This is a genomic window from Fervidobacterium sp. 2310opik-2, from assembly GCF_011057735.1.
GTDB classification, from domain to species: Bacteria; Thermotogota; Thermotogae; order Thermotogales; family Fervidobacteriaceae; genus Fervidobacterium; species Fervidobacterium nodosum.
In genome coordinates, this window is record NZ_LNGG01000008.1 from 1 (window position 1) to 57,671 (window position 57,671).

Consider the following 57,671-nt stretch of genomic DNA (forward strand, 5'->3'; position numbering starts at 1 on the left):
GTATTTAAAGTTCACGGTGATGAAACAGTTATTGTATTTCGAGACAAAAAGTACTATGTGTGGCTATTAGTTGAGCATGGTACGAATTTAATAGTAGCTTGGCATGTATCAAGATATCGTGATATGTCACAAGTTAAGATATTGTTAGATAAATACTTTAGTCAAAGAAAACAAAACACACAAATAGAGTTAATAACCGATGGACTAAAAGCGTACGAGATAGCAGTGAAACTAAATTTTGATAATGTTGAGCACAGAGAAGTAAGACTAGGTAAAAACAACGAATGTGAATCGAAATTTTCGTTATTTAAGATGTTTGTTAGGGCGAAAAGGAGCTTCAAGAAATTTAGCAACATACGGTACTATGTAAATGGTTTTTGTGTAGTAAGGAACCTATGCAAGTTATATGAGAACGAAAATGAGATGATTACAGCTTTAGCTTCCATCATCACTACTAGTTAACAGCATCAATTTTGTATAAAATCTAAATAAAATTATAGCACATTTAGTGCTTAATTTTGTACAAGTTTGCAATTTCTATCAACTTTTTCTTTTCATGAGCCAAAACATAAACGGGGCGCCAATTAAGGAGGTTATTATACCAACTGGTATTTCCACAGGATTGAGAAGTGTACGTGAAAGGGTATCACACACTGACATAAATAATCCACCAATTAAAATCGTCGAAGGAATGTTTTTTCTATGTGAAGGTCCAGATATCATGCGTGCCATGTGCGGGACTATCAAACCTACAAAGCCAATAATTCCTGTTTTGGATACAAATGCTGCAGTTACAAATGAACCAAGCAAATAAAAAAGCCACTTTACGCCTTCAACATTTACTCCTAGGCTTTTTGCTTCCTTCTCACCAAGTGACATCGCATCAAGTTGTTTGCTATACAATAAAGATAAAAAAACGAAAACACCTAATGATAATGCTGGAACAGGTATATCAGAAAAAGTAATACCAGAAAATGAGCCAAAGAGCCATACATGACCTGTTACTAAAGTTTTTTGCGCTATGTTCAATAACAACATACTTCCTGCAGAAAACATCGTACTCACCAATACACCGCTTAGTACGAGATGAACTACTGGTATTACACTCCCTTTTCTTGCCAAAGTTATAGTCATAAGAGAAGCAATTACCGCAAAAATGAAGCTCATTGTTGGAATGCTTGCATGTGCAATAGAATTGACCACAAAATATACAGCAAGTAAAGCTCCAAAGCTTGCACCTGCGGATGTTCCCACTAAATATGGATCAACAAGAGGATTTTTCATAATTGCTTGGAAAGTGTTACCAACGATTGATAGTGCGATACCTGTAAGTGTTGCCATGAGTACCCTTGGAAATCTTAAATTCCATATCATGTACTTTTCTGGAGAATCTTCAGTTAAAAGTTTAAAAATTTTGAAAACGCTTACATTCACTGTACCGAAGGATAGATTTAAGAGAAAGACCACAACAAAAATAACAGGGAGAGAGTATCTCCCTGTTTTTAAAATCAAAGACTTTAACTTGGACAAATTACTTTCCTCCATAGAAGAAATTATAGAAAATATCGAGATATTTGAATATATGTGGAGCCGCTTGACTTACTTCATCGCCATCAACTACAAGGATTTTGTTGTTTTTCACAGCTTTAAGATTTTTCATTATCGAATGATTTTTGACAGCCTGTTCAACAGATTTTACATCACCATAAGCACCAATGATAATTATATCAGGATCTTGCTGTACCAACCATTCCCAGCTTACCGATAACCAACCGTTATTTCCGGAATATGGAGCTGCGATATTCCTACCACCAGAGATGACGATAAGTTCATTCATATAAGAACCTGTACCAGCGGTCCAAAGTTCTTTTACTTTTTCATCAGGTACAGTTATAGTGAAAAATACTGTAGGTCTTTTTTCAAGAGGTATTTTTGAAGTTTTTTGACCAACTTCAGTCATTTTTTGCCTCAATTCGTTCGTGATTTTATCTGCTTTTTCTTTTACGTTGAAAACTGCTCCGAGTTGTCCAACTGCTTTTATTATGTCGGTGAGAGTGTTGGCGTTCAAAACATAAGCGGTAAGATTTGCTTTTTCAAGTTTCTCAACCTCTGGGAATTGGAATCCACCAAACATCAGTACAAGATCAGGCTTTAAAGAATAAATTTTTTCAATATTAAGCGGAACCATGTTACCTATATTTTCCGCTTTTTTGTAATTATCCCATGCTGTAACTCCAACAATCCTATCTTCCAATCCCAAAGCTTGAAGGTACCTTGTTGCACTTGGTGCCGCGGAAACTACTCTACGAGGTGGCATAGGAATGTTTACAATTCTTCCTGCATCATCAACAACCGCAACTGCCAAAGAAATAACCGTGGACAATAAAAGTGCCAATAACCAAACTTTTCTCAAAGCCTTCATATACAAACCCCTCCTCTATGCAAAAATTTTTTGCCATCCCCAGGCTACGTGGTGGATGGCTCCCTTCCTTTGCATGTTAGGTCTCCCGACTCGTGGATCATCCTACTCTTCACACCTTCCCAGCCAAAATTAGGCCAGTGGTATATTGTGAATTTCGTCCCCACTCACGGTGGCGGCCCCGCGCCGGATTTTCACCGGGCTTCCCTTTTAACATACAAAGGGAGGTTTATTTATATTTTTATCCTTAAATTTTATTATAAACCACTCTTTTTCAAAATTCAATATTTACTTTCTTGAATTAAAGCTACATATACATGTTTTTTGATAAGCATTATTTCTTAAAAGCTAATTTTCTGAGTTTTTGTACGTTATAAATGTTATACAGCGAAAATATCATCAGAACGATATCCGCGTTAGTTAATTTATAGATAGATTCACCAAAAATTTTATTAAACATGGAAAATAGGAATGTTAGAAATACATACCCGCCAGCTATTAAGAATAGGATATTTCCAACGTAAAGATGCGCTATGCGGTACGATGTTGCTGGTTTGCCGAATTCCCTAAATCCTGTTAAAAACACTAGTGAAAATGTAAAGAGTATAAGTGAAAATATATATTGTTTTTCAAATATATACATGATAGATATGAGAAAAGAAAAAAATATTGATATCCAAAGATTTAAATTTACATATTTCATGATAACAACCTCCAAGAAATATTGACTAAAAGTGCGAGAAGATAAGAAATGGTTAAACTATAAAATATCGCAAATAATGTGTATTTGTTACTATTTGTTTCCGCCTTTATAGCTGCAAGTGTTGCAAAGCAAGGCATGTAACCCAGAATAAAAACCATCAACGTTGCTGCTGTAACAGGTGAAAGCACCACATTTTCAATACCGCCATAGAATTGTGAGAACGACGATACGATAATTTCTTTTGCAACGCCACCAAATATAAGAGCGGAAACTGCCTGCCATGAAAAACCTAAAGGCCTAAATAAGAATTCTAGAGATTTGCCAATCATGGCAACAAAACTATTTTCAATATTGTTTGGATCTGGAAAATACGAGAGTGCCCATACAATTATGCTTGCTGCAAAGATTATTGTTCCAGCTTTTTCGATAAAATGTTTACCTCTGTTCCACATATACACAGCTATATTTGATAATTTCGGAAGCCTGTAACGTGGTAATTCCATTATAAAAGGAACAGTTTCCCCTTTAAGTATAACTTTGTTAACAATTCTTGATGAGATAGCTGTAAGTATTATACTTAAGAGATAAATTAAAAAGAAAGCCTCGGCTTTATATTGCGAGAAGGCAACACCTATTATCATTAAATAAACAGGTATCCTCGCGTTACAACTTATAAATGGAGACACCAAAATGGTTGTTATTCTCTCTCGTTCATCAGATAAACCACGAGCTGCCATTATTGAACTAACATTGCAACCAAACCCTAAGAGTAAGGTCATAAATGAACGACCTGTTAGTCTAAGGGAGTACATTAACTTATCCATAATAAATGCTATTCTTGGTAAATATCCACTTTCTTCCATTATCCCAAGTGCAAAGAATAAGGCAAATATGCTTGGTATAAAAGCTAAAACACTTCCAACGCCATTTATAATTCCATCAGATATTAAAGATTTAAACATAGTGTCGTTTCCTATAAATTCGACAAGTTTTCCAAATAGGAATTCCAAAAGTCCAACTAAAGGTTCCGAAGTTTTAAATGTAAAGTTAAATGCTAAATAAATGAGTGAAATAAATATAGGTATGCCTAAATATTTGTGCGTTAAAACATGGTCTAAAGCTTCCATGGTGGATAACAAATTGTTCGATTTTGTAAAACATCTCGAAATTATTGCGGTTATGTATTCATACCTCTTTTTAGCTATTTCCGTGTCTATTGATTCATCTGTTGTAAAGTCGCAATTATTTATTAATTCACGAACGAATTTATCGTTCTCAAGGTATTTTATAGCCATAAATCTTTTGTTGTATTCGTTTGAGACGCAATTTTCTACTTTCTTTATTAGATTTTCTATTTCTTCGCCATATTCAAATAATTTTGTTCTTATTACCTTTTTAAATGAATTTATTATCGTTTCCTTCAATTCATCAATACCTTCACCTGTATGAGCAGAAGTTAGAACTACTGGCACGCCTAAAAACGTTTGTAGCGCTTCTTTATCGATGTTTATGCCATTCTTCTTTGCTTCGTCTATTGCGTTGAAAACGGCAACGACATTTAAACCAAGTTCAAGAGATTCTAACAAAAGGTACATACCTTGTTCAGGTGTCATGCTATCAATAACAACGACAGTAACATTAGGGGGTGTAAAAATAAGAAAGTCTCGTGTAACTTTTTCATCTAAAGAAGTGGCAGAAAGTGAATAGACACCTGGCAAATCAACGAAGTGTAATGTATAGTCCCTATAGCTTGTTGCGCCTTCAATTCTTGTAACTGTAACACCCGGCCAATTCGCAACGTATTGGCGCGCGCCAACAAGTTTGTTGAATAAACTAGTCTTGCCTACATTTGGATTTCCAAGAAGACCGACTGTTATTACCATTCTTACTCCTCCAAATCTGTTACAGAGTTTTTAAGCACATTATCCCTTATCTTAGTTACCATAACTTTCGATAGTCTTCCAAAACCAATGTCAAATATTCCGACGGAAGTCTTAACTCTCCTATCAGGCAATATCTCGATAGTTTCATTCTCAATTATCCCACATCTACTTAAAGATGACCTTGCAATTCTACCAGCTAGGATATTTACAACTTTATAAATTCCAGGCTCTACAAAAGTAGCGGGAAGTGGTATTTCTTCGATAAGTTCAACTTCAACTAAATCAGCTTCAGCATCTCTTAGAGATATAGTTTTATTGAAGACTTTGTAAAGCCTTGGGTCACCCATTGGTGCAGCTTTAATCACCTCTATTCTTACACCTGGAAGTATCCCAACTGCTCTTAACTTTGGTGAAATATCGGAAGGAAGTATACGTTTAACTTCTACAATTGCACCTATCGGTACTTCGGAAAGTTTCATAACTGCACCTCACTCCGACATAGTTTGATAATTCGTAAAGACGGGTTCAGAGGGGATGTTCTAAAATTAGTTGAAACTTATTCTCAATAAAATTTTATAACACATTATGTGTAGTGTCAAGGATATTTTCAGTCAGAATTTTCAAGTTTGTGTTTTTTTAAGAAAAAAGATGATTTTAGTTGACTATTATTGATTGAAGTTATATAATAAAATTAATTTTCTTTTTACTGCATGTTTTACCTAATTGAACACTATTTCTTAAATAACAACTGGTATATGGGGGGGAAGTTTATGGAGCGAAAAGATGTTTTCAAATTTATCGAGGAAAACCAAGTAAAGTTTATAAGGCTTCAGTTCACGGATATAAACGGTACGATGAAGAATATCGAAATACCGTCTGATGAACTTGATTCTGCTTTGGATAGTGGGATAATGTTTGATGGTTCATCAGTTGAGGGGTTTGCAAGGCTCCATGAGTCTGATATGTATCTTAAACCTGATTTGAGAACAGTTGCAATGCTTCCGTGGACTTTTGATGGACACAGAAGTGCAAGAATCATATGTGATGTTTACAATGACCCTGAAACGCCATTCGATGGAGATCCAAGGTATAGATTGAGACTTGTTGAAGAAAAAGCTAAATCAATGGGTTTTATTCCTTATGCTGGACCCGAGGTAGAGTTTTTTATCCTACCACGTGAAAAAGGTAGACCTGTATTTGAATTTTTAGATAAAGGAAGTTATTTTGACTTATTACCTGTTGATATCGCGGAACATATAAGAACTGAAGTGTCTGTTCACCTTGAGGAAATGGGGCTTGACGTTGAAACAACACACCACGAAGTTGCGCCATCTCAACATGAAGTAGATTTTAGATACGCAGAACCACTTTTTGCCGCCGATAATGTTCAAACAGTAAAGTTGGTTATAAAAACACTTGCGATTAAAAACAATTTGTATGCGACGTTTATGCCGAAACCATTTTTTGGTGTCAATGGCAGTGGTATGCATGTGCATATGAGTTTGTTTACTTTGGACGGTAAGAACGCATTTTATGACCCGGATGCACCAGATGGAATCTCTCAAACAATGAAGTATTTCCTCGGAGGATTAATTGCACATGCAAGAGAGATAACAGCTATAACTAACCCCACTGTAAATAGTTATAAAAGGCTCGTTCCAGGTTATGAAGCACCCGTGAATATTGCATGGAGTAAAGGTAACAGAACAGCGTTAATAAGAATTCCAAAAGCTCGTGGTAAATCAACAAGACTTGAGTACAGAGCCCCAGATCCATCTTGTAATCCTTACCTTGCTTTAGCTGTAATGTTTGCTGCAGGACTTGATGGAATTGAGAATAAAATAGAACCTCCTGCTGCCGTTGAGGAAAATATATATCGTATGTCTGAAAGTGAAAAAATCAAAAGAGGTATCAACAAGTTACCATCAAACTTGAAAGAAGCTTTAGTAGAAGCTGAAAAAAGTGAACTTGTTAGAAAAATTCTTGGAGAACACATATGGGAAAAATTCTTAGTTTTGAAAGAACGCGAATGGTGGGAATATACGACAACAGTGACTGAATGGGAGAGAACTAAGTACGAAAATATTTAATTATATTTAGGTTATAACATGAGGTGGTTGGACTGTTTTTACCGATTACAATGGAAGAGGTTCAAAGGAGAAAATGGAATAAATTAGACATCATATTTGTGACGGGTGATGCGTATATTGATCACCCGTCTTTTGGTGTTGCACTACTTGGGAGATTACTTGAATCAAAAGGTTATAAAGTTGGAATAATAGCACAGCCAGTAAGTGTTGAAGATATAAAAAGGCTTGGAAGGCCTAATTTGTTTTTCGGAGTGACTTCTGGAAGCGTTGATTCGATGGTGGCAAATTATACTGCATCTAAGAAAAAAAGAAAATCGGATGATTATACACCAGGTGGTGTAAATAATAGAAGACCAGATAGGGCTATCATCCAGTATGTAAACATGATCAAGCAAGTTTTTAAGGATATTACTATAGTTATAGGTGGTATTGAGGCGAGCTTGAGAAGATTTGCACATTACGATTGGTGGAGTGATAAGGTTAGGAAATCCATACTTGTAGATTCTAAAGCCGATATCCTTGTTTACGGAATGGGCGAACGTGCTGTACTTGAGATAGCTAGACGAGTTGAAAATGGACAAAGCCTAGATGGGATTCTTGGGACTGTAATATGGAAAAGTGAATTAAATAAGTCAGATGAACCTTTCGAAATAGTTGAAATTCCTCCTTTTGAAGAAGTTTCGCAATCTAAAGATGCTTACAATGAAATGTACAAAAAGATAATACATTTAACTGACCCCATGAAAAAAATAAAAATCGTTCAAAAGCAAGATACGCGATATGTTATACAATATCCACCTTCCATGCCATTAAGCTCGAAGGAATTAGATGAACTTTACCTTTTGCCGTACGAGAGACGTGTTCATCCATTTTATGAAAATTTGGGAAGAGTGAAGGCAATAGAGACTGTTAGGTTTTCCATAACGGCCGTACGTGGTTGTTTTGGAAACTGTTCATTTTGTGCAATTACACATCATCAAGGTACGCATGTGACTTTTAGAAGTGAAGAATCTATATTAGAGGAAGTTAAAATTCTTACGAAAATGCCAGATTTTAGAGGAACTATAGTCGATGTTGGCGGACCAACAGCAAATATGTATGGTTATACATGTACTATAAGGGAGAAAAACGGACAATGCCTTAAAAGTTGTATGTTTCCTAAAGTTTGTAAATCTATTGGGAGAGAAGATAGCGCCATAAAATTTATAAACTTGCTCCAAAAAATAAAAAGCCTTCCAAAAGTAAATCATGTCTTTGTAGGTTCTGGAATTAGGCATGATTTAATTCTTTATTCTACAGATGCACAGTATATAATAGAAAATCTTGTGGATTATACTTCAGGACAGTTGAAACTTGCACCTGAACACGCACATCCGAACGTTTTAAAACTGATGCATAAGCCTTCAATTGAGCTTTTTCTGGAATTCAAAAAGAGATTTGAAGAGGCCTCAAGAAGGAAAGGCCAAGAAAAATACGTTATAGGTTATTTTATAGTTGGTCACCCAGGAGAAGGTGAAAAAGAAAATTTGTATTTAATGGAATTTGTAAAAAAACATCTTGGGTATATTCCACAGCAAGTGCAGATATTTACACCTACTCCCGGAACGTTGAGTACAACGATGTACTATACTCAAAAAGATCCATTCACTGGTGAGAAAATCTTCGTTATAAAAGATGAAAAGACACGTGAAAAATTTAAACAACGAATAATTTTTCAACGTAGGGACTAGTAAACGCTCTAAGTGCGCATCCATAACTCATTCTGAATTTTAAAATATCTCCTATTTGAAATTCTTTATCACAATCGGTCACATCAATTATCAGATGGTCGCTTGAAGCGTGTAAAACCTTCATGTTTTTATCAAATGGTATCAATCCATCTGGTTTGACGTCTTGCTCACCAACCGCTAATATAGCTCTCTTTCTGTATCCTTTATCTTCAAAGTGAGGAGTTCTGCCAAAAGCGTCCTTACCCAATTCTCCAACAGGAACAGAAGGCTTATAATCAACCTCAACGACTTCAGCCTCTAATATAACAGTATCTTGTTTTAAGTACGGTATATCTCTATCACCCGTTGCGTCAGTTCCAAGAATTATTCCTTCGCCTACTCTAAATTGATTTATACCTTTTGGTAAAGAGCCATCTTCAAGCATTTTCAATGTGACAGTACTTCCACCGCTTATTTTCAATCTATAACCAATTAATTTTTCAAGTTCGTTTTTTATGGAAAGAAGCGTATTCATATTTTCTTTTGTTGGTAGCACTCCGCCATAGCAACCCACATTTGTGCCGATGCCTACCAATCTTGCAAATTTTAATTGTTTGACAACTTTGTAAATCTCAGAAATCGCATGTTCGTACCAAACACCTTCACGTAAGTCACCAACGTCTATCATGTAAATTATTTGAACGTTCTTTTGGAGTTCACCAGCTATTTTATCGATTTCGTAAGCTGTTTCAGGCATAGATACGAGAATTTCATCAGCGTATTTTACTGCCAAAGGTAATTCAGAAATCATAGGTATTCTCAAAAGTTGATATGGTCCGGGGACATTATTTTCGTAAAGTTTAATTATATTCTTAAGTCTTGAATCACCTAATTTATCTACGCCGTTTTTTCGCATTACTCTAGCTATTTCAGGATTTGCAAGTGCTAATTTCGTAACACCTACGAGCTCTATATCGTTACTATGACATATTTCGGCTATTTTTTGAGTATTATAAGCAATGCTATCAATGTTAATCACTACCCGCGGAAAAAAAATACTCATTAAGCTCCCCCCAATTGAAAGATTTTATTTTAAATCGGTATTTGTTTATGGTAATGTTTTATGGTATAATTACATAAAAGCAAATTAAGTTAGTTATTCTAACTATACTATACCATAAGGAAGTTTTCCAAGAAAGATTTTACACTATCTAATATTTTTTGTAAATGATTTAAAATTATCGAATAAAACAAGAAGAGTTAACTAATTTGAATGGCTTTATTTTAATTTTTTGTAATTCATTATCATGGAGGGATTTTTGTGGATAAGAGAGTAAAGGAAGCTTGTGAATTTATAGAAAGTAAAATCAAAACTAAACCGAAAATAGCTTTAATTCTTGGTTCAGGGTTAGGTTTTCTAACAGAGAAAGTAGAATTTAAGCAAGAATTGAATTACAAAGATATTCCGAACTTTCCTTACTCAACTGCTCCAGGTCATGAAGGGAAGCTTGTTTTTGGTGAATTGTTTGGAAAGGAAGTAGTCGTTCTTAGTGGTAGATTTCATATATACGAAGGTTGGAATCCTTCGGATATAAAAATAGTGATACACACTCTAAAAATGCTAGGTATCGAAAAAATATTGATAACAAATGCTGCTGGTGCGGTTAACACAACATACAAGCCTGGTGATATTGTTCTCGTAAAAGATGTAATTAATTTTACCTTCAGAAATCCGTTGAGAGGACCAAATGATAATGATTTAGGTCCAAGGTTCCCTGATATGTTAGGAGTTTTTGATAAAGATTGGATGGGTAAACTAAAACAAATTTATCCAGAAATGAAAGAAGGGGTTTACATAAGTTTGACAGGTCCTACATATGAAACACCAGCTGAGATAAGGGCAGTTAGGAAAATGGGTGCAGATTTGGTCGGTATGTCAACTGTACCAGAGTTAATAGTTTGTGCGCATGTGGGTATTAAGGCTCTCGTTTTGTCTTGTGCAACAAATATGGCAGCTGGAATATTGGATCAACCACTTTCACATGAGGAAGTTGTGGAAGTTGCAAATTTGGTGAAAGAGAAATTTACGGAGATTGTTAAAAAAGCTTTGGAGGTATTAGAATGAATAGAGATTTTCTAAATATAGTCGCGGAATTGAATAAAGCTAAAAAAATACTTGTTGTGGGTCACATAATGCCCGATGGTGATGATGTAAGTTCTGTTTTAAGCGCTACTTTGGGATTGAGAAAAATTGGAAAAGAAGTGCTTGCTGGAATTGATTGGAGAATACCATGGTATTTTCAAGAATTTGAAGAAGTAAACGAAATACTATCTTACGAAAAAATAATGGAAGCAAATTTTAATCCAGATATTGTTTTAATTTTAGATGCTTCAAGTCCAGATAGAGTTGGGAGGTTTCAGGAATTTTTTGATAATCGGACAGTTCTTGTCGTTGACCACCACGGAACAAACACACTCTTTGGAACGTACAATTGGGTTGACACAAAATATGGTTCAACAGCGCAGATGGTTTTAAGAATCAACACGGAACTTGGTGTGGAGTATGATGAAAGATTAGCAACGCTTAACCTAATGGGTATAGCTACTGACACAGGATTTTTTAGATATTCAAATGCCGATGAAATAGTTTTCTCCGATGCTACAAAACTTGTCTCTTTGGGCGGAAAAATGTACCTTGTTTCAAGATTATTTGAAAATAAAAGAGTTGAACAATTTAAATTACTTTCAACAATGATTGAAAATATGAAGATGGAGTTAGATGGTCAAATAGTTTATTCTTACCTTTCAAAAGAAGATTATGAAAAAAATAACTGCAGTGAAGATGATAGCGGAGGTTTTGTTGGAGAATTACGCTCAATAAGGGGAATTGAATTGGCGATATTTCTATCAGAATATGAGAAAGGTGAAGTTCACGTGAGTTTTCGTTCACGTGATTGGTTTGATTGCAGTCGTCTTGCTGTTTTTCTTGGTGGTGGTGGGCATCCAAGGGCCGCAGGTTGTACTTTAAAAGGAAATCTTAATGTTATTGTTGAAGAAGTAATTAGAGAAGCAAAAAATATGTTCGTTAGTCAAAGAGAGAGTAGACTACTTATCAAGTGAATTTACCCACCTTGGGGGGATTAAAACGACTAGCACTGTAAATTCCAAATACAAGTTTATAAGGGAAGTTTACAACGGTTATGAATATCTTTCGAACGAAGATGGAATTTACCTTTTAAGGTTTATTCCAAGAAATTTTATTGATAACTTCGATAAATTCATTATAACTCTTAATTCATTCTCAATTTTTAACCGTATGTTTTTGCCAATAACAGCAGAAAAACATGATGAATATTACATTGTCAAATTCGCTTACTCGGATGAGAAACCCGTGCTAAATTACGAGGACAAAATAGATGATCAATCCTTGAGAGATTTGATTTATTCTTTGATGTTTTATATTTACGGTGTTAAAAATGGAGTATTTCCTTCTTTAGGTTATTATTCGTTAGATGATATCTTTGTATATGCAGGCCAAATATTCTTTTTACCACCTACTGTCTACTCATGGGATTTTATATATAAGGTACTTGATAAATCAGGAAGGAGTTTATTTGTAGCTCCAGAATTTTTAGAAAAAGGTACCACAAACTTTCAATCCACACTTTACGTCTGTGGTAAGATTATAGAATATTTCGATCATAAAAAGAAATATAATTTTATTACTCAAGAATTGGTGAAAGAAATACCTGAAGACAGAAAGTTTTACGATGGATGGTTAAAAGAATTTGGATTATTTGACAATGAAGAGATAGAAGAGTTCTCTAAAGAAATGTTTGAAAAAATAAAGAATTCAAAGGAAAAATTCAATATAATAAGATTGAAATCAGCACGTTGGATGGAACTAAATGCTGTTTTATTCAACTTAAATAAAAAAGTGTCCATTCTTGAAAACTCAGCAATGGTATTTGTTAAGAATGATTTTACAAATGTTCCAAGGCAGTTAGTGGCTAAATATAAAGAGCGCATTCACGTTTCTGATTATGACCTATTTTTAAGAACTCTTTATGATAATGTAAAGTTTAATTCTATAGTTCCTGTTATAATTTCAACGCTTAACTCGTTCGACAATATTTTTATATTCATGGATGACTTAGATAATTCTGATTATTTTGTTCGAAGCTTTGTGAGCTATTTAAGCGAAAGTAATTTTTCTAGTAAAATATGTATCTTTTCTAAAGAATCAAAATTTGCCAATTTCACATTCGAAATTCCTAAATCTATCGAAATCAAAATTTGTGAAAAGACTCCAATTTCTAATGAACTTTTTCCCGAAGATTTTAAATATCTTTCAATACTTGGTGAAAATTTTTCAAGAAATGATGTGAGAAACTTCGAAGAAGTTTTGAAAATGAACTTTGAGGAAAAAATTAAGTACGGGTTAAGAGAGGGTATTATAGAATCGGATGATGTTAATTATAGATTTTCCAACGAACATTGGAAACAACTGTATGAGTCGATAGATTTTGAAGAAAGGGTTGCTATACATTCTAAGCTTGCAAAATTGTATCTGAATTTGGATAATCCATATAGGGATATTTTAAAAAGTGGATTTCATTACATGTTGGCTGGTAAAGATATATCAGCTGCAGTAATTTATTTGAGATTCATAAGGAAAAATTTAGATACATATGTATTTTCAACTGAGCGAATGAAAGATATCTTTTCAAAGATTTATTATATTTTAAAAAGATATAATCGCCTTGACTCTTATGCTTTTCATTCACTCAGATTGAAGTTTCAATACCAATCTTTTGAAGATTTACCTTTTGAAGAGCCCTTGCCAGAAAATGAAAAATTTCTGCATCTCAAACTATTAGAAAAATACATTAACAATAAAGAAAGGGAAGTTATAGAAGATTTTCCAAAGCTTTTTGAAAAACTACAAGTAAAATCAGAATATAATTTTGAAGATTTTAAATTGCTTTCAGCTTACTTAATTTACAATTACTCATATTACAGAGTCTACGATAAATTAGAGAATATTGAAGAATTTAAAAATATCGCTAACAATATTAATGAAAAAAACGAGAAATGGGCAACTTTGAAAGCAGAATATTTATTATTGATGGCTAATTCGGTGTCATATAAAGACAGAAAAGAAGCAAAGGTTCGTTTAGAACAAGCGACAAAAATTGCGACTCATTACAACAAAAAATATCTTTTGATACAAGCGTACAATACTTTTGGTATATTGAATGATGCAACCTCTCTTTCTATTGACAATTTTAGAAAAGCAATTCAAATTTCAAACGAGATAGGCTACATGAAGAGAAAATTCATTCCAACGATAAACCTTTTAAGAGCATTACTTTATTTTGGATACATTGAAGAGATGCGAGATAAAATAGATGAGTTTGGGAAATATAAGTTAATTATAAATAATCCATCAGATTTAGCTTTTTATTATAGGATATTATCTTTTTTACCTTTGTATGAACAAAAATACGAAGAAGCTAAAGAGATTCTTAATAAATCTTTAGAGATAGAATCTAATTTTGGATTGCAAAAATCCTCACTTAGAGCAATTATTTTAAATGAACTTATATGTAGTAATTACGATAACGCAAGAAAAATTATAATTGAAAATAAAGAAGATCCAGCTATAAAGACAAGAGCCTTCGAGTATTTAGTAAATATGGTTTTGGCTGAAAATGATGACGAGTTCAAAAAAATATGGATCGAATATAAGAACTCACCTTACACACTTTTAAGGGAAGAAATATTGTATATTTTCGCTGAAAAAATTGCAGAAGTTGATTTAGACGGATTTTTAAAAGAAATCAATAAGTGGGAAAGTGAATATACAACAGGTGATGTTAAACTTTCACTTTTTTACATATTACTTGCGAAACATAAATATATAAAAACAATAGGAAATTATGTTCGTTTATCCCAATTAACTTCGGAATTATGCACGCTTGCAAACGATATAAAAATTGATCATCCTATCTTAAAAGAATGTACAGGTGAGAAAGCGGATAAGTTCCATGGATTATTACATATATTTAAGAGGATAGATATGAGAATTACCATAGAGCAATTTGTTAATCTTTTTGCGGCAGAAATCCATAGGCTATTTAACGCAGAAAAGTTATTTTTGAATGTTAATGATGAATTAATTGGAATTAGTTATAATATATCGAATATTCCGTATATGACAGAAATCCCAAAAGAAGAGGTATTTCAACTATCGCCATTGGAAGTTTTAATCAAAGAAAATATAGACGATAAATCAAGCTATTTGATTTACATATATAGTGAAAATTACAAATCAAATGATCCTTACGAACTGGAGAAACAGCTGACATTGTTACAAGAACTATTTAGCGGGCAATTAAGAGGGATAATTTTAAGGGAAAGAGCAAACATAGATAGCCTGACAGGTTTGTACAACAGATGGAAATTCAATCAATTTATTAACGAGCTTTTTGATGGAAAATCAACGAAATTTTCAGTTTTTATTGCCGATATTGACAGTTTCAAAAAAATCAACGATACTTACGGACATATCGTTGGGGATAATGTATTAAAAAATATAGCTAAAATTTTGAAAGAACACGTTCACAACGAAGGATTAGTAGCGCGTTACGGTGGAGAAGAATTTGTTGGGATATTATATGGAGAAAAAGCCAAGGCAATAAAAATTTGCGATGCTATAAGAGAGAATGTAGAAAAAGAATCCTCAAACATATTTGGTTTCAGAGTAACAATCAGTATAGGTATGGCAGACGTTAATGAAAAAGAAAATGTTACTGAATTGCTTGGTTTAGCTGATCAGAGATTATACAAAGCTAAAGAAGCGGGAAAAAACAGAGTTGTTTGGGGTGAATATAGATGCTGAATTTTGAAGTTTTGGAATTTTTAGTTGAAACATATTGGAGTAAGGATTATATAGTTGAACAAGATGGAAGAAGAAAGCTTGCTAAATTTGTAAAAGAAGGACTTATTACTAGACCCGAAGAAGCAGTTTTAAAATCAGAGTTAGCTAAAAACATTCAAGGAATAATAGTTCCTGAGAGTTTTGTTTTTGAAAAATCAACTATATTAATTTACGATATTGATAATATCAAATACTTTAACAAATTTGACGAAGAGATGAAAAAGCTTGTACCTTTGTTTTTATTAAACCTTGCTAAGAACATTTTACATATTCCAAAGTTGTATGTTACTGTTTTTGGTTTTATGGATATAGTTGAAGTAGGAACCGACATATTAATATTTTTACCTTTTGTACAAGATTATAAAAGGCTAATCGATTTGAATTCCAACGACAAAGAAACGCAGTATTTTATAGACCCTGAAGTTATTAAAAATTCGTTGTTATCAGATAGTTCGACAATATATGTTTTTGGAAAGATAATAGAAGCGATTACAGAAGATGCAACAATTAAAGATATATGTAAAGAAATGACTAAAGAAAATCCTTCTTTGAGAAAAATTAAAGAGGATATACCATATTTTACTATTTCAAAAAAGAAAAGAACCTTGGCGTTAAAGAGAATAATCAGGGACGAAGAGAGTGAAATATTAAAATTTATTCAAAGCGAAAGAATCGATGAAAATTTTTTGGGCGTTATTGGTAGTCAAAGAATAGGTAAAACTACTATTATTGAAAATATTGAGAATACATTAAGAGAGAAAGGTATTCCTTTCTTACATGCGATGAGCGGCTCAGATATAATTGCTCAAACATTACAACTCGTGTCAGATATCATACCAAGTGAACTACTTAACGAATTGTCGCAATGTATTGAAAAAACATGCAAAATAGATACTATTTCTATAGCAGTTGTCCAAGCTCTTGAGAAATTAGATAAAGTTGTTATATTTGTCGACGATTACCACGAAGTCCCAGAAGCTCTGAGATCTCTTCTCAAAAAAATTTCGAATTTGATTAGGAGTAAAAATATAAAGATAATAGCATTCAGTGTAGAGGATTTTGAAGAATTTGAAAAAAGAATATACATCAATCCTTTCACAGTCGAGCATGTAAAAAAATTGCTTGAGTCTTCTTTCAACAACGTGCATGAAATCGATATTCTTTCCAATTGGTTGACAATGGTATCGAATGGTTTACCGGGCGTTATAGTAGAGTATTTGAGTTACCTTTATGAAAAAGATATCATTTACTTTAAAGATAGCAAATTAATATACGATATAGATAAGCTCGCAGAAATAAAGATAGAAAATGTTTTTGAGAAAAAAATAGAGAGTTTTAGTGATGAAGAAAGATATATTGCTATCCTTGGCCAAAAGTTCACAAAAGATGAAATAAAAATGTTTAGTGAAAAAATAGGCAAAGAAATAGACATTTCTAAACTTATATCTGAGGGTATAATCTACAAGGAGTATGATAAGTATCGCTTTACACTAAAACATTATTGGGAATTACTTTATAAAAACATACCTTTACAAAAAAGAATCGAACTTCATAAATTTTTTGCTGAAAAATCTAATGATATATTCAAAAAAGCTTGGCATCTTGAAATGATTGGGAATAAAATAAGTGCTGCCACTGTTTATTTGAAGTATATCAGGGATTTACTTAACTATTACGCTTCCCCTTCACTTGTTAAGTCTGTTATTCGCAAAGTGAAAGATATTATTGGAAATAGAATTTCTTACGCACTCATAAAATTTGAAACAGAGCTTCTTACAAGAACCGAAGAGATGGAAGAGCTTAAAAGCTTAAATATTCCGGAAACAAGGCTTTATTCATATCATTTAGCAAAGAAATTTTTCTTTTCGTATGATGAAAAAATGACGTATGAAATTTTGAAGAGATTTCCAAACGCATACGGCAAAATTGGTGAGTTAAGAAAAAAATTGCTCTTTCTACGTGCAGAGTACGAAATCACAAGGAAAAGAAGCGATTATTTTCAAAAAGCCACAGCTATAGTTTCTGAATTAAGAGAGAATAATCCGATTCATGCTGATATTCTTGTTGATGCTTATTTTTTCACTGCACGCGTTCTATCTGATACACCTCAAAAGGCTCTGCAATATCTTAAGAAAGCCGAAACAATAGCTTTAAATTATAATTTTGCTCATAAATTGTCAAGTATATACAATAATATGGCTATTGAAAGTTCGAACATGCACATTTCGATGGCTTATTTGAAAAGATCTGTTGAGGTTGCAAACGATATTGGACTTCCTGCGAAGGGATATTTAGCTCAAATAAATATTTTGTATCATCAATTGTACGCTGGAAAAATCAACGATTTTATAAATGGAATTTCAAGTATAAAGCCAAGAGTAGAGTTACTCGGATTGACACATGAAATTATTTATGCAAATTCACTAGAAGCTTATTATCATGCTTACAATTTTGAAATAGAAGAAGCTCTCGAGCACATTTCAGAAATTGAAAAATTAACGAATAAAACTTACGATGCAGAGAAAATTTTTTTAAATGTTTTAGTTAGAAATTTTGAAGAGGTGAAGAAATTAGCGTCGAAAATAGATATTTCTAATTTAGATGAAAAAAATCGAAATGTTTTAGAAGTTATAAAAAAATTTGATAGCGACGAATTTGGTATTAGTTGGGAAAAATACATAAATGGTGGAGGAAAGGTTTTTAGGGAAGAAATGTGCGCTGTTTTCGGCGATAAACTAGCTAAACTATGCCCTGAACTTTTCAGAAAAGAACTTGAGTACTTAGAAAATAAATTCACATTAGATGGAAGTTTACTCTCGCTTGCGATGGTTTATGAAGGGTATGGTCATTATTATAAAGGAACTGGGAAAATTTATAAGGCGAATGTCTACTATTCGAAAGCTATAACAATTTACAAGGATATAGGATTGATTAAAGCTGCAGATTCTTTGTCTAAAATGTATGATATAGCGACTTCTACAGAATCGTTAAAGGAAATTGAAGATACAAGATCTCTTTCACTCGATGTCTTAACGAGCTTAAAAGTTGTTGATCCAAAAAATGATCCACAAATTCTAATGGATTACTTTGTTTCAAAAGTTTTATCTGTTTTTCCAGTCAAAAATGTTTATTTCAAAATATACGATAGGGTTTTAGATAAAACATTCGAAAGTGGTATCGGGGATTTCAAAAAGTATGAGATGGATTATATAAGCGTTTCACCATTAGAAATTTATCTTTCGGATAACTTTGATCCTAAATCACATTATGAAATATATGCATCTAACCCAGATGTTTCTTTCAGTGAAGATTTAAAGCAAAAACTTATCTCCAAAATGGAAATCATAGAATACGGTTTTGTTGCTGTTTTTAAGGGTTTTTTAACCCGCATGAGAAGTTACGTTGATCCACTTACAAAACTATTCACAAGGTATTATTTTGCAGAACTTTTATCTCAATACTTTGAGAACGCAGTTAATCAAAAAGATAGTCTGGCTATAGTCATGTGTGACATAGATAATTTTAAAAAGATTAATGATACTTATGGACACCTTGTAGGTGACGAAGTGCTTAAAACTATAGCAAAAATTTTGAGAGATAACGTTAGAGCAACAGACATTGTTGGAAGATTCGGAGGAGAAGAATTCATAATGGCATTTCCATCAACAGATTCTGAAGAGGTTGTTTTAATATTAGAAAGATTAAGAAGACTAATAAAGGATGTTCAAGAATTCCCATTTAAGTTAACTCTTAGTTTTGGAGTTGTAAGTTATCCACAAGACACTGAAAATATTATAATAAAAGCCCCAGAAGATCTTATAAGACTTGCTGATACTGCCTTATACCATGCTAAGAATACAGGAAAAGATAAGATTGTTGTATATTCGGAGGGAATGACAGGTGGATTACATGCTTAATATTTCAACTAATATCACAAGAAAAATTCTTGAGACTCTTTGGAATTATGGTTGTGATTTATTTTTGAATGAAGAACTCGCGGATCATGTTAATTTTAAGTTAGGAGGTAAAGTCCCACTATTTGCAATTCCAAATTCAACTAATGGTTTTATAGAAACAATAAATCTACTAAATAAGGAGGGTATAGAATTTCGGATTATAGGTCGTGGAACAAACATCCTTCCTGTTGATGAACCTTTGCCATATGTTGTTGTTTCCACGGAGCGAATGGATGATGTTTTCGTTGACAACGAAAAAATACAAGTAGGAGCTGGCCTGTCATTCAAAAAATTGTGCCTTGTTGCGCTTGAAAACGAGCTTTCTGGTTTTGAAAACGCTTTTGGTTTACCCGGTAGTGTTGGTGGAGCTGTTTATATGAACGCTGGCTGTTATGGTTGGGAAACTGCTGAAAACATTGTTGAAGTTGTTGCTTTTGATGGTAAAGATATTATAAAACTGGGTAAAAATGAAATAGGGTTTGGATACAGAACTAGTATATTTAAATCTGAAAAAAATCTAATAATTCTCCAAGCTACATTTAAGTTGAAAAAGGGGAATAAGAATGAAATATATAATTTAATGCTTGAAACGATGAAAAAACGTTATGAAAAGCAACCTTTAGAATTTCCAAGTGCTGGTAGTGTTTTTAAAAGACCGAGACCGGATTTTTATGTTGGGACAGCTATTGAATCTCTTGGTCTAAAAGGTTTTTCAATTGGCGGAGCACAGATTTCCGAAAAACATGCTGGATTTATAATTAACAAAGGTGGTGCGAAGGCAGAAGATGTTTTGAAATTAATAGAATACGTAAAAGACAAAGTTAGAGAAAAATACAATGTTGAACTTGAGACAGAAATTGAAATATGGAAATAATATAAATTTTAAATACGGAGGTGTAAATCATGGGTATTGACAAAGGATTGGTATGGAAAAAGAGAACACGTGAAGAAATTGAGGTTTTTTCCGAAAGTTATAAAACGTTTATAGACTATGCGAAAACCGAAAGACTTGCAATTGAATATTTTGAAAAATTATTAATAAAGGCCGGGTTTGTAAGCATAGATAATTATACGGGTAACGAAGATGGAGTCTTTTTCGTAAACCGTGGAAAGTCATTGGTTGCCATTAAAGGAGATATTACAAAAGGTATAAATTTTGTAGCAGCACATGTTGATGCTCCAAGGATAGATTTAAGACCTTATCCTTTATACGAAGATAGTGGAATAGCACTTGGCAAGACTCATTATTACGGTGGAGTTAAGAAATACCAATGGCTTAGTTTACCGTTAGCATTGGTTGGAGTTGTTGTTAAAGAAAATGGTGAAAAGATAAATGTTTGTATCGGCTGCGATGAGAAAGATCCGGTTTTTGTTCTTCCAGATTTATTGCCACACCTTGATAAAGAAGACAAAAAGGTAAGTGAACACTTTAAAGCTGATAAAATGAATGTCATTTTAGGTTCTATACCTCTTATAGGTGAAGAAAATGAAGCGGTTAAGAAAAATGTTTTAAAGTTGTTAAAGGAGAAATACAACATAGATGAAGAAGATTTTATAAGTGCAGATTTAGAACTCGTTCCTGCGTTGAAACCAAGAGATGTCGGAATTGATGCAGGTATGATAGGGGCTTACGGTCACGACGATAGGATATGCGCCTATCAGGCAATCATGGCGTTTGTAAATTCAGAAGTTTCTAAAGACCAAAAAGCAGCTGGAGTTATATTATTTGACAGAGAAGAGATAGGTAGTGAGGGTGATGCTGGAGCTCAAGCAAGATTTTACAAATCGTTTGTAAGAAAGTTATTAAAAATAAAAGGTTTTTCAGATGCAGAGAGTGCATTTGATGAAATCATCAATAAATCTTATGTTATTTCAGCGGATGTTACAACGCTTTATGACCCTTCATATCCAGATGTTCACGATAAATTGAATGTTGCAAAGCCGGGCTACGGAGTTGCGATTGTTAAATACACAGGTCGTGGAGGTAAAGGTGGGGCTAGCGAAGCACATGCAGAGTTGGTTGCGAAAGTACGGGGCGTTCTCAACAAAAATGGCATTTCTTGGCAGAGTAGTTTACTCGGAAAAGTTGATGTTGGTGGTGGAGGCACTGTTGCAAAGTTTTTAGCTCAGGAGGGTTTTGATACAATAGACATGGGACCTGGATTAATGAGCATGCATGCTCCATTTGAACTTGTTTCGAAAGCCGACTTATACGAAACTTATTTGGCATTTAAAGTGTTAATGGAACAACTTTAATTTCTTCAATTTTTCTTGTTTAGAAGTGATGAGGTGAAAAAATGAACGACGAAATGATTGTTCAACTTGAAAAGTTACTTAGAGAAATATGTTTTAAAATAAGAGTTCATGGTCGAGAAGCTTTGAAAAATTACTCTATAACACCAGCTCAATTTGATTTGCTACAAAAAATTTATTTCAATGGCCCACAAACAATGACAAAATTAAGTCAAATGTTAGGTATTGCAAAAAGTACAACAACAGGTTTAGTAATGAGACTTGAGAGGGATGGATTTTTGAAAAGAAGGCAGAAAAAAGAAGATAAAAGAGTCTCTTTTGTTGAAATAACACCACTTGGAGAAGAGGTTATAAAAGCGGTCATAAATTACAGAATAGATTATGTAAGAAGCGTTACTATGCAATTACCCGAAAACGATGTTGAAAAATTATACTCATTGTTAGATAAGCTAGTAAAAAATATGAACAATTAACAGATGATTACAAATAGTAAGGTAAAAAAGGTGATTTAATGAAGGTAATCAAAAAGGTTTTTTTGTTCTTTTTAATTTCTGGAACATTTTTATACCCTTTGCTACTTCTTGCTTTGACTGTTATTGGTGAAAACGGAAGTATAGTTTACTATAACGATAAATTAATAGGTACCATAAAAAACGCAAGTATTACATTTGACGCCACATTTCCAGGCTATTTGAAAGTCATCAAGCCTGGTTATATATCTTTTGAAAAATATTTAACTGAAGATGGGACAATAACGGCAACTCTAACTTTGCCGTCTTATCTTCAACTTAATGTTAATCCAAAAGATGCAGTAATATCAATTGATGGATTTTTACAAAAAACTTTAGACAACAAAATTGTTATTTCTCCAGGAAAACATGTTATAGATGTTAGCGCGCCGGGTTATACCACAAAAACAATTGAGATAAACATTCTTCCGTACGAGGAAAAATTTATAGATATTTCTCTAAAAAAAACCACAACATTGCGTATTGAATCTGATAAAAAGATAGAAAATGCATTTTTTGATAATTTGCCAATATCTCTCCCATTAACATTAGAAGTTATACCTGGGAAACACAAATTAATTCTTCCAAATAACTTTGTAAGAAATAATGTAGAAATTGAAATCCCGAGTCAAGATGAATATACAATTAAAATTGATACTCATGAGAAATTCCTACTTTCTGTATCTGGAAAACCCAACGATGCTTACGTTCAAATAAAGGATCAAGTTTATAAAGCACCATTTAATATTAGTTTTCCAGAAGGTGTCTATAACATAAAAATTTTTTCTCAGGGATATGAAGAATATAAAACAACAATTGATTTAGATAGAAATAAAACGCTTTATTTTGCATTAAAACCATTGGAGGAGGTCACTGTTAAATTTAGAAAGAAAGGTTACACTGTCGAATTTGATGGATTTGCTCGTGAAAGTGTTCCAAAAAGTCCGATATTTACTACAATAAAAGACGAAAAAGGGAATATTGTGTGGCTAGGGTTTAGTGATGGGACCTTTGAAGATATTCCAAAAACTATTCCTATTCTTATTGGGCGTAACCATTCTATTTTTGTTGCTAATACAATTTATAATGGCCCAGCTATAGTACATGTGCAAAGCGGTCAAAGGGTCTTATCCTTTTTTAATAATGAAAAAATAGGTGAATATGAGATAAAGAATTTTACCATCTTTGATAATAAAACAAATTGCCTTGTCAATATTTATTCCAAAGAAAGAATAGATGTTTATTGGGATGGAAAGTACATAGGAAAAACTCCAATTTATCTTTTTAATGCAGAGGAAGGGATTCATAACGTTGTTTTTAAAAATGGGGGAATTACATTATCAGAAGTCAATTATGAAGTTAGGTCTTCTCGCTTGAATGAGATAAAATTTGGTGAATAAGTGATATTATGAATTTATAAAGGGCGGTGGTAAGGTGAAAAAGCGATCGTGTTTGTTGTTAATAAAAGTTATTTTTGTGTTTTTCTTTTCAATTACTTCGGTTTTTGCTGCTACAATAAAAGACCTTTCGCCATCTGCTTCCGATTACAAAGCAGTAAATGCATTAGTTGACATGAAAATATTAGACGTTGATTCAAATGGAAACTTTAAGCCCTCGCTTCTTATTACTAAGTTGGATCTTGCAAGGTATCTTTACAACCTTATTGATTATTACAACCTTAATAACTTATCAAGATTACAAACAAGTTTAGGTGATGTCGTAACATCAAGTGATTTAAAAAAATTGGATAGTAAAATCTCAGGTTTGGACAGCAGGATTTCCGGTGTTGAGAAACAAATTCAATCGATTCAAAGTAGTCAAAATAATCTTCAAGATACGGTTAAGAACCTTCAGGTAAATATAAATGAAATGGCAAAAAAGATAGATTCTTTAGAAAAAAAGATTTCCGCTCCAGTTTCAACTCCTTCAATACCATCATCTTACCAAGAAACGTTAACAAGCTTGCAGAAAAGTGTGAATGATTTAAAAACTCAGCTATCAAATAATGAAAAACAACTCTCAACTATAAAGCAGCAAATATCAGTAAATGAGTCTAGTATTGAGAATTTGAATAAATTAATCCAAAAAAATACCGAAAAAATAGATAGTCTAACTAGTAATATATCCAGTTTAACTAATAATGTATCAAAAATAAATAATAAACTTGAAATTGTAGATAACATTTTAGTTAATTACTCGAATGAGATTCAAACTATTAAAAATAGTATAGAAAACATTAATGTTAATACGAAAAATACCAATAACAGAATAGACTCTCTTGAAAAACTAACGCTTTCTATTAATTCATCGTTAGATCAAAGATTGAAAAAAGTCGAAGAAATAATAAATAAAGGTGATGAATTTCTAAAAAAATTGGATGTGGTGGATGCTATTACTGTGGAGAATGCTTTTAATAATATCCAACTTTTAACAAACAGATTTGACCAGATAGAACAGAGATTTAATAAAATTGAAGACTATGTTAATACGTTAAATGTAGAGCAAATGAAAATTATGAACGAAATTTCAAAGTCCAAAGTAGAGCAAGAAAAAATAAATGAAATAGGTTCTAAATTAGAGACTTTAAATGATTATCAGCAAAAAACAAATAACGAGATTTCGAAAATGCAATCAAACTACGACCAACTTAAAAATGAACTGAATATAACAAGATGGATTGCTATAGGAAGTCTTCTTCTTTCAACTGTACTTTTCTTCATTATAATAACTAATCAATAAAGGAGATATTTATGATAGGTTTAGCTTTGGAAGCTGGTGGGGTAAAAGGTTTTTCACATATAGCCACACTTAAATTATTTGAATTGTGTGGGAAGAAGCCAGACATAATTTCAGGTTCATCTTTTGGTTCAATTGTCGGGACTCTTTATGCACTCTATCAAGATTCTGAAAAAGTTTATGGAGTGTTGGCGGAAAATATAACAAACTTTTTAAAAAGGAAAAAATTTTCCAATTTCAAATTTTTCAATTTTGAATTAATCTTGGTGGAATCTCTTGTAGATCTCGATGATTATTACGATTTCTTTAAATCTCTCTACGGTCGAGCTAAGTTTTCTGATTTAAAAATTCCTGTTGATGTTGTTGCTTTTGATATGGAAAATCTTGAATCTATAGTTATTAACGAAGGATTTTTAGTCGATGCAGTCCTTGCCAGTTGCACAGTGCCAGGTGTCTTTGAACCAACTTATATTGCAGGTACCAAAATGTTAGATGGTGGTGTTCTATCACCAGTTCCAGTGATTGAACTAAGAAATAAAGGGGTTGAAAGAGTCGTTGCAAGTATTTTTGAGGAACCAAAAAATTCTTATAACACACATATGGAGCTAATGCTTTATATTGATTCAATTAAAGGAGATATAATTCTTCAAAGAGAAATAGAGACAGCGGATTTTGTGATTTCTTATCCAATCTCAGTTCAGTGGACTGAACTGGAAAAATACAGGGAAGTTTATAATAACGCTCTAAAAATAATTTACAATAGGAGAGATGAATTTGAAAATTTCATTGGGCGGTGACATTGTACATTACATTGGTGCAATTGGATTTTTTAAATCAATAGATGAAATTGAGGAAAATAAAAGATTAAGTGGTGATTTTGAGATTTACTGTTCTGGTTTTTCATGTATACCAGCTTTGTTGTGGTATTATAACAAAAATAGTGCTTACAATACTCTTTCAAAAATGTGGAATGAATTACCAAAAATTTTTCCTAATGCCTCGAAAAATTCATTGAAGGAAATCTCAAAGAATGTATTTACTCTCGTGAAAATGCAGAAAAAGTTGGATGAAGAGGAAAGTAGGAAAAATTTGACGCAATTTTTTGAAAAATGGGTTCCAAATTTTGAAATAACTGGTTCTGAGAAAATAAAATTTTGTTCATTTAACCTTGAATCATCTCAAGAGGAAATTTTGGTAGGGAACTCCATAGACATAATTGTAAAAGCAATTAATTACCCTATTGATTTTTCACCTGTGAAAGGTTATACTTCACTAAGTTGGATATTTGGAATTCCGCTTGGAGATGTTATAATATACATTGATTGGATAAAAAGTTTCAAACCTCAGAGAGCCTCAGATTACCTTCTTTTATCGACTTTCTCAAGAACACTTAATATAGCCAAGGATAGAATTTCAAAATCAAAATATTTTATCAATATAGAGATCGATAATAATTCTAATTTTGCTATCATAGCCAACAAATTTTATCAGGCTGGGAAAAAACTAACAGATTCTATATATAAGTGAGAAAAAATGCAGAACTAAATTTAAGGAGGGGACTATTATGAAAAAACTAAAAAGCGTAATAGCTTTGATTTTACTTGGTTTACTTTTTGTGAACTTACTTATGGCTCAGACGACAACTACAACAACTTCAACATCCAAAAAATCCAAAACTGTAAGAGTATCAGCGGATTACGTTGAGCCAAAAAGCGATGTTATTTATTACAAAGGAAGAATTTTTGTCAATATTGAAGAAGATAAGGTAAGTGTCAAAACTTCTGAAATGTATGTTAAAAAAGTAAATGATAAGTGGAAGATAGTAGATATACCTGCAAAAGCAGAATTTTCATTTGATGGTGGTAGTGCCGTAGCAGATAAAATGACTTACGACCTTGATAATAGAACAGGTACCTTAACAAATACAACTGTGACAATTATTGACTCAAAGAGTAATGAAAAGATAACGATTATTGCAGATACTATAAACTTTGATTTGGATAACGATAAATACAGTGGTACAAAAAAAGGAGGAGTTAATATAACAAAAGGCGATATTACGGCTGTTGCGGATAAATTTGAATACGATAAGAAAAAAGGCGAACTCACCCTTATTGGTGCAGTTGTTATTAACGATTCAAAGAAAGGTATAAAAATGACGGCGTCTGATGCAGTTATATATACTGAGAAAAACGATATGAAAGCCAATAATGTTAGCATTGAGTTGAAAGTAGAGTAATTTGTAATAGACCATTCTAAGTAAGAATTTTTGCGAAAGAGTGATGGATTTGAAGAGGATTATCATTTCTGGTCCCACTGGTGTTGGCAAGACAGACTTAATTGTTGAAATATCAAAAAATTTACCAATAGAAGTCATTTCCATGGATTCTAGGCAGATTTATAAGTATATGGATATAGGAACAGCTAAGCCTGACCCATATCAGTTGATGTTAGTTAAGCATCATATGATTGATATTATAGAACCTAATGAATATTTTAATGCCTTTTTGTACCAAAAAATGGCAAAGGAAATTGAAAAAGAAATCCTATTAAAAGGTAAAATCCCCATTTATGTTGGCGGTACTGGACTTTATATAGATGCTCTTGTAAAAGGTTTTTTTGAAGGAGTACCACGTGATGAAAATATCCGAAAAGAACTTAGTAAATTAAATGAACAAGAGCCAGGCATATTGAGAAAAATGCTTGAAGAATTTGATCCAGAAGCCGCAAGCAGAATACATCCACAAGACATGAAAAGAACCATCAGGGCATTGGAAGTTTATCTAAAAACGGGAAAGAGAATTTCTGAATTACAAAAACAAGATAAATCAGATGATTTTGTTTTAATTGTTTTGAATACAGACAGGAACATACTGTACGAACGTATCAACATTAGAGCTGAAAAAATGATTGAACACGGTTTAATAGACGAGGTTAAAGAACTCATAGAAAAATACGATAAAACACTCGATACCTTTAAAACTATTGGATACAGAGAGATAATAGATTATTTAGATGGTATATATGGTCTTGAGACTGCTATTCATCTCATCAAAAGAAACACAAGACATTACGCAAGAAGGCAGTTAATATACCTTAGAAGATTTAAAAACTCATTATGGTTTGATCCACTTCACTCTGAAACAAAAGAAAAAATCGTAGAGATAATTTCTGGTGTTTATAACGAATTATCTCAAAAAAAGAATGAAAATTAATAACGTTTATTGTGGAAAAAACTGGTTGGAAAAACTGAGGTGAAATTTTATGGAAGCATTATACAGAAAATACAGACCCAAAAATTTTTACGATATTGTTGGTCAGGAACACATAAAAAAGCTTTTAACGAATGCTTTAAAACTTCAAAAGATAAATCATGCATATATCTTTGCTGGTCCAAGAGGGACTGGAAAAACCACTACAGCAAGGATATTGGCAAAATCTTTGAACTGTGAAAAAAATCAATTTGGTGAGCCATGTAACGAATGTGCATCATGTCAAGCTATAGATAATGGTTCACACCTTGATGTTATAGAATTAGATGCTGCCTCGAATAGAGGCATTGATGAAATAAGAAAGATAAAAGAAGGTGTAAATTTTACACCCGTAATGGGGAAATACAAAGTATACATTATAGATGAAGTTCACATGCTCACAAGAGAAGCTTTCAATGCTCTTCTTAAAACATTGGAGGAACCACCACAACATGTTGTTTTTATACTTGCAACGACCAATCCTGAAAAAATTCCTCCAACAATAATGTCAAGATGTCATGTACTTGAATTCAGAAACATATCTGAAGAAAACATAGTAAATAAATTAAAATCAGTATGTGAAAGAGAAGGTTTTGACGTAACTTACGAAGCTTTGAAGAAAATAGCGAAGCGTGCTGAGGGTGGACTAAGGGATGCACTTTCAACGTTAGAGCAAGTCATTAGATATACAGGAGGAGAAGTTACCGAAAAAATAGTTGATGAAGCATTAGGACTTATAAGTGAAGAAACCATAGAAAAATTTATAGAAGCAACATTAAATAACGATAGAGAGTTGATCGAGAAAATATTGAATGATATTTACATAGAACGTGGTGACTTTGATACATTCATAAACCAATTGATTGAAAAAACTTTAGAGAAAAAAGAAGATAATATGTTAAAATTAGCAAGTGATTTTTATAATGTTTTGAAAGAAATCAGATTTGCAGAAGAAAAACTTTTAATTGCAAGGTTAATGTTCCTATCAATTGCTAATAGATATTACGGTAAATATTCGAATATTTCTAATGTTGCCTCAACTGCTCGATCTTCTCAGGACAATGTTGGTACTAAGCAACTTTCCAAGAATATTCAGGATGAAAAAATTACGGAACAAAATGAAAATACACTTCCACAAAGCGAAAAGATGCCATCAGCACAATTAAACGAAAGTGTGAAAAATGAAGACATTCAGGTTGACTTGAAGAGAGAAGAGAAAGAAGAGAAGCATTTATCTCAAAATGTTTCACAAGCTAAGTTCTTAAAACAAGTAACAAAAGAATTGTTAGAAGAACTCAAATTAAACGGCGATTTATCGATATTTGTTGGTTTATCATTGGCAACTGTATATGAAAATGAAGATAGTATAAAAATTATCTTTGACAAATCAAAACAGTTCAGTTATGAAGTAATAAAGGAGAAGAGGCAAGAAATAGAATTACTCTACAAAAATAAAAGTGGGTTAAACAGACCTGTTGAAGTTATCCTATCTGATGAGATTACAGATCCAGTTCTTGAAAAACTCAAAATGCTTTTTGATGACAACAAATCTTCCTTAGGAGGGTAATTTCATGTTAAACATTTATGAGATTGTTGGTAAAGCAAAAAGTATGAGAGCCTCCGATGTTCATTTATCAGTTGGTAATCCGCCGATCGTTCGGGTTGATGGTTTTCTTTCAAAAATGCAGGGATATCCTGCAATTGAAAAATCGGATTTAAAAGAGGCAATTAAGCACCTTATGATGGAAGAAGGTATTGCTTCCGAAAATATGGAAGTAGATTTTTCCTTTGGATTTGAAGACGTTAGAATAAGAGCAAATTTATACTATGAAAGAGGTAATCCAACGCTTGCTTTGAGAATTATAACAAAGAAAATAAGAACATTTGAAGAACTTGGTTTACCACCCGTTTTGAGAGAATTTTGTGAAAGAGATACTGGGTTAATAATTGTTACTGGTCCGACGGGAAGTGGTAAATCCACAACACTTGCCGCCATGGTAGATTATATAAACTCTAAATACGCTTATCATATAATTACTATAGAAGACCCTATCGAATATGTTTTCGAGAACAAAAATTCACTTATTCACCAAAGAGAGGTTGGTAAGGATACGGAAAGTTTTGCGGACGCTCTTAAATACGCTTTAAGACAAGACCCTGATATAATCTTAGTTGGTGAAATGCGCGATCTTGAAACGATTTCGCTTGCACTTACCGCTGCAGAAACTGGGCATTTAGTATTTGCAACATTGCATACTAACTCAGCGGCAACTGCTCCTGAAAGAATAGTCGATGTCTTCCCAGCACACCAACAAAAGCAAGTATCATTGCAACTTGCAAATACTCTTGTGGGGGTAGTTTACCAAAGACTTGTACCAAAGAAATCGTCTGGAGTAATACCGATAGTTGAAGTTCTCGTTGCCAACATAGCTGTCAGAAATTTAATAAGAGAGGGAAAAATACATCAAATAGAGAGTATAATGCAAACTGCTCAAAAGCAGGGAAATATATTATTTGACGATGCTTTACTTAAGGCTTACTTTTCAAATGAAATAACAAAGGAATCTGTGATTGGATTTGCACGCAATCCTGAGGAGGTGGCAAAGAAGATAGGATGGACAGGAGTTTAATGGAAAGTATCCGCAGTTGGGTGAAAAAAACTTTGGAAGAGATTGAAAAGAAAATGATGGAGAATTTGGAACTGAAGGAAATGATAAAAATCTCTGCGGAGTTTACAAAGTTTAAAGAAATTGATGAGCTTATAGATGAATATTTTAATCTATTAGACGAAAGAGAACTTTGGGAACAAGAACCAGGTAGTGAAGATGAAATAACAAAATTGGATAGTAAAATAGAGAAGATATCGAACGAAATTATCGCTTTACTCCTTCCAGATGACGAATTCAGAGATAGAAATGTATTTTTAGAAATTCGGGCAGGAACTGGTGGAGAAGAAGCAGCGTTATTTGCGGGTGATTTATTGAGAATGTATTTAAGATATTCTGAGAGAATGGGATGGAGTACTGAAATTATCGATGAAAGCAAATCAGATTTAGGTGGATACAAAGAAGTTGTAGTAAGAATAAAAGGAAAAAACAGTGGAACATACATGAAATACGAAAGAGGTGTACACAGGGTTCAAAGGATTCCTGTTACAGAATCTGGTGGAAGAATACACACTTCAACGGCAACGGTTGCTGTACTACCTGAAATGAAAGATGTCGACGTTTATATAGACCCAAAGGATATAAGAATAGATACCTACAGAGCATCTGGTGCGGGTGGGCAGTACGTTAATAAAACGGAATCTGCTATAAGAATTACTCATATACCCACTGGTATTGTTGTAACATGTCAATCTGAACGTTCACAACACCAAAATAAAGAGAAGGCTATGATGGTTTTAAGGGCAAAACTTTATGAACTCGCAAGAAAAGAACAAGATGAAAAACTTTCTTCTCAGAGGAAGAATCAAATTGGCAGTGGTGAAAGAAGTGAGAAGATAAGAACATATAATTTCCCTCAAAATAGGGTGACAGATCACCGAATAAACTTGACGATATATAATCTTCAAGCAGTTTTAGATGGTGATTTAGATTTGATTATTCCAAAGCTTATGCAATATGATATAGAAGAACAATTGAGAGAACTTGGGGTAATTCAGTCAATCTAAGAAACTTGAAATGGAGGAGGATATTTGTGCTATATGTAGTTGATCACCCATTGATAAAGCATAAACTCACGATTATGAGAAAGAAAGAGACGGGTCCAAAAGAATTTAGGGAACTATTAAGAGAAATTACCCTTTTGATAACATACGAAGCTACACGTCACATACCAGTTTATGAATTGGAAGTTGAAACCCCGTTAGAAAAAACCAAGGGTTATTACATAAATGATAAAGATATTGTTGTTATACCCATATTACGTGCTGGACTTGGCATGGTTGATGGGATACTTGAATTGCTACCTAACGCGTCAGTTGGACATATAGGCATCTACCGTGACCCAGAAACATTGAAAGCTGTTGATTATTATTTCAAAACCCCAAAGCTTCACGATAAAAGCGAAATCTTTATTCTTGACCCAATGCTTGCGACTGGTGTATCTGCAATAGATGCAATAACAAAGGTTAAAGAACTTGGTGGAAAGCAAATCACTTTCATATCGTTGATTTCATCACCAGAAGGTGTAAAGGCTATCGAAAAAGCTCATCCCGATGTGGATATATATACTGCATCTCTTGACAGAGAACTTAACGACCATGGTTACATATTACCTGGTCTTGGAGATGCCGGAGATAGATTATTCCGAACAAAGTAAAGATAATGAATAAATTTCAAAGGAAAGAAGCCTTGTTAAATCAATTATTCTCTTAAGTTGTGCCGGTACGACAAAATCTTTTTCCGGAGGTGTTTGGCATTTGACAGATGGAATTAGTATGAAACAACTTGAAGATATGACAATGAAAGAGCTTTATGAACTTGCAAGAAAATACGATATACCAAGGTATACAAGCATGAGAAAACAGGATTTGATATTTGAAATTTTAGAAGCAAAAGCGAGAGCTGAGGGTTATTTCTTTGGAGAAGGAGTTTTAGAAATAGCCCCTGATGGTTATGGCTTTTTGCGTAGTTTAGAGACTATGCTTACAGGTCCGAAAGATATCTATGTATCACAATCTCAAATAAGAAAGTTTAATTTAAACACTGGTGACATTGTATCGGGAGTTATTCGACCACCAAAAGAAGGTGAGCGCTTTAACGCAATGATAAAAATTGAAGCGATAAATTACAAGCCACCAGAATTTGCCAACGAAAGGGTGAATTTTGAAAACTTAACACCAGACTATCCGAAAGAGAGATATGTACTCGAAACAGATAAAGAAGTATACTCAACAAGACTCATAGATTTATTTGCTCCCATTGGGAAGGGTCAAAGAGGGATGATAGTAGCTCCGCCCAAAGCTGGTAAGACAACTATTTTGAAAGAAATAGCCAATGGAATTGCGAGAAACCATCCTGATACAATTAGAATAGTCCTCTTAATTGATGAACGACCTGAAGAAGTTACAGACATAAAAGAATCCGTTAATGCAAAAGTAATAGCAGCCCCGTTTGATATGCCTTCCGATAAGCAAATTAAAATTGCGGAATTAACCCTTGAAATGTGTAAAAGACTTGTTGAATATGGAAATCATGTGGTAGTTTTGCTTGATAGTTTAACACGCCTTGCAAGAGTTTACAACATTACTGTCCCACCGAGCGGAAAATTGTTAAGTGGTGGTGTTGACCCAGCTGCTTTGTATAAACCTAAACATTTCTTTGGCGCAGCGAGGAATACACGTGAAGGTGGAAGTCTAACGATAATTGCAACTGCACTTATAGAAACAGGTTCAAAGATGGATGAAGTCATTTTCGAAGAATTTAAAGGAACAGGAAATATGGAATTGGTTCTTTCAAGGCAACTTGCAAATAAAAGAATTTTTCCTGCCATTAATATCTCACTTTCAGGTACAAGAAAAGAAGAATTACTACTTAGCCAAAACGATCTTAAGAAGATATGGATAATCCGTAGAATGCTTAGTTCAATGTCTGAAGAAGAGGGAATTAAACTAATTTTATCTAAATTAAAAGAGACCAAATCAAATGATGAGTTTCTTGCCTTAGTGGATGCACAGAAAAGTGTTTAAATAGTTTAACATTTTTAGGAGGAATTTATAAAATGTTTGAACATTCAGACACTATAAACAAAATAATATCCAAAAGAAAATTATCTAAAGGGATCCATGAACTATGGATTTTTAATCCTTTTGTCAGTAGACATACAAAGCCAGGGCAGTTTGTCATTATTAAAGTTAGTGAAAAAGGCGAAAGAATACCTCTCACCATCGCTGAGACAAACGGAGACAATTTTAGAATTGTCGTTAAGGCTGTTGGTAAATCAACGTACGAATTGTGTTCATTAAAACAAGGAGATATATTATTTGATGTTGCTGGACCTCTTGGAAAACCTAGCGAGGTAAAATTTTATGGTAATGTGTTGGTAATTGGCGGTGGTGTTGGTATCGCGGTTATTTACACAATAGCTAAAGCTTTAAAAGAAGTTGGCAATAAGTTAACCATTATAATTGGTGCACGTACTATCGACGATTTGATTATGAAAGATGAGTTTGAGTTTGCAGATAGAGTAATAAAAGCAACAGATGATGGCTCATCTGGTCAGAAAGGTACTGTCATAGATTTTATGGAAGAAGAACTTAGAAATTCAAAATACGATATTATTTGGGCAGTTGGACCTGCAATTATGATGAAACTTGCAAGCGAAGCTGCTGATAAACATAATTTACCAATATGGGTTTCATTAAATTCAATAATGATAGACGGAACAGGAATGTGTGGTGGATGTAGAACACTTATAAAAAATGAAAAAGATGGCGAGATAAAATACGTATGTGTGGATGGGCCAGAATTCGATGGGCGATATGTTGATTGGGATAGTTTTATGAAAAGATTGAATCAATACAAAGAACAGGAAAAAATTGCTTTTGAGAGATACCTTGACCAGATAGGTGATATATCATGGCTGTAAGAGATAGAATAGAGGTCTTAGAACAACCAGCTGAGCAAAGGAAAAATAACTTTAATGAAGTAGCTTTAGGTTACAACTATGATATGGCAAAGGAAGAAGCAAAAAGATGTTTACAATGCAAAGTGCCTACGTGCATTTCGGGATGTCCTGTCGGAATAGATATTCCTGGATTCATAAGAGAAATCGTCAAAGAGAATTTAGAAGGCTCGTTTAAGATACTTAAATCATACAATTACCTTCCAGCTATCTGTGGAAGAGTATGCCCTCAGGAAGTTCAATGTGAAGGTGCATGTGTACTTAGTAAAGTAGGAAAACCTATAAATATAGGTGCTTTGGAACGTTTTGTCGCTGATTGGGCTTCTGAAAATAACGTACAATTTGAAAATACTGAATACAGTAAGGAAATTATTATAAAAAATAATAAAAAGAGAGTTGCGATAATTGGTTCAGGACCAGCTGGACTTACGGTTGCTTCGGAACTTGGGAAAAGAGGCTACCAAATTGATATATACGAAGCACTACATGAATTTGGTGGAGTGCTCATTTATGGAATCCCGGAGTTCAGGTTACCAAAATCGATCGTAAAGAAAGAGATATTTGACCTCGAAAAATTAGGTGTGAATTTTTTGAAAAATATACCGGTTGGTTACGCAATACCCGTTCACGAAATTCTTGAAGATTACGATGCGGTTTTTGTTGGTGTTGGTGCTGGTACACCAAAGTTTATGGGTATACCTGGTAGCGAATTAAATGGTGTTTACTCTGCGAATGAGTTTTTAACCCGTGTCAATCTAATGCGTGCCTATAAATTTCCAGAATATGACACACCTATAAGAGTTGGGAAAAAGGCCGTAGTTGTTGGTGGTGGAAACACAGCGATGGACGCGGCAAGAAGTGCGTTGAGATTAGGTGCAGATGTAACCATAGTTTATAGAAGAACAGAAGCTGAGATGCCTGCAAGAAAAGCAGAAATTCACCATGCCAAGGAAGAGGGGATAAAAATCTTAACGTTAGCTACCCCTGTAAAGTACGTCGGCGACGAAAATGGTAACCTCATAGCTATAGAGTGCGTAAGGATGGAACTTGGCGAACCAGACGAGAGTGGAAGAAGAAGACCCGTATTTGTAAACGGTAGTAATTTTATTATTGAAGCTGATACAGTAATTGAGGCAATTGGAACGGAAGCAAATAAATTCTTACTTTCTCAATTTCCTGATCTAAAAACTAATAAATACGGTTACATAATAACGAACGAATATGGACAAACAAGTATTCCAAAAATATTTGCAGGTGGAGATATCGTAACTGGCTCAGCAACTGTTATCCTTGCAATGGGGGCAGGTAAAAGTGCTGCACAAGGAATTCAAAAATTTCTTGAAGATTGAAAATAAAGTCGGTTAAAATGCATCACGAGGTACCATATGTTTTACATAGAATTAATCGTCTCTATGATAATTCTTTTGATAATAGTTGCGATAGTTTCAATGACAATTCCAATGCAAAAAGAGATGTTGAATGAAGCTATAAGACAAGAAAAAGCGCAGCTTATTGCAGAAAATATGTTTTGGGAAACGATAGATGAGACTGCGTTAAAGAGCCTTCCCAATAATTTTACAAAAGAATTTACCGTTGAAGTTGACAACCAAAAATACAGAGTAATCATAGAAGCTGAAAAATTTGATAGACAAAAATAGATAATATTAAAAATCCCGGTCTGATGTGACAACGACCGGGTTTTTTTGTTTTAGTATTACCTTATTTTTTTCACTGATTCACGTTCTATCAATTTTGTTGGCAATATTACATTTCTTGGCAATCTTGCTTTTTTATCAAGTATTCTTGAGATGAGAAGTTGGGCAGCGGTAACCCCCATTTCCCACCTTGGTTGCATAACAGTTGTTAGCCTTGGACTTGTATACTGTGCAAATGGTGCATCATCGAACCCTATTATTGATACTTCGTCTGGCACTTTAATTCCATGGTCTTTCAATGCATCTATGGCACCTAAAGCAGCCCAATCGTTTACCGCAAAGATTGCGGTGAAGTTTAAACCATACTTCTTAAGATGTTGTGTCACGCTAACCCAACCGTGCTCTGAATTATATCCTCTGTGTTCTCCATAGTATATATTAACTTCGCTTCTGTTAGGCAACTTTTCAACGAATTTCCTTATTCCTTTTTCTCTATCTAATGCTGCTGGAGATACTTCTGGACCGGGAATAAATAAAATGTTTCTGTGACCGTTGTCGTAGAGGTATTTAATTGCTGAGTAACCACCAGTTACATTATCAACATTTACAACATCAAAGTCGATTTCATCAACTCGGAAATCTATTACAACAACTGGAACACCGCTTTTTGTAAATTTCTCGATTAATTTTTGACCACCAAACAACTCTCCTAATATAATTCCATCCACCTTCCTGCGAAAGTACTGATCAAGTATGTGTTCTTCGATATCAACTTCCCATTTTGGAAGTGCGAGCATAATATCGAATTGTTTAGTATACGCATATTCCTCAATTGCCATTACTATATCACTGTAATGGTAACCCCTTATGTCTGGCATAAGTACTCCTATGGTGCGAAGCAGTCTCCCTGTACCTTCTTTAAATGAAAACGCTGGCTTATAGTTTAATTTTTTCACCGCGTTTAAAACTCGCTTTCTTGTTTCCTCGGAAACTCTGTCGCTTCCATTTAAAACCCTTGAAACGGTTGCTATTGATACATTAGCTAGCTTAGCGACCTCGCGTATATTTGCCAAATTAGATCACCTCTGTTACTCTTCATCTAATGTATACACTCTTACATAATCAATGTAAAATCTGGCCGGGAAGGGTGTTGTATTATCTGGATAACCTGGCCAATAGCCACCTACGGCAAGATTCAGTATGATAAAGAATGGATTATCAAAGACCCAAACTTTTCCACGATTTTCTATGGCTTTTTTGTAAACCGCATGGTATATTTCATCGTCAACGTACCATATTATCTTTTCTTCATCCCAAATAATGCCGAATACATGGAAATCATCAACAAAAGATGGTTTGGTAGTTACATCAATCATATATTTTCCACTAATTCCGTAACTTCCGCTGTACCCAGGTCCATGCATTGTTCCATAAACTGTCTTTTTATCGTGACCAAGAAATTCAACTATATCTATTTCACCGCAGGTAGGCCAGCCTACGTATCTGAAATTCTCACCAAGCATCCAAAATGCTGGCCAGAGTCCTTTACCTTGAGGAAATTTTAATCTTGCCTCTATTTTTCCGTATTGGATACTGAATTTATTTTCCGTTGTCATCCTCGTTGAAGTGTAATTATATGTACCTTTTGAGTCTTTTACAACTTCTTTTCTTGCTTCGATAACAAGCATCCCGTTTTCTATCCACGCGTTTTTTCCATCTGTATAGTACTGCCATTCACCGTTACCCCAACCGTTGTTATTTCCAATTTGGAAGTTCCATTTTGTTCTATCTACCTCTTTTCCATTAAATTCATCAGACCAGATTAATTTCCATTTATCGCTTTTTAACAACGCATATTCCTCCTTTGTGAAAGAACAACCAACTGTAGAAAGAAGTACTAATAAAACCATAATTAATAACAGCAACTTTTCTCTCATACCATCACCTTCCTAAAATTCATATCTTTATTTTTCCAATCAGTCTTATGTCTCTTGAGGACGCACCTATGCGGAATTCGTATTCACCTTCCTCTACAATCCATGAGTTTCCATCGAAAGAAGCTAAATCGGATGCGAATAATTCAATAATAATGTGTTGTACTTCGCCTGGTTCTAATAGTTTTGTTTTCTCAAATGCTTTCAATTCTTGGTATGGCTTGTCTATCTTCACAATTGGTGCTCTTACGTAAAGTTGTGCCACTTCTTTACCTGACCTGTTGCCTGTATTTTTTATGTCAAATTCAACAACAAATTTTGAACCAACACGTTTAATCGACAAGTTCGAATATTCAAATGTTGTATAAGAAAGTCCAAAACCAAATTCGTATGATGGCTCTACTCTAAATGTATCATAATATCTGTATCCTACGTATATCCCTTCATCGTATACAATGACAGTTGGATTATCTCTCGGTTCACCCGGGAACGAACGCGATGGAACATCATTGTAATCTTTTGGGAATGTTGTTGGCAATTTTCCTGATGGATTTACGTCTCCAGTAAGAACATCTGCAAGAATTCTTCCAGCTTCTTGACCTGGTTGCCAAACAAGTAATATACCATCGCATAAATTTTTCCAACTTTCAACTTCTATAGGTGAACCAATGTTAAGAACAACGATGACCTTTTTGTTGTGTTTTCTAAATATCTCTGATACACTTTTCAAAAGTTCAAATTCATCATCACTAAGATAATAATCTCCCTTTTCTGCTTTTCTGTCGTAACCTTCTCCGGATATTCTCGTTATAATAACAACAGCGACTTCATTTCTTTTTGCAATTTCTTCGAGTTGTGATTCTTGGATGAAATTTTCAGGTAGTTTAGGTTTTATTTCTTCTCCCCAACTTCCTCTAGTAACTTTGTAATCTCCGCTTCTGAATTCTTCAATTTTTTCTCTGTAAAGTTTGGCTAATTCTTGATCAACGCTTAAACCTCTTTCTAATACACCATCTAAGAAGTTAACAGTGTACATTGGGTGAGTTTCTCCGCTACCCGTTCCACCGCGTATCGTTTCAACTTGTCCAGTTCCGAATAACGCAAATTTTGTGTCCTTTGAAATTGGCAATACGTCATCATTTTTCAACAATACTACACCTTCACAACCTGCTTCATAAGAAACTTTAGCATGTTTTTCTAGATTTGGTTTATTTGAATATTTATAACCTTTGAATGCCGGTGTTTTGAAAAGAATTCGGAGGATATTTCTTATTCTTTCATCTATTACTTCTTCTGTGAGCTCACCTTTTTCAAGAGCTTCTCGTATGTCATCTCTTTCATCTTTTGGTCTCAAATGTGGAACAACTTGGAAAGATTTTCCGGGCATTATTAAATCGTTTCCAGACATAAGTTGTTTTGCAGCATTGTCTCCTGCAAACCAGTCTGTCATAACAAAACCATCGAATTGCCATTCATCTCTTAAAACCTTCATTAATAACCATTTGTTTTGTGAAGTGTAATATCCGTTGAGTTTGTTGTATGAACTCATCACAGTCCATGGTTTAGCTTTCTTAATAGCTATTTCAAATGGTTTAAGATAAATTTCTCTCAGAGCTCTTTCAGAAACGATAGTATCTATAGTCATCCTATTTGTTTCCTGTTCATTGGCAACAAAATGTTTTATACATGCCCCTACCCCTTGCGATTGCACACCTTCAACGAAACTCGCCGCCATTTCTCCTGTTAGTACAGGGTCTTCCGAGTAGTATTCGAAATTTCTTCCACCCAATGGATTTCTGTGTATATTTATCGCTGGTGCAAGAAGAATATCTACTCCATACTCTCTAACTTCTTCACCCATGGCTTCTCCAACTTTTTTTAGAATTTCCCTATTCCATGTTGAGGCTAACATCGTTTCAACAGGAAAAGCAGTTGCATGATATTTATATTCATCATTTTCTCTTTCAGGATCTATACGAAGTCCAGCAGGTCCGTCTGCAAGTACCGTTCGAGGAATACCGAGCCTTGGTATCTCAGATGTCTCGCCAGCTGCACCTTTAACTTTCGGTTTTGGATTCCCCTCTATTCCAAGAACCCCAACACCAACAACAAAATTAATCTTTTCTTCCATTGTCATACTTTTTATAATTTCATCAATCTTTGTATCTTCAAACATGACCTTCTCCTCCTTTTAAAGTATAATTGTGATTTTATAAATTATTCACCCGTTATTCCTGTTCTTTCAAGACTTTCAACAAACTGACGTTGCAATATAAGGTACGTAATCAAAAGTGGAAGTATTGTTATAAGTGTTGCCGACATCCTTATACCTTCGTTAATTCTATTTGCAGCACTCCCGTCAGCGGTTGGAAACATCACAGCATACCTTGCTACAAAATCTCTTAAAGCTATTGGTATAGTTTTTATATTATTACCAAGTAGTAAGCCCGTCAATAGCGTTTCGTTCCAATACCACACAAGCGAGAATATGAAAGTCGTTACTATCGCTGGAATTGAAAGCGGAAAAACTATCTTATAGAATATTTGGAAGGAATTCGCACCATCTAATTCGGCAGCTTCATCAAAAGTTTTGGGAAGCATGTTGAAAAAGTTGTAATACAAAAGTATAAAAATTGCACTTCTAATTCCTTGTCCAGTTAAAGCAGGGAGAAAACTAACAAAAGGTTTTCCGGTAAGATTCAATCTACTGAAAAGCATATACTTAGTAACTAAAGTAACCTGTGATGGTATCAAGAAAGTCGCCAACATTAAAAATATCCAAAATCGTTTCAGAGGGAATTCAAACCTTGAAAGTCCGTAAGCGATTAACGCTGTTACCAACGTTTGAAACAAAGCAGGGATAGAAGACATGTAAACACTGTTTAACAATGATTTTGTGGCATCAAGAACTTTCCATGCTTTGGAAAAATTTTCTAATGTTAGCTTAGTTGGAATCCAATTCACCGTTGGGTTAACAAGATCTTCAACACTCATGAACGATGTTGTTATCATATAAAGGAGAGGATACAAATATGCGTATCCAACGCCGATTAATATAAAGTATATGATGAATTTTGTAGCAGGGTCTTTTAAATGCTTATAGTATGAAAAATGTATTTTTTTCATTTTTTGTACCCCCTTTCTCTGAACAGTAAAAATGCGATTCCAATTATTATCATAACCGCTGCAAAGTAAATCCAAGAGAGTGCCGACGAGTACGAATATGGTTTATCAATATCAAACATCCTTTGAGTAATACTTGTATTAACTGGGTTATTCGCAAATGATGCCAAATCAACGATTGTGTATATTGCATTGATGAGTAAAAATGGCCTTATCAGTGGTAAAGTGATTTTCCAGAATATAATCCAGCTATTTGCACCATCTATTTTTGCGGCTTCATATACACTACTACTTATTTTTTGAAGCCCAGCCAAGAAGAATAGAATTTGCACACCTGAAAACCAAAGTATCAGCACTAAGTTATTAAACATATATATGAATGGATAACTAATAGTATTAGGCATAACCATAAAAAATTTGTATATAAAGTATCTTCTTGGATCAACTATCTGTGCTGCGTTGTTTGCAACAAGTTCAGAAATAACAGGACCGCTAATAATAACCACTGGCAGGAAGTAAAGCAATCTAAAGAATGCACGAGCCCTAAGTTTATTGTTCAAAAGTATAGCTATTATGAGAGAGAATACTAAAATCAGAGGTGTTGAAAGTACTATGCTCAAGATAGTATTCCAGAAATTAATTGGAAAAGCCGGATCTGTTCTAAATGCGTATATGTAATATTTCAAACCAACGAATGTTGCTTTTATTCCTTCAACGGTGAAATTAACATTGAAAAAGCTTAAATAAAGTGAATAGAAGAATGGATAAGCTGTGAATATAAGAAAACCAGCGATCCATGGTGAAATGTATATATATCCACTTATAGCTTTCCTCGTCTTTCTTGTCATTCTCATTTTCTATCAACTCCACTTACCAGATTTGCTGAATTGTATTCGAAACAAATCCACGAACGTGGATTAACAAGCTTTTTATCAAATTTGTAAATATCGTTTGTGTAATTTACAAGAATGGCTTTTTTATTTTCATAAACAACTAGTACCACTCCAGGTTCAAGAACAATTCTGTCAACTATCTTGTAACCACGTACATTTTTTAGAGCATCGTTTATCTCATTGTACACTTCTAATATCTTCTCTTTCCAGTCGGCAAATTTTGTTGAAGGATAATCCCAAAGTGGTGTTTTCTTTATCTTGTAATTATCCACCCATGTTAATATGAATGAAGGTAATGCACCATATTCAATTGATTTAAGGATATCTTCTCTTGAAAAGAAGCTGTTGTTTATATACGGTGTATAGTAGTCAATCGAACCGCTCAAAACTATTTGCAGGAAAGGAACAGTATCAGTCTCAAATAAGTACTGACTGTTGTTCATAGGAGTTTCAAGAAAACCATCTGCAAATTTCCATGTGTAATCGTTTGGTGTATATAAATATAAACTATTCATTCTAGATGAAATATTTTCGAGCGTTTTTTTAACAAGGTTTAATGCTTGCCATCTTTCAAACTCTGAACCGTATCTCAAATCGCCGTAAAGTTTATTCGCGTATTCCTTTATCGCTATGTTTGTGATGCCTTTTGATGTAAGAATTGAAGACTTCTTTTCTAAATATTCACTTGCAAGTTTTACGTTTGTGTAATATGACCTGTAAAGCCATAGATCTTTATTATCCCGCTCTTCGTAAATAACAGATTGGGAAAGGTTTATGCCTACTTCTTTCTTTAAATTTATCTGTTTTTCACTCACTTTTGTCACATTGTCGACAAAGTATACTTCGTAACCTAATTTTTTTGCGTAATTTAGAAAATCAAGTAATTGTCTTTCACCACCTATTTTTTCTTCAAACGACACTTTACTTATCTTACTTCCATGCACTCCACCACTTTGCCAACCGTCGATAAGTACTTTAACATTCTTAATTCCCATTTTATTAAAATCACTTACTATATTTTTCATATCTTCAGCTGTTGTAATAGGAATTGTGCCATAACCGATAACTTTTTTTTCAATATCAGAAGCTATAATAGTAATAGCGATTGGAACATTGCCTGTCTTTGTAGTTTTTCTTAAAAGATTTGATAAGTATTTTTCTCTGTAAAACTTTGCCATTCCCACGTAATCAGCATCGTAACCTACAAGGAAATTAAGTTCCAATCTTGCATCAAAATTGTTCATCTTATTTTGTGCAACTTGTATCCCAGCTCCACTTCTACTCGTTGGTTGAAGGTATTTTTGCCTGTATATGAACTTTGCCGTTGCCCAATTGTAATTGCTGAGTATTCCGCTGGGGTATGCAACTATCGCAGAGTACTCTTTTCCAGAAGTAACAACACCGAAAATGGCATTGTTCTTGGTACCGTGAGAAATTCCAAATACTGGTGTAAGTACATTTGGCTCTTCTCTCAAAAAATCGTTAGGTCTTCTTGAACGAAGGTCGTTAACAGAAGTAAGATTCTCGATACCATAGTCCTTACCGTACGTTCTTTTTTCAAACCAGTTTAAATAGTGCGCTGGTTTTGAAAACCTAATTAACGCACCCGGTCCATCTGGAACAAAGATATAACCTTCTATTTCGTTTGATACAACGCTTCCAATAAATGGTGCGAACATTACAGAAGCAAGGGTAAAACTTCCTTTCTCTTTAATTGATGATTTCTTTAAAGAAAATACAACTTTCTCATCTTTGAGTTCGACAGTAACATCGAGTGATATACCAATTGGTTTGAAATAGAATGTATAAGTAAATCCGTTTTGTATTTTTGAAAATCTCTTATCTACTTGCCCGTCTGCACTTCCCATAACGTTCGATATACCACGTTCGTCGAAGTATTCAATCATAACAAGTGATTTGGCTATAAATTTCCAAACATCGTTCATCTCATTGAATGCCTCTGAGTCTTCTAATACATCTCCCCATACGTATCCATTTCTTTTATCTACAATTCTTACTGATGAAGTGGAAATATTTATCCATAATTCTAATATGTTATTCTCAGCTATTTTTGTGTAACCTTCGGTTGTGAATTTAGAAGCAACTGCAACAGGTTTATCAGGTCTTGTGAATCTATTTGACAAAAATTCATTGCCAACTGTCTGTGGTAAAAATATTACAGGTAAGATCATCAATATTAAAATTAAAGTTTTAATTTTATCGGATATTCCTAACACGGTACAACACCTCCTGGACAATGCTAAATGCGGTTTCTACTAGTTGATCCCAAAGCATGTAAACGATAGAATAAACGAGTATTATCACGAAAACCCAACCTAATGTAAATAAAATACTTTTCACCGTGTTCTTAATATCATAGTCGTGTGTTTCTTTTACTCCGGTAAATAACATCACAGCACTCCATGAGATTAAAAACATCGATGCAAAATCGATTAAAAACTTTTCGTTATATGTAAGCACATATGTACTCAATATTACTAATGGTTGGAATAATATATACGGTGCAAAAGAATATGCAGTAAAAACGTATATATCTCTCAACGTTCCTTTGCCGTCGTTTATAGAGCTGACAAGCCAGTTGGATATAATCCACAAAAATAAAATAGACGATGATGTTAGTAAAACAAATCCAACGTTTCTATCGCTTGTATTGAGATTAAATATAAAACTTCGGCCAAAATAATCTACTAAGATAACTAAGAGGAACATTAAGTAAATAATTGAAGCGGAAAGAACAGAGCCATGCTTTTTCTTTTGCAAATAATAGAAAGTATCCAAAGGATGCCTAAGAATATTTTTTATATAAAGTACGTCCGATAGCAACTTATTTTTTACATGGAACTTTATTTTAATCTTCCCATACCTTGATAATAAATCAATAATTGTAAAAATTAATATGATGATTACAAGTAAAGACAAAATAATTCCCATATTCTTCTGCAAAAAATTATTTCTCATTTCCCAAAAAGCATCTGAGTAATCTCTTCTCGCGAAAGCTTCCTTGAAATGCAGTGCAGCTTTATCGTACCGAGCTGATTGGAAATATGCTTTGCCAAGTCCATAGTGTGCTATTTTGGAATAACCGTCGTAAGTCATCACTTTTTCCCACAATCTCTTACTCTCTATGTATTTTCCCTGTTCGTAAAGATTTAATGCTTGATGGAGTATGTTGGCGTATTCCGTAGGGACAATAACATGTACTAAACCTCTCTCTTTATCTAAAACGTACAACTTGCCCATTTCGTCGATTTCAATAGCAGAGGCAACGGAAAATAATCCAGACCTCTCCGTTGATATTGCTCGACCACCAAATGAAAAAATCAAATTTCCTTCAGAATCATATTCGTATATTAGACCCGTTTCGGTAAGCGCGTAAATTCTTCCATCTTTGTCAACAGCTATATCTACAAAATTATCTTCGTCAACCATTCTTCTTTCTTTTGATGCCGATAATATGTTCAATCCTATGGTATTATGTTTTTTAATAGCGTTTCCATACTCTTTTTGAGTTACCGTGTATATTAATCCCTTATCGTCAATGGTTATATTCGCGTAAGGTTTAGGAATCCTATGAAGAAACTTTTCTTTCTGTTCTTTTGTGTAAAACAAATCTATAAATTTATCAAGAAGCGTTACACCGACTAAATTACTACCGAAATATCCAAGGAACTCTCCATCTTTATCAAGTTGTATGATACCCTCGAATGTTCCTTCGCTGACTATGTACAAATTTCCTCTTTTATCTACGACAAGTTTTTTTGGTTTGTAATTTGCAGTTTCTCCAAAAATAGGGTTTGTTGGTCTGCCAATGCGTTTTACCTCTTCACCTCTTAAATTGAAAATAACAACTTCAGAACTTCCAGGATCGGCTACATAAATGTATTCATCTGTTACAAAAACACCAGTTGGTTGCCAAAGTTTAAAATCACCAATACTAGTTGCTTCTCCAGTTTCCATATCGTAAACAACAATTCTAGCATTCCCAGAATCGGCTATGTACATCTTAGAACCTTTGATAAATAAATCTTCTGGATAGTACAAATTGTAATCTCTAAAAAGTACCTCGCTTACTATGTAAGCATCCTGTGTTACCTTCCAAATATTGTTTCCAGCAACTGTGTATGTTAAGAATGTACTGTCTACAGGAAATGAAAGAATATTTAGTAATAGAAAAAACATTATTAATGAGTTTTTGATATGCTTCACATTTACTCCTCCCCTAATTGACGACAAAATCTCTTTATCCAACTTTTTCTGATTTCTTATTTTAATCCGCTATAAGCCATCGTGTTCATAACCCTTGATTGCATAATTATGAATAAAAGCAAATTTGGCACAAACATTATCAGTCCTGCAGCGGCCGCTATACCTTGACCAGCTATTGTATTACCAGTTGTTTGTGTAAGGTTTGAGACATAGAATGCAAATGTCCTTAAATTTTCGTTATTTATATAGTAAGTTGAAGCTTCTGCACTATTCCAAGCAACTTGGAATGCTAATATCCCCACAGTTGATATAGCTGGTTTTAGAAGGGGAATGATGATATTAAATATTATTTGAAAATCATTTGCTCCGTCAACAAGTGCGGCATCTATAAGTGCATCTGGTATTTGGTCCATAAATTGTTTGATAAGGAAGACACCTATCGGCATTGCAAGTAGGGATAGAATATTGATTATAAACGTGTCAATCAACCCAAGCGATTGAACCATATAATACCTCGGGATTATAACAGCTATAGGTACGAACATGAGCGCTAAATTATTGATTGTGAATATTAAACTTTTTGCTTTAAATTGCTTTTTAGATAATGCGTAACCAGCGAAAACAGATATTATTATTGTAAACAACACCGTGAAAAACGCTGTTAAAATACTGTTCATCAAGTATCTGCTAATAGGTATAGTTGAGCCTCTTGTAAGCGAAAAGAGGTCATAAAAATTAGCTAAAGTTGGTTTTCTCACAAAAAATCTTGGTGGATAAAGGAACAATTCGTCTAATGGTTTAAATGCTTGAGAAAAAATGAATATAATTGGAAGCATCATAAATACCGCAATAGGGGTTAATATAAAGTAGAATTTTAACTGACTTTTATGGAAGTATTTTGGATTTGTTTTGGTTGTAAATTTTGCCATTTTTAAGTCACCACCTCTTTCTGTAAAATAATTATCTTTCGCCAAACAAGCGCCAGGCTATACGTGAGAAAAACCAGATTATCAGTAGTAATACAACTGACAATGCCGCAGCGTATCCCATTTCGTACCGTAAGAATCCATAATCTTCAATGTGATTCACGATAAGTTGTCCAGCGTACTGTGGTGTTGGGTTCGAACCCGAGAGTGCGACACCTATGCCCGCAGAAGTGAATGTATTTACTATGGACATAACCGCACCGAACAACATCTGTGGTTTCATAGCAGGTATAGTTACATAAATTATCTCTTGTAATCTATTTTTTATTCCATCTATGTACGCAGCTTCATAGAGTTGTTCATCGATATTCAATATACCTGCAAGCATTGCAAGAAATCCAACCCCCATACTACTCCACAAAGATACCAAGATCATTATATCCATAAGATGTTGAGGTGATTGTAGCCATTGAATAGGCTTATCTATTATTCCAAGGTTCAACAATAAAGCATTAAGATATCCTTGCTGGTCACCATTGAATAAAACTCGCCAGACAACTGCCATTGTTACGCCAGCTGTAAGTGATGGAGAGTACAAAATCAAAGCGAATATAGTCCTTGGCACTTTTGTCAACTGAGCAACTAACCAAGCAAGTATGAAAGAAAGTATATACCCGCCTACTCCAACGATAAGGGCGTATTTAATAGTGTTTGGCAAAACCTTTTGCATGAAGATATCATCGCGTGTTATTAGTGTAATGTAATTTTGTATCCCGATCCATCGCGGTTTTTCTATCGCATTGAAATATGTAAAAGACAAGAAAATTGCAATAATAACTGGTAAAACAATAAATATCGTGAAGAGAGTTAGATATGGTGATAGTAATAACCAGTGATTTGAGCGTCTTTTTGTATTATTTTTCATAAGTACCACCCCAAAGTAATCTTTGATTTTCTAAGTATTCATTAGCTGCTTCACCAAGGTTTTTTACTAAGAACTCATCAATATTTGTGTACATTTTATACGTTTTTACTGGTTTGCCATTGACTATATATCCGAACTCTGTAAGTTTTCTTTCGAGTTCCCTGTTTATTGTGATGACAGATCTGTCGATGGAAGAACGTAATGGATAACCTTCAATCACAACCCTATTCCAAATGTTGCTTATTTCACGTTCTGTCATATATCCACCGGGATGTCTTTGAACTTCTCTTATCCATCTCCATTGCTCAAGTATCACTTTCTTTTCTTCCTCAGAAAAGAAATCTAATTCTTTAAATGCCTGAATATTTGAAGTATTCCAAAGGTACGTTGGACCGTATCTATTTACTAAAGCTCTCGCAAATTTTATCTGTGTTTCTTTAGAAAGCCACCATTTTAAGAACAGCCATGCCTTTTCTTTTTTATCAGAATTTGCAAATATAACATCTGCTCTGTCACCGGCAACTTGGTATCTCAGAACTTTACCATCAGGTGTTTTAACCCCTGGTGAAGGTGCGATAGCCCACAGTCCATAAATTTCGTCAGCTGCATTGGAAAGAGTTACATACAAACCAAAATCACCGATACCTATCGGAATTCTTCCATACCTAAACGAGTTATAAAAACTTGCAACTTGTTCTGGTATACCATAGATAGAGAATAATTCTGTCATAAGTTCAAAAGCTTTAACAGAATTTTCTTCATTTATCGCTGTTTTTAAACCATCTTCTGTGTAAAGTCTTGCGTTATTTTGGAAGAAAAATGGAGCAGTTGTGTTGAAATATTTTGTCGTTTGCTCAGCCATCGGTATGAAGAAGTTCATACCTCTTCTTTGAAGCTCGGGAAGAATTTTCTTAACATCATCCCAAGTATCTGGTATAGGTATACCTAAAATATTCATTATGTCCTTTCTGTAGAATAAGACGTAGAAATTTTGAGTTTCGGTTATGCCATAAATCTTGTCATCTATAACCATTGGAAGGAGTGTTTCCATATTTATGTTCTTTGAAACGAATTCATAAAAATCTGGGAAATTTGAAATAGGGTAAAGAGCATTTCTAATTGCAAGTTCAAATGGTATCCAATTGCTTATACTCATTGCTACATCAGGTGTATTACCTGCTGAGCTTGCTAAAATCAACTTCTGCTCGTTTGGCATAATTGAAAGAACGACATTTATACCTGTCTTCCTTGTAAAGTCTGTGTCTATTAAATATTGGAGTGTTTCAACATACTGAACAGGTCTATTAATCCAAACTTTTAAACTTCTCGGATCAACCTTCTCGTAAACAGAGTAAGCTTCATTTTTGTTAAACAAGGAAAGCCACAATTTGTATATTTCTTCATAGGCTGCGACTAAGAACGAGTTGACTGGCTTTATATAGTTTTTTAAATCCCCTTGAAATACAAACATTTTATCTATACCCATGGGTTGTTCTTTCAATCTCATTGAAAGTTCGGACAATCTTTGGGCTATTGAAGACGAACCTTCGCTGATTTCATCTATAAAGAATGGTAACCTTTCAGGTTTTTCAATAATTTTATCTATAAGCTCTGCTGAAACGATCATATCCGAAACGTATGGAACACCTTTTTCACCAACGATAGAAATGATTCTATTGTACTCTTTTCTCAAGTTCTTAGAAATTTCTTGTAAATCGGACAAGACATTTGGCAGGTACTTTTGTATATCCCAGGTCCTATTTGGGTCAAGGTTATTTCCAACGAGTTTTCTTAAGTCTAGTCCTATCCTTTGTAGTTTTTTTATAGTATCTTGCAGGTAAACTATGGTTTGTTCAAAAAGTCCGGTCGTTACTTCGAGAGTTATAAGGTGTGGACCTTTATCAAGGTAAACAAAGTAAGGATTACCTTTGGAATCTGATAAAACTTTATCCACCCATTTGTATCCTGTGTACTCAAAAGCGTAATTATCAAATTCTTTAAATGGTACTTCTCCATCAACGTATATTCTCCTAAAAACAGGTACTCCACGATTTAAAGATTGTTGGTATCTAAAGGCTATTTTGTAAAGCCCTGGTGTTTGTATATCAACGTACCAGTGAACTTCTTGACCAGACTGTTTATATGTGTTCTGGTCAATTACATTTATTTTCCTTTTGAGAGGCTCGTATGGCGTTACATCCGATGTTTGTGTGTTGATAATTGATACGAGGAAATCTGACTTTCCAAAAATTCTTTCCGCTTCTATTGCAATTGGAATTGAATTTGCTGAATCATTATATTTATTGAAAGTTTTTAAGTACTCACTATAAGATTGGACGTTCTCAATTTTTTCAACTTTTATAAGAAACAAATTTGATATATATATGTCTTGTTTGAGGTTTTTTATTTTAATAGTATTATTGCCATATTTTAGGTTAAATATTAAAGGTTTACTTGATATTCTTTTAGCATCTTTGAAAAACGATAGCGTTTCTTGGTTTGGCATAAATTGTTCTGGAGTAATTTCATTTCCGTATCTATCGTACAACTTTTGTGAGAAATCGTAGTATAAGAATGTATCCAGAAAAACTTGGTAAATTTTGGAATTGTCTTCAGAATTATTTATTGAAACTTCTAAAGAACCGTTAGTTGTTACAGGGTTAAGGGACCTGATCGATGCGATAATGTAATAATTTCCTTCCTCTGGAATATCCAATTCTAAAGTTTTTTCTTCACCATTTTTAATAGAAATAGATACTGGAAAATTAAACGAGTTAGATATAATTTTGCCATATCTCATCTGATTAAACAAATTCTTGTTATGCTTTGAAAGAGTAACGTAGTCAAAAGTTTTTTGACTAATTAAAAATCTTTCTATAGAACTTTTGTACTTGCTGTACTCGGAACTTCCAAAAAGGTATAAAATAAATGAAATAGCAATAAAAATAATAAATATAGCGAAGAACAAAATCAGAACTTTTTTCACTCTCTGTACCTCCTATTTATGAAATTTAATATTGGCTGCTGGCGAACGCCAGCAACCAACAAATTAAAACAAAAAGGATACTGAAAGCGTTATTTTCCTTCAACTTGCTTTCTGATGTTTGGGAAATTCTTTTCAACCTCTGCAAGTTTCTTTGAAAAATCGGCCCAAGCGTTTTTAATTATGCTATTTGCTTTTTCTTGTGTTTCTGCGGCAACGGCTTGTGGTTGTACCTCACCTTTTCTGATTCTTTCATTAACAGGGAATATAACATCCCAAGTTGCCTGATCCCAACCAGGTACTACCTTCCACATATCAACTCTGACGGTTTTATCAAGATTTGAAAGCATCCATTTCACACCATTTGGTATTTTTAGGCTTTCAAAGTATTTAATAACATCCGGATGTTTCGTTACAGGAATAAACCAATCAATGAGTCTTCCGTTTTCTTCGCCGTTTGCTACATCTATCTTAAGTCTTGTTATTACACCTCGTGGGTCATATGTTAAGAACTTTAGGAAAGTAAATGCTTCTTTTGGATATTTTGTCGTTGATGTCATAAATGCATAATTGATATGAATAGGTTGTCTTACACCAATCTTTGGATCGCTTGGCATTGGATAATAATCGAGATTCCACGGTAACGTTCTAACCCAACTCCAGTCCCATGTTCCATGGAAACCAGTTAAAACTTTCGATTCTCTAAAAGCGTCTGCATCTTTTCCGAATTTTTTCTGATAGTCATCGAGTTGACCTTTATTTCTAAGCTCTTCATTCTTTAAATCATCTGAAACAAGTCCTGGAATTGATTTCAGTTCTTTTTGTAAGTTTATCGCTGGTATCCATCCACCATTGACAAGGTCAAATTCCCATTTTGAAGGGTTAAAACTCCAGTATGTTGTATTTTTGTTCAATACAGCTGCCATAACAGTATCAAAATCCCAAAGGTGATTTATACCGGAATATTCCTTAGTCGTTGCTCTTCTTAGATATTGTTTGAATAAATCTGTTGACCATCCGTATGGTGGAACTGGAAGATTCAGTTTTTTCATGAGATCCAAATTCACTACAATTCCTTGGAAGTGTAATCTTTCACCGATAGCGTATGTCTTTCCATTGTACTTGAAAGCTTCTTTTATACTTGATGGAACGTACTTATTATAGTCTGCGTCATCTTTTAGAAATTCATCAAGTGGGTAAACCCAACCTTGTGAAACTGGATACGGTAAAGCTTCCCAAGATTGTGCAACAACATCTGGAAGTGGTTTTTTTGCTGCGACTAACGATGTAAGGAAACTATTCACATCTGGCTCGTTTGCAACGATATTTATTTCTATATCTGGATAAAGTTTCGTAAATTCAGAGGCTATCTTCTTGTACTTTTCAACATCCCAATTCCAAACTGCAACCGTTAGTGTAACTTTTGCAAAGATACTTGTTACAAGTAAAAATACCAACATCATTAACACTAAATTTTGTTTTTTCATAATGTTCCCTCCCTTAGAAGTTTGTAAGAAGTTTTAGAAAACTTCAATCCCACACAAAAGTTACCGCAGCGTACCCCGGAATTATATATTCGAATTCTCTCCCTCCCTCCTCGACTATGATTTTTTTGTTTGTATTCGTTCGGTTCGAGACTATGAGAACTTTTGTTCCATTTGGATTTTCAAAAGCCACTGTTTCTAAATTACTATATGTGTATGAATCTATTCGATAAGCGCCTGGAAGAACAAATTTACTTATATGGCCTAACGTATAATAATCCAAATTATACTTTACCTCTCCCGTTTCTTGATTAATCTCTATAAGTCCTCTGCAAGTGCTATTTGATAATATCGTTGGTCCTCTCTTCTCATCTAATGCTATATTCCACCATACAACGGTTTTAGACCAATTTCTTGGGATTCTGATAACATGCATCATCTGATCCATAAATGCATTAAAGAAAGCAGGTACCCAATCACCACCTGAACCTTCTGTAAACCATATATCTTTATCAGGGAACATTTCCTTTATTTGGCTCATCGCTTCGTGTTTCCCGCCATAAAAATGCCACGCTGAGCCTGCAACGTATTTTGAAGCTTTTGGGTGAGACAAAACATACGATGCGTATATGGTATTATCCCAATTGTGGTCGTAAGTCAGTATCTTCGTCTTTATCCCTTCTTTTTCAAACGCAGGTCCAAGGTATTCGCCTATAAAATCCGCTTGCTCTTCCCATGTCATTTTCATTCCTGGATATTCTTTTGGAACATATAAAGGTTCATTTTGCGGTGTGATTGCGTAAATTGGAATCCCTTCTTTTTCGTATGCTTTTGTGAACTTTACAAAATATTGCGCATAGACGCTATAATATTGTCTTAGGAGAGATCCACCAATCATGCTTCCCGTTGTCTTCATCCAACCAGGTGCACTCCAAGGAGAAGCCATTATTTTCAACTCTGGATTTATTTTCATAGCAAGTTTCAAAAGAGGTATTATGTACTGCTTATCGTGTTTGATAGAGAAATATTTAAGTTCTGGGTCTTCTTTTACACCTTCTGGCAAATCATCATAGCTGTATAGCTTAGTTGTGTAATCAGTTGCACCCATTGGCTGCCTAAGAAACGAAATTCCTATCCCTTCATTTCTGCCGAACAATTTTTTCATTACCTCTATACGTTTTTCCTCTGATAATTTATGGAAAATTAGCCATGCTGATGCATCGGTGAGAGATGCTCCGAATCCATCCATTTGCTGGTATTTTTTATTCGAATCAACTGCAATCCTTAGTGTTTCACGGAAATCTGAAACAACAGGATTATTAATATCGACTTCGGATAACATGAATTTTTGGTCAACAGTAGTAAGCCATAGCTTGACATTATTCATTGTCTTTGCCATCTCCTTTTGATTTGTTTTTTGTGTAACATTAGATGATAAGTTTACTAAGATAAACAAAAGCGATAGTAGAATTATTATTTTTAAACTTTTTTCGGTTTTCAAATGTTTCACCTCGTTTCATGAAAAAGCTGAATTTATTTTATCAATGTAACTTGTTTCACAAAAAGTGCCGAAACTTATTTTTCCTGGTAAATAATTAAGAAAAACAAAAAAACCCCCAAAGTTATGGGGGATAGATAGTATTTACATAATATTTGAAATAAAACTAATTTAATAATATCTTGTTAGCCTTTCAAACCGGTGCCAACCAAAGATTTTACAAAAAGGTCTTGTAATAAGAAAAATAACAGCAGAGTTGGGAACAATGCAACCATAGTTGCTGCCATTATTACACCCCAGTTGTTTGAAGACTCTGCATTGATAATCATGTTAATAGCAACTTGGACGGTTTTCATATCGTCTCTCATCGCAACTATCATCGGCCAGAGGTACATATTCCAAGCGTATGTAAAATTTATTATTGCAGCACCGCCAATGATAGGTCTTGAAAGTGGAAGAACTATTTTTAATAGATATTGAATTGGCGTAGCACCGTCGATTAGTGCTGCGTCTTCGTAATCTTTTGGTATAGTTTTAAAATGTTGCTGGAAGAGGAATACATTTGTTGCACTAGCTGTAAAAGGGATAATCATAGCTTGATATGTGTTTACCCATCCAAGTTTACTTATTATCTGGAATAAGGGGATTATAAGAAGAATTTCTGCTGGGATGTAAAGAGTTGAAAAAATCAATCCAAATGTAAATTTGTCACCTTTGAATTTGAAATTTGCATACGCGTATCCTGCAAGTATACCTGTCAATAATTTTCCAAGAGTTATTGAGATAGATATGATGAAACTGTTTAACATCATCTTTCCAAAGGGTACTATTTTAAATGCATCTATATAATTTTTAATGTTTAATCCTTTCGGTAATATTCTCGGTGGATAGGCAAACACAAATTCTGATGGTTGAATGCTCATCACAAATGCTAAAAAAATTGGTGCAAACATAAATATACCAAATAATATAAGAACGGTTTCCAAAAGAATTGTGTTTAGTATTTTCTTAGTTTTCTTTCTCATAGTTTACACCTCATAAATTTTTAGTAATTGTGAATCATTGGTAGTGGACACTTCGTTTACCAAGTTTGAAGTAAATTAGTGTAAAGACAATCATTATCAAGAACAATATAACACTCTGAGCTGAAGCCGGTCCTGTTTTTGAGAATCTGAAGCCATCAAGGTATATTCTGTAAATGATATTCGTTGTGTAATCGCCAGGTCCGCCTCTGGTCATAACATCTATTATTGCAAAAGATTGGAACATCGCACTTATTATGCTCATTATGACAAGGTAATATGTAATTGGAGAGACTAAAGGAAATACAATTTTCCAGATCCTTTTCCAAGCACCAGCCCCATCTAGTCTTGCAGCTTCTATGAGTTCGTCAGGGATGCTTTGCAAAGCTGCTATGTAAAATATTATATTGAAAGGTAAAGTTTTCCAAATTGATGCTATTATAACCGCGTAAGCAGCGTAAGGTATTGTGGTAAACCAATTTACTTGTATACCGAATAACCGTGCCATTAAGTAGTTTACATGTCCAACAACAGGATTGAGTAAAAATCCCCATAAAGCACCTGCTACAGCAGTTGAAACTGCATATGGTGCAAATATGATAGTTCTAAAGATACGCACACCTGGTATCTTTTGATTTAAAACTAATGCGATGAAGAATGCAACAAAAATTGAAACGAAAACGGTAACAGTTGTAAAAATAAGTGTGAACTTAAAAGAATTTATAAAAGTTTCATTAGTAAATAGTTCTTTATAGTTATCGAACCATACAAACATTTTTCTGTTGCCAAAGACAGATACTTTGAAAAAGCTCAAATAAAATGAATTAAACGCAGGAAAGTAAATAAACATACCTATAATAAAAAATGTTGGTAATAAAAACAGATATGGAATCCATTTTCGTAAGCTACGCAACGAATCATCACTCCCGAAAAGTTAAAAGGTGATTTGTGAAGCAAAAAAATGACGACCGACATTACAGATATTCACTGTAATGTCGACCGTCATTTATTTAATTAAAAGTACTGCTTAATAGCTTTGTTTGCTTCTTTTTCGGCTTCTTCTAAAGCCTGTTTTGGTGTGAGTTGTCCATTTATCATCTTTTCAATAGCATTTTCTATCGCTGTTCTTATTTCAGGGAATGCTCCAACGACTGCACCCATAGTTGCGTAAGAAGGTATTGTATCAAGTAATTGCTTAATTGCAATGTAATGTAATGGATTGTCTTTATAATACCCTTCTTTTTCAAGTTTTTCTTTTGCGTCTAATCTAACTGGGAAATAACCTGTACCTTTGTGCCATGTTATCTGCGGATCGACATCAGCTAAGTATTTTACAAGTTTCCACGCAGCATCGATTTCTGCTTGATTCTTTTGTTTTATAATCCAAAGGCTTCCACCACCGATTATAACTCCAGCTCTTTGAACTCCGTCAGGGATTGGTATATACGCTGCGCCTATTTCGAATCCTTGCTTTTGAGCTTCTGAAGTAAGTAAAGCAACATCGGAAGTTGATGTGATAATCATTCCAACAGTTTGAGAGATAAAGAGTTGTCTTGCTGCTGTCCAATCGCCTTTCTTAGTATTTATCATTAAACCTTCTTTTGTAAGAATGTTCCAAAATTCCAATATTTTTAGTCCGGCTTCGTTATTAAAAACAACCTTTGTCGGATTTCCTGTTCTACCATTATTATTGTCAACTAATAGTTTGTTTTGCTCCGCCATCCACTGTTCAAAGAACCAAGCATACAGTGGCCATGTTATACCTGTTTTTATGATGTTTCCCTTATCATCTTTCTTTACTAATTTCCTTGAATAACTGATAACTTCGCTAAATGTTTTTGGTGGTTTATTTGGGTCAAGTCCGGCTTGTTTGAACATTGTTTTATTGTAAAATAGCAACGGAGTTGAACTGTTCCAAGGCA

Annotated in this window: 45 protein-coding genes and 1 riboswitch (1 of these 46 running past the window's edge); of the genes, 24 read left to right on the forward strand and 21 right to left on the reverse strand. The window is 33.9% G+C overall.

From position 1 onward, the window contains the following. A partial coding sequence (locus AS161_RS09215; protein ID WP_206518769.1) for a DDE-type integrase/transposase/recombinase occupies positions 1-462 on the forward strand: 462 nt, incomplete at its 5' end. A gap of 78 nt (positions 463-540) precedes the next feature. On the opposite strand, the gene AS161_RS04345 is transcribed toward AS161_RS09215, so the two are convergent. The 5 genes from AS161_RS04345 to AS161_RS04365 all read right to left on the reverse strand — a co-directional run bounded on the left by AS161_RS04345 (position 541) and on the right by AS161_RS04365 (position 5,484). Next, positions 541-1,530, reverse strand: a complete 990-nt coding sequence (locus tag AS161_RS04345) for an iron ABC transporter permease (RefSeq protein WP_241241334.1) — start codon at positions 1,528-1,530, stop codon at positions 541-543. 1 nt (position 1,531) lies between these two features. Further along, positions 1,532-2,422: an ABC transporter substrate-binding protein gene (locus AS161_RS04350; protein ID WP_164541929.1), complete on the reverse strand. Its 891-nt coding sequence runs from the start codon at positions 2,420-2,422 to the stop codon at positions 1,532-1,534. Positions 2,423-2,479: 57 nt separating this feature from the next. Next, a riboswitch (cobalamin riboswitch) is annotated at positions 2,480-2,656 on the reverse strand. 97 nt (positions 2,657-2,753) lie between these two features. Next, entirely contained in the window at positions 2,754-3,122 is a 369-nt protein-coding gene (locus AS161_RS04355; protein WP_241241335.1) for a hypothetical protein, read from the reverse strand. Continuing rightward, positions 3,119-5,005: a ferrous iron transport protein B gene (gene feoB / locus AS161_RS04360; RefSeq protein WP_164541930.1), complete on the reverse strand. Its 1,887-nt coding sequence runs from the start codon at positions 5,003-5,005 to the stop codon at positions 3,119-3,121. The genes AS161_RS04355 and feoB overlap by 4 nt, the downstream gene beginning before the upstream one ends. Positions 5,006-5,007: 2 nt before the next feature. Next, positions 5,008-5,484 carry a FeoA family protein gene (locus AS161_RS04365; protein ID WP_164541931.1) on the reverse strand — a complete coding sequence of 159 codons (477 nt, stop codon included), beginning with the start codon at positions 5,482-5,484 and terminating at the stop codon, positions 5,008-5,010. Between the two features lie 291 nt (positions 5,485-5,775). Here AS161_RS04365 and glnA point away from each other — a divergent pair, with 291 nt between their 5' ends. Both glnA and AS161_RS04375 read left to right on the forward strand, forming a co-directional pair. Beyond that, complete coding sequence (gene glnA / locus AS161_RS04370; RefSeq protein ID WP_164541932.1) at positions 5,776-7,095, forward strand: type I glutamate--ammonia ligase; 1,320 nt, start codon at positions 5,776-5,778, stop codon at positions 7,093-7,095. Between the two features lie 32 nt (positions 7,096-7,127). Further along, positions 7,128-8,825, forward strand: coding sequence for a YgiQ family radical SAM protein (locus AS161_RS04375; protein ID WP_164541956.1), 1,698 nt, complete (start codon positions 7,128-7,130; stop codon positions 8,823-8,825). Here AS161_RS04375 and AS161_RS04380 read toward each other — a convergent pair. Continuing rightward, positions 8,791-9,867, reverse strand: a complete 1,077-nt coding sequence (locus AS161_RS04380; protein ID WP_206518770.1) for an alanine/ornithine racemase family PLP-dependent enzyme — start codon at positions 9,865-9,867, stop codon at positions 8,791-8,793. The genes AS161_RS04375 and AS161_RS04380 overlap by 35 nt on opposite strands. Before the next feature lie 258 nt (positions 9,868-10,125). On the opposite strand from AS161_RS04380, the gene AS161_RS04385 reads away from it, so the two are divergent. The 21 genes from AS161_RS04385 (at position 10,126) to AS161_RS04485 (ending at position 36,737) form a co-directional block, all read left to right on the forward strand. Further along, a complete protein-coding gene (locus AS161_RS04385; RefSeq protein WP_011993452.1) occupies positions 10,126-10,929 on the forward strand; it encodes a purine-nucleoside phosphorylase in 804 nt (267 codons plus the stop codon). After that, the gene (locus tag AS161_RS04390) at positions 10,926-11,924 is read left to right on the forward strand and encodes a bifunctional oligoribonuclease/PAP phosphatase NrnA (protein ID WP_164541933.1); all 999 of its coding nucleotides are present in this window, start codon (positions 10,926-10,928) and stop codon (positions 11,922-11,924) included. Before AS161_RS04385 ends, AS161_RS04390 begins: the two co-directional genes overlap by 4 nt. Before the next feature lie 271 nt (positions 11,925-12,195). Then, positions 12,196-15,708: a diguanylate cyclase gene (locus AS161_RS04395; protein WP_164541934.1), complete on the forward strand. Its 3,513-nt coding sequence runs from the start codon at positions 12,196-12,198 to the stop codon at positions 15,706-15,708. After that, positions 15,702-19,664: a diguanylate cyclase gene (locus tag AS161_RS04400; protein WP_164541935.1), complete on the forward strand. Its 3,963-nt coding sequence runs from the start codon at positions 15,702-15,704 to the stop codon at positions 19,662-19,664. Before AS161_RS04395 ends, AS161_RS04400 begins: the two co-directional genes overlap by 7 nt. Then, positions 19,657-20,577, forward strand: coding sequence for a UDP-N-acetylmuramate dehydrogenase (gene murB / locus AS161_RS04405; RefSeq protein ID WP_041257044.1), 921 nt, complete (start codon positions 19,657-19,659; stop codon positions 20,575-20,577). The genes AS161_RS04400 and murB overlap by 8 nt, the downstream gene beginning before the upstream one ends. A 29-nt stretch (positions 20,578-20,606) precedes the next feature. Next, positions 20,607-21,959 carry an aminopeptidase gene (locus AS161_RS04410; RefSeq protein ID WP_011993457.1) on the forward strand — a complete coding sequence of 451 codons (1,353 nt, stop codon included), beginning with the start codon at positions 20,607-20,609 and terminating at the stop codon, positions 21,957-21,959. Positions 21,960-22,000: 41 nt separating this feature from the next. Beyond that, complete coding sequence (locus tag AS161_RS04415) at positions 22,001-22,429, forward strand: MarR family transcriptional regulator (protein ID WP_011993458.1); 429 nt, start codon at positions 22,001-22,003, stop codon at positions 22,427-22,429. Between the two features lie 38 nt (positions 22,430-22,467). After that, positions 22,468-23,865 (forward strand): PEGA domain-containing protein, encoded by a 1,398-nt coding sequence (locus AS161_RS04420; RefSeq protein ID WP_011993459.1) that lies wholly within the window; start codon positions 22,468-22,470, stop codon positions 23,863-23,865. 34 nt (positions 23,866-23,899) lie between these two features. Beyond that, a complete protein-coding gene (locus AS161_RS04425) occupies positions 23,900-25,204 on the forward strand; it encodes an S-layer homology domain-containing protein (RefSeq protein WP_164541936.1) in 1,305 nt (434 codons plus the stop codon). An 11-nt stretch (positions 25,205-25,215) separates the two neighbouring features. Continuing rightward, entirely contained in the window at positions 25,216-25,998 is a 783-nt protein-coding gene (locus AS161_RS04430) for a patatin-like phospholipase family protein (RefSeq protein ID WP_011993461.1), read from the forward strand. Continuing rightward, positions 25,970-26,728, forward strand: coding sequence for a hypothetical protein (locus tag AS161_RS04435; RefSeq protein WP_241241336.1), 759 nt, complete (start codon positions 25,970-25,972; stop codon positions 26,726-26,728). The genes AS161_RS04430 and AS161_RS04435 overlap by 29 nt, the downstream gene beginning before the upstream one ends. Before the next feature lie 37 nt (positions 26,729-26,765). Further along, a complete protein-coding gene (locus AS161_RS04440; protein ID WP_164541938.1) occupies positions 26,766-27,440 on the forward strand; it encodes an organic solvent tolerance protein OstA in 675 nt (224 codons plus the stop codon). Positions 27,441-27,489: 49 nt separating this feature from the next. Then, positions 27,490-28,416 (forward strand): tRNA (adenosine(37)-N6)-dimethylallyltransferase MiaA, encoded by a 927-nt coding sequence (miaA, locus tag AS161_RS04445; RefSeq protein ID WP_164541939.1) that lies wholly within the window; start codon positions 27,490-27,492, stop codon positions 28,414-28,416. A gap of 49 nt (positions 28,417-28,465) precedes the next feature. After that, the gene (gene dnaX, locus AS161_RS04450) at positions 28,466-30,019 is read left to right on the forward strand and encodes a DNA polymerase III subunit gamma/tau (protein WP_164541940.1); all 1,554 of its coding nucleotides are present in this window, start codon (positions 28,466-28,468) and stop codon (positions 30,017-30,019) included. A 4-nt stretch (positions 30,020-30,023) separates the two neighbouring features. Next, positions 30,024-31,082, forward strand: coding sequence for a type IV pilus twitching motility protein PilT (locus AS161_RS04455; RefSeq protein ID WP_164541941.1), 1,059 nt, complete (start codon positions 30,024-30,026; stop codon positions 31,080-31,082). Continuing rightward, a complete protein-coding gene (gene prfA, locus AS161_RS04460; RefSeq protein WP_206518771.1) occupies positions 31,082-32,125 on the forward strand; it encodes a peptide chain release factor 1 in 1,044 nt (347 codons plus the stop codon). Before AS161_RS04455 ends, prfA begins: the two co-directional genes overlap by 1 nt. Positions 32,126-32,145: 20 nt before the next feature. Further along, complete coding sequence (gene upp / locus AS161_RS04465; protein ID WP_164541958.1) at positions 32,146-32,775, forward strand: uracil phosphoribosyltransferase; 630 nt, start codon at positions 32,146-32,148, stop codon at positions 32,773-32,775. Positions 32,776-32,893: 118 nt separating this feature from the next. Continuing rightward, positions 32,894-34,144 carry a transcription termination factor Rho gene (gene rho / locus AS161_RS04470; RefSeq protein ID WP_164541959.1) on the forward strand — a complete coding sequence of 417 codons (1,251 nt, stop codon included), beginning with the start codon at positions 32,894-32,896 and terminating at the stop codon, positions 34,142-34,144. 32 nt (positions 34,145-34,176) lie between these two features. After that, positions 34,177-35,043, forward strand: coding sequence for a sulfide/dihydroorotate dehydrogenase-like FAD/NAD-binding protein (locus AS161_RS04475; RefSeq protein ID WP_164541943.1), 867 nt, complete (start codon positions 34,177-34,179; stop codon positions 35,041-35,043). After that, positions 35,034-36,428 (forward strand): NADPH-dependent glutamate synthase, encoded by a 1,395-nt coding sequence (gene gltA / locus AS161_RS04480; protein WP_164541944.1) that lies wholly within the window; start codon positions 35,034-35,036, stop codon positions 36,426-36,428. The genes AS161_RS04475 and gltA overlap by 10 nt, the downstream gene beginning before the upstream one ends. A 36-nt stretch (positions 36,429-36,464) precedes the next feature. Then, positions 36,465-36,737 carry a hypothetical protein gene (locus AS161_RS04485; protein WP_164541945.1) on the forward strand — a complete coding sequence of 91 codons (273 nt, stop codon included), beginning with the start codon at positions 36,465-36,467 and terminating at the stop codon, positions 36,735-36,737. A 56-nt stretch (positions 36,738-36,793) separates the two neighbouring features. Here AS161_RS04485 and AS161_RS04490 read toward each other — a convergent pair whose 3' ends face one another. The 15 genes from AS161_RS04490 to AS161_RS04560 form a co-directional block, all read right to left on the reverse strand. Next, a complete protein-coding gene (locus tag AS161_RS04490) occupies positions 36,794-37,807 on the reverse strand; it encodes a substrate-binding domain-containing protein (protein ID WP_164541946.1) in 1,014 nt (337 codons plus the stop codon). 15 nt (positions 37,808-37,822) lie between these two features. Beyond that, a complete protein-coding gene (locus AS161_RS04495; RefSeq protein WP_011993474.1) occupies positions 37,823-38,671 on the reverse strand; it encodes a glycoside hydrolase family 16 protein in 849 nt (282 codons plus the stop codon). Positions 38,672-38,690: 19 nt separating this feature from the next. Continuing rightward, complete coding sequence (locus AS161_RS04500) at positions 38,691-40,844, reverse strand: beta-glucosidase (protein ID WP_164541947.1); 2,154 nt, start codon at positions 40,842-40,844, stop codon at positions 38,691-38,693. 41 nt (positions 40,845-40,885) lie between these two features. Beyond that, the gene (locus tag AS161_RS04505; protein WP_011993476.1) at positions 40,886-41,794 is read right to left on the reverse strand and encodes a carbohydrate ABC transporter permease; all 909 of its coding nucleotides are present in this window, start codon (positions 41,792-41,794) and stop codon (positions 40,886-40,888) included. Next, positions 41,791-42,645 carry a sugar ABC transporter permease gene (locus AS161_RS04510; protein ID WP_011993477.1) on the reverse strand — a complete coding sequence of 285 codons (855 nt, stop codon included), beginning with the start codon at positions 42,643-42,645 and terminating at the stop codon, positions 41,791-41,793. The genes AS161_RS04505 and AS161_RS04510 overlap by 4 nt, the downstream gene beginning before the upstream one ends. Beyond that, a complete protein-coding gene (locus AS161_RS04515; protein ID WP_164541948.1) occupies positions 42,642-44,921 on the reverse strand; it encodes a DUF5696 domain-containing protein in 2,280 nt (759 codons plus the stop codon). The genes AS161_RS04510 and AS161_RS04515 overlap by 4 nt, the downstream gene beginning before the upstream one ends. Then, the gene (locus tag AS161_RS04520) at positions 44,902-46,911 is read right to left on the reverse strand and encodes a YIP1 family protein (protein WP_206518772.1); all 2,010 of its coding nucleotides are present in this window, start codon (positions 46,909-46,911) and stop codon (positions 44,902-44,904) included. Before AS161_RS04520 ends, AS161_RS04515 begins: the two co-directional genes overlap by 20 nt. 56 nt (positions 46,912-46,967) lie before the next feature. Beyond that, on the reverse strand, positions 46,968-47,840 hold the full coding sequence (locus AS161_RS04525) for a carbohydrate ABC transporter permease (RefSeq protein ID WP_011993480.1): 873 nt from the start codon (positions 47,838-47,840) through the stop codon (positions 46,968-46,970). 31 nt (positions 47,841-47,871) lie between these two features. Further along, a complete protein-coding gene (locus tag AS161_RS04530) occupies positions 47,872-48,762 on the reverse strand; it encodes a sugar ABC transporter permease (protein WP_011993481.1) in 891 nt (296 codons plus the stop codon). Then, positions 48,752-51,748 (reverse strand): extracellular solute-binding protein, encoded by a 2,997-nt coding sequence (locus tag AS161_RS04535; protein WP_164541949.1) that lies wholly within the window; start codon positions 51,746-51,748, stop codon positions 48,752-48,754. Before AS161_RS04535 ends, AS161_RS04530 begins: the two co-directional genes overlap by 11 nt. An 89-nt stretch (positions 51,749-51,837) precedes the next feature. Then, positions 51,838-53,232: an extracellular solute-binding protein gene (locus tag AS161_RS04540; protein ID WP_164541950.1), complete on the reverse strand. Its 1,395-nt coding sequence runs from the start codon at positions 53,230-53,232 to the stop codon at positions 51,838-51,840. Positions 53,233-53,275: 43 nt separating this feature from the next. Continuing rightward, entirely contained in the window at positions 53,276-54,730 is a 1,455-nt protein-coding gene (locus AS161_RS04545; protein WP_011993484.1) for a glycoside hydrolase family 30 beta sandwich domain-containing protein, read from the reverse strand. 182 nt (positions 54,731-54,912) lie between these two features. Next, a complete protein-coding gene (locus AS161_RS04550) occupies positions 54,913-55,752 on the reverse strand; it encodes a carbohydrate ABC transporter permease (RefSeq protein ID WP_164541951.1) in 840 nt (279 codons plus the stop codon). A 34-nt stretch (positions 55,753-55,786) separates the two neighbouring features. Then, a complete protein-coding gene (locus tag AS161_RS04555; RefSeq protein WP_164541961.1) occupies positions 55,787-56,599 on the reverse strand; it encodes a sugar ABC transporter permease in 813 nt (270 codons plus the stop codon). 164 nt (positions 56,600-56,763) lie between these two features. Continuing rightward, a protein-coding gene (locus AS161_RS04560; RefSeq protein WP_164541952.1) for an ABC transporter substrate-binding protein crosses the window boundary here: on the reverse strand, positions 56,764-57,671 show its 3' portion. It continues 391 nt past the right edge of the window; only the last 908 of its 1,299 coding nucleotides appear in the window; the start codon falls outside the window, past its right edge — the gene reads right to left on this strand; the stop codon is at positions 56,764-56,766.

What these genes read in the sequence shown, in the direction of transcription:
- murB (WP_041257044.1), top strand. Translation starts at nt 19,657, where the DNA reads ATGCTTAATATTTCAACTAATATCACAAGAAAAATTCTTGAGACTCTT.
- AS161_RS04525 (WP_011993480.1), bottom strand. Translation starts at nt 47,840, where the DNA reads ATGGCAAAATTTACAACCAAAACAAATCCAAAATACTTCCATAAAAGT.
- AS161_RS04355 (WP_241241335.1), bottom strand. Translation starts at nt 3,122, where the DNA reads ATGAAATATGTAAATTTAAATCTTTGGATATCAATATTTTTTTCTTTT.
- AS161_RS04380 (WP_206518770.1), bottom strand. Translation starts at nt 9,867, where the DNA reads ATGAGTATTTTTTTTCCGCGGGTAGTGATTAACATTGATAGCATTGCT.
- AS161_RS04420 (WP_011993459.1), top strand. Translation starts at nt 22,468, where the DNA reads ATGAAGGTAATCAAAAAGGTTTTTTTGTTCTTTTTAATTTCTGGAACA.
- feoB (WP_164541930.1), bottom strand. Translation starts at nt 5,005, where the DNA reads ATGGTAATAACAGTCGGTCTTCTTGGAAATCCAAATGTAGGCAAGACT.
- AS161_RS04365 (WP_164541931.1), bottom strand. Translation starts at nt 5,484, where the DNA reads ATGAAACTTTCCGAAGTACCGATAGGTGCAATTGTAGAAGTTAAACGT.
- AS161_RS04475 (WP_164541943.1), top strand. Translation starts at nt 34,177, where the DNA reads ATGTTTGAACATTCAGACACTATAAACAAAATAATATCCAAAAGAAAA.
- AS161_RS04400 (WP_164541935.1), top strand. Translation starts at nt 15,702, where the DNA reads ATGCTGAATTTTGAAGTTTTGGAATTTTTAGTTGAAACATATTGGAGT.
- gltA (WP_164541944.1), top strand. Translation starts at nt 35,034, where the DNA reads ATGGCTGTAAGAGATAGAATAGAGGTCTTAGAACAACCAGCTGAGCAA.
- dnaX (WP_164541940.1), top strand. Translation starts at nt 28,466, where the DNA reads ATGGAAGCATTATACAGAAAATACAGACCCAAAAATTTTTACGATATT.
- AS161_RS04430 (WP_011993461.1), top strand. Translation starts at nt 25,216, where the DNA reads ATGATAGGTTTAGCTTTGGAAGCTGGTGGGGTAAAAGGTTTTTCACAT.
- glnA (WP_164541932.1), top strand. Translation starts at nt 5,776, where the DNA reads ATGGAGCGAAAAGATGTTTTCAAATTTATCGAGGAAAACCAAGTAAAG.
- AS161_RS04500 (WP_164541947.1), bottom strand. Translation starts at nt 40,844, where the DNA reads ATGTTTGAAGATACAAAGATTGATGAAATTATAAAAAGTATGACAATG.
- AS161_RS04495 (WP_011993474.1), bottom strand. Translation starts at nt 38,671, where the DNA reads ATGAGAGAAAAGTTGCTGTTATTAATTATGGTTTTATTAGTACTTCTT.
- AS161_RS04435 (WP_241241336.1), top strand. Translation starts at nt 25,970, where the DNA reads ATGAATTTGAAAATTTCATTGGGCGGTGACATTGTACATTACATTGGT.
- AS161_RS04510 (WP_011993477.1), bottom strand. Translation starts at nt 42,645, where the DNA reads ATGAGAATGACAAGAAAGACGAGGAAAGCTATAAGTGGATATATATAC.
- AS161_RS04390 (WP_164541933.1), top strand. Translation starts at nt 10,926, where the DNA reads ATGAATAGAGATTTTCTAAATATAGTCGCGGAATTGAATAAAGCTAAA.
- AS161_RS04440 (WP_164541938.1), top strand. Translation starts at nt 26,766, where the DNA reads ATGAAAAAACTAAAAAGCGTAATAGCTTTGATTTTACTTGGTTTACTT.
- AS161_RS04410 (WP_011993457.1), top strand. Translation starts at nt 20,607, where the DNA reads ATGGGTATTGACAAAGGATTGGTATGGAAAAAGAGAACACGTGAAGAA.
- prfA (WP_206518771.1), top strand. Translation starts at nt 31,082, where the DNA reads ATGGAAAGTATCCGCAGTTGGGTGAAAAAAACTTTGGAAGAGATTGAA.
- AS161_RS04550 (WP_164541951.1), bottom strand. Translation starts at nt 55,752, where the DNA reads ATGAGAAAGAAAACTAAGAAAATACTAAACACAATTCTTTTGGAAACC.
- AS161_RS04505 (WP_011993476.1), bottom strand. Translation starts at nt 41,794, where the DNA reads ATGAAAAAAATACATTTTTCATACTATAAGCATTTAAAAGACCCTGCT.
- AS161_RS04555 (WP_164541961.1), bottom strand. Translation starts at nt 56,599, where the DNA reads ATGTTTATTTACTTTCCTGCGTTTAATTCATTTTATTTGAGCTTTTTC.
- rho (WP_164541959.1), top strand. Translation starts at nt 32,894, where the DNA reads ATGAAACAACTTGAAGATATGACAATGAAAGAGCTTTATGAACTTGCA.
- AS161_RS04530 (WP_011993481.1), bottom strand. Translation starts at nt 48,762, where the DNA reads ATGAAAAATAATACAAAAAGACGCTCAAATCACTGGTTATTACTATCA.
- AS161_RS04350 (WP_164541929.1), bottom strand. Translation starts at nt 2,422, where the DNA reads ATGAAGGCTTTGAGAAAAGTTTGGTTATTGGCACTTTTATTGTCCACG.
- AS161_RS04540 (WP_164541950.1), bottom strand. Translation starts at nt 53,232, where the DNA reads ATGAAAAAACAAAATTTAGTGTTAATGATGTTGGTATTTTTACTTGTA.
- AS161_RS04485 (WP_164541945.1), top strand. Translation starts at nt 36,465, where the DNA reads ATGTTTTACATAGAATTAATCGTCTCTATGATAATTCTTTTGATAATA.
- AS161_RS04415 (WP_011993458.1), top strand. Translation starts at nt 22,001, where the DNA reads ATGAACGACGAAATGATTGTTCAACTTGAAAAGTTACTTAGAGAAATA.
- AS161_RS04455 (WP_164541941.1), top strand. Translation starts at nt 30,024, where the DNA reads ATGTTAAACATTTATGAGATTGTTGGTAAAGCAAAAAGTATGAGAGCC.